Below are 57,671 nucleotides of genomic sequence, written 5' to 3'. Positions count from 1 at the left end.
CCTGATCAGCTTATGCGTGCTTGTGTGGAACTTGCAAAAGATTGGAGAACAGATCGCTATTTGCGTCGTCTCGAAGCAATGATGCTAGTGGCTGATAAGAAAGTAACTTTGGCTCTAACAGGGCTTGGTGATGTCTTAGAACCAGAAGATGGGGTTATGGCAATTGGCTCTGGAGGAAATTTTGCTCTTTCAGCAGCGCGTGCACTCATGGATTTGGATTTGGATGCAGAAACTATTGCTCGTAAAGCTATGGCTATTGCCGCTAAAATTTGTGTTTACACCAATGATCATTTTACGATTGAAACATTGGATGCAGAATTATCTTCTTTAGAGAAAGCTATTTAAATGTGTGTTGTATTTTCCCCTCGTGAAACTGTTTCTGAACTTGATCGTTTTATTATTGGCCAAAATGATGCCAAACGCTCTGTAGCTATTGCACTGCGCAATCGGTGGCGTAGGCAACAGCTTGATGCGCCGATGCGTGAAGAAGTTATGCCAAAAAATATTTTAATGATAGGGCCAACAGGAGTTGGTAAAACTGGTATTGCACGTCGATTAGCAAAACTTTCTGGAGCACCCTTCGTTAAAGTAGAAGCGACTAAATTTACTGAAGTTGGTTATGTGGGACGTGATGTTGAGCAAATTATTCGAGATCTTGTTGAAATTGCCATTTCTCTTGTGCGTGAAAAGAAACGGGATGAAATAAAAGAAAAGGCTCACGTGAATGCTGAAGAGCGCGTTTTAGACGCCCTTGTTGGTAAAACAGCCAGTCCCGCTACCCGTGATAGTTTTCGTAAAAAATTGCGTGGAGGTGAATTGGATGAGAAAGAGATTGAAATTGAAGTAGCCGATAATAATAGCAATAGTGCTTCAACCTTTGATATTCCTGGTATGCCTGGGGCACAAATGGGTATTATGAATTTATCAGATATTTTGGGCAAAATGGGCAGTCGTACAAAAGTCCGTAAGACGACAGTAAAGGATTCTTTTAAACCGCTCATTGATGATGAATCTGAAAAACTCCTAGATCAGGAGCAAATTATTCAAGAGGCGCTTCGTGTTGCTGAAAATGACGGTATTGTTTTTATTGATGAGATTGATAAAATTGCAACCAGGGATGGTGGAGCAAGTGTTGCGGTTTCGCGTGAGGGCGTTCAACGGGATCTTTTGCCTTTGGTTGAAGGAACAACAATTGCTACAAAATATGGGCAAATCAAAACAGATCATATTCTTTTTATTGCCTCAGGTGCATTTCATGTTTCCAAGCCATCTGATTTATTACCGGAACTTCAAGGACGTTTGCCCATCCGTGTGGAGCTCAACCCTTTAACAAGGGAAGATTTACGACGCATTCTAACAGAACCAGAAGCCAGTTTGATTAAACAATATATTGCTCTTATGGCAACAGAGGAGGTTCATTTGGAAATTACCGATGATGCAATTGATGCTTTAGCAGATATTGCTGTAGATTTAAATGCAAGGATTGAAAATATAGGGGCACGTCGTTTGCAAACAGTGATGGAACGCGTTTTGGATGAGATTTCTTTCACTGCACCTGATAAAGCTGGAACATCGTTTAAAATTGATGCTGCTTACGTGAGAAAATCTATTGGTGAGCTTGCTGCTGATATCGATCTTTCCCGTTTTATTCTTTGAAAGTTATTGCTTGTTCTGTTTAACTGCGTGCTTCGATAATTTTGAAACCATGGGCTTGTTCATGTATCAACACTGTGCGGAAAATATTTTTTAATAATGTTTCATAAGGCAGGTGGCGGTTTGCAACAAAAAGCAGACTGCCGTTTGGCTTTAAGCACTTTGCAGCATTTATAATAAAATTTTTTCCTAATGAAACATCTGTTGTTTGTTGTGTGTGAAACGGTGGATTTGAAATGATTGTGTCATATAGATTTGTGATAGGTTCATGTACAAGGTCATGCCAATAAAAATGAATTGGAAAAGGAGCTGTTATGGATTTAAGGTGCTGTTTTGCTGCTCTCAAAGCATTGTAGTCTGCTTCATAAAGGTCTAGAGCGGTGAGTTTTTCACTTCTTTCAAGCGCAACGTGAGAAAGATAACCCCATCCAGCACCAAAATCAGCCGTTTTTCCAGAAATAATTTTGAGCATATAAGAAGCAAGCGCAGCAGATCCTGGATCAATACGTCCGTGTGAGAACATACCAGAAGTGGTTTGAAATTTACCGAAAGTGAGCGGTGGTGAGCGCAATTGCGCAATGTTATGTCTCTCAATTTGTTGAGGAACTTGCAACCAAAATACAAGACCATGATTTTTAGACAATTTATTGGTGATGGGAACAATTGTTTTGACCCATTTCATCATTGAAGCAGCACCAGCAGTTTTATCCCCACTGATTACAATCCATCCATTGGGTTTAACGCATTCTAATAAATCAAGAAAACAATTTTGGTTCAAACCACGATATTTGCTCAAATGTAAAAATGCACCATCATAGCTGAAAGTTTTATCTATTTGAGGAGAGCAGTGAAATTGAGTATCGACAAATTTTAAAAAATCTGGTCGCCAAGGCGTAATAACTTTTAAATTTTGTGCCCATTCTGGAGCTGGGATTTCTGTTAAACCAAAACTTAGCCAACACTGGTTTGGATCAGGATACGGGAGTTCATGATTTTCAAAAGGCAAAAATAATGACACATATGACTCTTTTAAAGAAAAATGCCACTCCAATGTTGGGATGGCATTTCATGATACGATAAGAGGAAAAACTTACTCTTCTTTCTTACGGCGGCGCTTATTTTCAGGTTGTTTTTTTTCATCCACGTACTTTTCTTCATTGATTGCTTTATCACCGGTGATTTCCTTTCCGGTTGTTTGATCAACGACCTTCATTGATAATCGAACTTTTCCACGCTCATCAAAGCCCATTAATTTAACCCAAACTTTGTCACCTTCTTTTACAATATCGGTTGTTTTGCTGACGCGTTCTGATGCAAGCTGAGAGATATGAACGAGTCCATCACGAGAACCAAAGAAGTTTATAAACGCACCAAACTCTGCAGTTTTTACAACTGTTCCTTGGTAGATAGCACCAACTTCAGGCTCATCGACAATAGAATGGATCCAACGTTTTGCTGCTTCAATGGTTTTAGCATCAGCAGAAGCAATTTTAATGGTACCATCATCTTCAATATTAATTTTTGCTCCCGTTTGTTCCACGATTTCCCGAATAACTTTACCACCAGAGCCGATAACATCACGGATTTTATCGACAGAAATATTCATAACTTCGATTCGTGGAGAAAATTCACTCAGCTCAGCACGTGCACTGGTTAAAGCTTTCGCCATCTCATTAAGGATATGGATTCGTCCACCTTTGGCTTGTTCAAGCGCGATTTTCATAATCTCTTCGGTAATACCATCAATTTTGATATCCATTTGCAAGGCAGTAATACCATTTTCTGTTCCTGCGACTTTAAAATCCATATCTCCAAGATGATCTTCATCCCCTAAAATATCAGAAAGAACAGCAAAGCGTTCTCCTTCTTTAATCAAGCCCATAGCAATACCAGCAACAGGGCGTGCTAGAGGAACACCAGCATCCATAAGAGCAAGTGAGGTTCCACAAACCGTTGCCATAGAAGAAGAGCCATTGGATTCAGTGATTTCTGAGACAGCACGAATGGTATAAGGAAAAGATTCTTTCGTTGGCAACATGGGGTGAATTGCCCGCCATGCCAATTTGCCATGTCCAATTTCACGACGACCAGGAGAACTAAGGCGTCCCGTTTCACCCACTGAAAATGGTGGAAAATTGTAATGGAGAAGGAATGTTTCCTTATACATTCCTGTCAAGGAATCAACATATTGTTCATCTTCACCAGTTCCCAATGTTGCAACGACAATTGCTTGTGTTTCTCCGCGGGTAAAGAGTGCTGATCCATGTGTGCGGGGTAAAATACTTACTTCTGATTGGATAGGGCGAACGGTAGAAAGATTGCGTCCATCAATCCGCTTTTGGGTATCAAGAATGTTTCCGCGAACAATTTTTGCTTGCAACTGTTTAAATACGGTTGCAATTTGATCTGCACTAAATTGACAATCTTTTTCTGTTTCTGGCATAAATTTATTGAGGATTTCTGTCTTTAGTGCATCAATTGCAGCATAACGTTCTTGCTTATCAGTAATTCTGTAAGCCTTTCGTATATCCTGTTCTGCCATTTTCTGCATCGCTTTTTCAAGTTCAGAAAGATCTTCAGGAACAAAATCACGAGGATCTTTTGCAGCAACTTCAGCAAGCTTTATAATGGCATCAAGGACAGGTTGAAGGCCTTTGTGACCAAACATCACAGCTCCCAACATGATATCTTCCGGTAATTCTTGTGCTTCTGATTCAACCATCAAAACAGCACTTTCTGTTCCAGCAACAACAAGATCAAGTTTTGATTCAGGCATTTCATCGATATGAGGATTAAGAACATATTGTCCATTACAATAGCCAACGCGGGCACCAGCTATAGGCCCCATGAAAGGAACACCTGACAGGGTCAATGCGGCAGAAGATGCAATCATCGCAAGGATATCGGGATTGTTTTCGAGATCATGCTGTATAACGGAAACAATAACTTGTGTATCATTTTTATATCCCTCAACGAAAAGGGGACGAATTGGGCGATCAATCAAACGTGAAACCAAAGTTTCATTTTCACTTGGTCGACTTTCACGTTTTAAATAGCCCCCAGGTATTCGACCAACAGCATAGGATTTTTCTTGATAATTAACGGTGAGTGGAAAAAAGTCCTGGTCTGGTTTTGGGATTTTGGCCGATACAACGGTTGCTAAGACAATCGTTTCTCCATAGGTAGCAATCACTGCACCATCAGCTTGACGCGCTATTTTCCCTGTTTCAAGGGTAAGCGGACGCCCGGCCCATTCAATTTCTATCTTGTGCGTTTTGAACATTTTTTATCCTTAATGACCAGTGTTTAAATCTTTGATTGCTCACATTCTGGTTTTGCGTAGCATACTTCCAAGATCTGAGGTGGACAACATACTTTTTATCTTTGTTGCAAGAAAAGAGAAGTAAACTGCTTAAATGCGAAATGATGAGCAGTCCTATCCCATAATAACTTATCAGTTTTTAAAATTTTTAATTAAAAGCAACACGTTGAAAAAATGGGTGTTTTTTTAATACCACTTCCATTTTTCTTTTAGCGACGCAAACCTAACTTCTTTATAAGTGTCTGATAACGATTTTGGTCAACACCTTTAAGATAATCAAGAAGGCGCCGGCGTTGAGATACCATCTTCAAAAGACCACGACGAGAATGATTATCCTTTTTGTGAGATTTAAAGTGGTTTGTTAAATTAGAAATACGTTCAGAAAGTACAGCAATCTGTACTTCTGGTGATCCTGTATCACCAACTTTGTTTGCATATTCTGCGACAAGAGCTTTTTTACGTTCAGCTGTAATCGACATCGTATTATCCTTTCCAAAAACGAAGAAACATAAAGTCACCCATAGCCGAGATGTCGTTCAGCAAGGGTCTGTGAAAAAACAGGAAAAGTCGAAGACTTTTACCTATTTTCGCTCTTATATAGGAAAGAAGGTTAAAATACTAGTCCTTGACAGCATTTTGAAGTCTTTCTTTAAATAAAAGCTTTTGTTTTGAAATATTGATTTAAATAGAGTTTTATGAGAAGTTTTTTAAAGAATTATGCATCCTTTTGATACAAAGATTATGAGCGTGTATGTGGTAACAAAAGTGATAAATACCGATTTGGAGGAAAAAGATGCAGAGCATTTCAACATTAAAGCTTTTTCGTAATTCGGTATTTCGAAATTTATGGTCATCGACTCTTATTTCTAATTTAGGGGGGCTGATACAGGCTGTTGGAGCAGGGTGGTTAATGGCGTTGATTAGTTCTTCGCATTCCATGGTTGGGCTAGTTCAAAGTGCCACAACATTACCACTTGTTATGTTTTCTTTGATGGCAGGGGCATTAGCTGATAATTTTAATCGGCGTCAAATTATGTTGTGTGCGCAGATTATGATGATGGTCATATCGATGAGTTTATCTGTTTTAGCCTATATGGGATTTCTAACACCTTGGCTTTTGTTATGTTTTACGTTTTTGATTGGATGTGGTACAGCTTTTTATAATCCTTCTTGGCAAGCAACGATAGGAGATATTGTGAGCAGGGAAAATATTCCTGCTGCTGTTAGTTTGAATAGTGTCGGCTTTAATTTGATGCGGAGTGTTGGTCCTGCTATTGGTGGTGCCATCATTGCAACTTTGGGGGCATCTGCTGCTTTTTTGTTCAATGCTATAAGCTATATTCCTCTTATTGGTGCGTTGTTTTTCTGGAAGTCGAATTATGAAAACAACTCATTACCACGAGAAAGGCTGTTAGGAGCTGTCTCAGATGGTTTGCGTTATGTTGCGATGTCACCTAATCTCCTGAGTATTATGGTTCGAGCGTTCCTTTTTGGTATAGGAGCAATTTCTATTTTAGCACTTTTGCCAATTGTTGCGCATAAAGTTCTTGGAGGAAGTGCCCTTCTTTATGGTACATTGCTCGGTTGTTTTGGGTTAGGAGCCATGACAGCAGGTATTATTAATGCAGTTGTACGGCATCATTTTCGTTCAGAAACAATTATTGCAAGTGCATTTATTGGTTTTGCCTTTTCTTGCTTTTTATTGGGAATAAGCCGTTCACTGATTATAAGCCATATTGCTTTATTTCCTGCAGGGTTATGTTGGGTTTTGGCATTATCATTGTTTAATACATCTGTACAACTCTCTACACCACGCTGGGTTGTTGCACGTTCTTTAGCACTTTATCAAACGGCATCTTATGGGGGGATGGCTATTGGAAGTGCAATCTGGGGAGTTTTGGCTGATGGTTATTCTCCAACAATTGCTTTGAGCGTTTGTTCTCTATTCTTGATTTTTGGTGCTCTTGCGGGGGTAAAATTTAGAATTCAAGAAATTCCTCAGATAGATTTAAATCCTCTTGATCATTTTAGAGAGCCGGAATTATTACTTGACCTCAAAGCAAGAAGTGGCCCGATCATGATAATGATCGATTATAAAATTCATGAAAATGATCTTGAAGAGTTTCTCAAAGTGATGACGCGTCGACGCCATATTCGATTACGTGATGGTGCGCGTCAGTGGGTCCTTTTACGAGATCTTGAAAGACCTGAATATTGGACAGAGGCTTATCATATGCCAACATGGGTAGATTATTTACGCCATAATCATCGTCGTACAAAAGCAGATGCAGAAGTCAATAAGCGTCTGCGTCATTTAAATTGTGCTCCTAACGGTATAAGAGTGCACCGCATGATTGAACGCCAAACAATACCTCAAGCCAATGAGATGCTTTTAAAAGTTTCCTCTGATCATCTCCCTTAGGGTTAAAACAGTTTTTATAAATATTAAATATATTAATATTATTTCGATCAATTTGTTAGCATAATCATAAAAAAATTGCTGTTTCAATATTTAATGAATTGATTTATAATGGTTATTTGTTATTTTTCATGTTGAGTGATAGTTCTGAAAATCTTAAGCTTTTCTCGTTTCAAATCTATTTAGAGTAAATCAGTCCATATCTTTGCTTTTACATTATAAACGAGGACTAAAGTATGAGTAAAAAACGATTAAAAAAGAAATAAAAAGCCTCTTATGAATCCTTTCGAATGCAAGGATTGTTGCGACATTAAGAGGAAAAAGTGTGTGGTGGTGTTAGCTTATAGCACTGACTTAAATTTTGATATGAATACGGTAAATATAGACAATGAAAAGCACCATATTTTTCTTAATTGATAGAGAAAAATATCTTTCCGCAAAAGGTGGTTGGGAAAAGAATCGATTAAATTGTGAAAATCCGCTTTGGTTTAAATAGACCTTTGTCGAGAGTGCCAATAGCAAGAAGTTGTTCCTTATAGAGGACACAAATTTCCTCTTCATCAAGAGGTACTTTGTGATGATTCAAGAGGATAGAATGGCCTCTTATAATTCTCTGTGCTTGAGTTTCATTAAGGATATAGTGAGGGAGGCAATCCAATGCGGCGCTTGTGTCAATTAAGAGCTCATCAAGTGTTGTGAAGTTTTTTTCAAAAGAACGATTATTCTCATCTGTAGTGTTTTTATTTGGTGGAATGGCTGCTTTTAGTTCCTCCCATGTAATGAGATCTTCTTCATCAAAAGGTGCGACGGCAATACGTCTTAAATCAGCAATATGCCCATAGCAACCGAGATCACGTCCCATATCGCGTGCTAAAGAGCGCACATAAGTTCCTTTTCCGCAGGTTATTTCAAAGACAGAATGCTCTTTGGTAGGCATTTCTAATAACTTGAAAGTTTCTATTTCCACTTCACGGGGCGGAATTTCAACAACTTCTCCTTCACGCGCTAAATCATAGGCACGATTTCCGGCAATTTTGATTGCTGAAAATTGTGGAGGTGTTTGCAAAATAACACCTGTATATTGAGGAAGAAGAGCAAGTATTTCTTCTTGTGTTGGACGTATGAGAGAAGTTTTCGTTATTTCTCCTTCTAAATCATCTGTTGAGCGCTCTTGCCCCCAAGCAATATGAAAACGGTAAGTTTTTTTGCCTTGCATCACATAAGGGACGGTTTTGGTTGCTTCGCCCAATGCAATGGGAAGGAGACCAGAAGCAAGAGGATCAAGTGTGCCCGCATGTCCTGCCTTTTGAGCATGGAAGATCCATTTGATTTGTGAGACAGCTTCTGTTGATTTCATTCCTTTTGGTTTATCAAATATGACCCAGCCAGAAACAGGACGCCCTTTTTTCTTGTGTTTCCGCGCCATATCTTTAATCCTCATCTGTATCACTATGGTGAAGATCGCGCGCAACCTCAGGCGAGCGAAGGAGGGCATCAATTTTTGAAAAATTATCAAAACTATTATCAAGTCGGAAACGCAGTTCTGGCATATATTTCATTTGTCGCAACGCATGACTAATTTCTCCACGGAGAAAACGACTATGTTTATTGAGGGTGTCAACAACATCGGTATGAGAAGCATTTTTAAGAGTGCTGAGAGGTGATACAAAGCAAGTAGCAATTTTTAAATCTGGTGACATGCGTACTTCAGAGACAGAAATAACAATATCTTTTAAGATATCATCAAGCAAAATATCACGCTGTAATATATGCGCTATTGCATGACGTACTTGCTCTGCTACTCTAAGTTGCCGTTGTGATGGCCCTGCATTTTTCATCAAAGTTTTATCCTTGCTACAAGATCTCTTTTTTGACCATTTAGATAAGGAAAAAGAGATATTGTGTATAAAACCTAATAACTTTTCTCATTTCACAACAGAGTAAAGTTATTGGATTATTTTATAATGTGCGATTAATATGTTCGATACGGAAGGTCTCAATGATGTCTCCTGCACGCATGTCTTCATAATTTTCAAAGGCTATTCCACATTCTTGACCACTTTGCACTTCATTGACTTCATCCTTAAAGCGTTTGAGTGTTTTCAGCTTTCCTTCGTGAATAACGATATTATCGCGGATAAGGCGAACACCGGCTCCTCGTTCTATTTTACCTTCTGTAACACGACATCCTGCAACTTTTCCAATTTTTGTAATGTTAAAGACTTCTAGAATTTCAGCATTACCAAGGAAAGTTTCACGCTGTTCTGGTGAGAGTAATCCAGACATGGCAGCCTTGATATCGTCAACAAGATCATAAATGATGTTGTAATAACGAATCTCAATTCCTTGTGTTTTAGCAAAATCACGTGCTTGCTTATTGGCTCGAACATTAAAGCCAATTACAGCAGAGTTAGAAGCTTCTGCAAGAGAAATATCACTTTCGGTAATTCCTCCAGCACCAGAATGTACAATACGTGCACGAACCTCATCATTTCCAAGTTTTTCCAATGCTGAAGCAATTGCTTCGATTGATCCTTGCACATCCCCTTTTATAATAAGAGAAAATTCCTTAACACCAGTCGTTTGCAATTTTGTCATCATTTGCTCAAGAGAACCACGCGAACCAGTTTGCCGCGCAACAGCTTTATCACGTGCTAATCGTTGCCGATATTCAGAAATTTCACGTGCTTTTGCTTCATGTGTGACAACAGCAAAACGGTCTCCGGCTTGTGGTGTTCCTTGCATGCCTAAAATTTCAATTGGTGTAGAAGGAACGGCTTCTTTGACATGGCGGCCATGGTCGTCAATCAAAGCACGCACACGACCCCATTCATTTCCGGCAACTATAATATCAGAAGGGTGTAATGTACCTTTTTGAACAAGAACTGTTGCAACAGACCCACGTCCGCGATCCAATTTGGCTTCAATGATAACGCCCTCTGCAGTTCGTTGGGGATCTGCTTTCAGATCAAGCATTTCAGCCTGAAGAAGGATAGCTTCGAGAAGTTTATCAAGATTTTGACCAGTTTTAGCAGAAACTTCAACGTCCAAAGTTTCACCACCCATAGTTTCAACAAACACTTCATGTTGTAGAAGTTCTGTACGCACTTTTTGTGCATTCGCAGCTGGTTTATCAATTTTGTTGATAGCAACAATGATAGGTACACCAGCAGCTTTCGCATGATTGATTGATTCAATCGTTTGAGGCATAACACTATCATCAGCGGCTACAACGAGAACAGCAATATCAGTAACACGAGCTCCGCGTGCACGCATAGCCGTAAATGCAGCATGACCTGGTGTATCAATAAAGGTAATTTTTTGACCATTTTGTTCTACTTGATAGGCACCAATATGCTGCGTAATACCTCCTGCTTCGCCAGAAACAACATTTGCTTTACGAATAGCATCCAAAAGCGAAGTTTTTCCGTGGTCAACATGGCCCATAATGGTTACAACAGGGGCGCGCTGCCGCATGTTTTGAGGATTATCTGTTATATTAAAGATACCTTCTTCTACGTCAGATTCTAAAACACGTTTAACAGTATGGCCAAATTCAACAGCGATGAGTTCGGCAACATCTGCATCAATAACATCGCCAGGTTTCATCATTTGTCCTTGTTTCATCAAGAATTTAATCACATCAACAGAACGCTCAGTCATACGTTGTGCGAGCTCTTGAATGGTAATCGTTTCAGGAAGAACAACTTCGCGAGAAATTTTTTCTCTTGGTTCTTGATTTTGTGCACGCTTAAACTTTTCCTGTCTACGCCGCATTGCAGCCATTGAGCGCCCACGTACGCTTCCTTCTTCATCCAGTGCACTATTCAGAGTTAGCTTTCCGCGTCTCCGCTCATCAGCTCCTTTGACAACTTTGGGTACACGTATGTCTGACTTAGCAGGATTAGCACGTCGATTATGCCGTTCTTCCTCTTTATTGTCATCTATTTTGCGTTTTTCAACCACGGTTGTCTGTTTAGGCGCAATAGGAATATCTGTCTGTTCAATGAGAGGGGGAACAGGTGGAGTCTGTACTGGCGATATTTCTTCTTCTTGTTGGAGATGTATTTCTTTTTCTTTAATTTCTTGCTGTAAAATTTCTTCACGCTCTTTAGCGCGTCTTGCTTCTTCTTCGGCTTGTTCTCGCGTTATTCTTTCTTGGATATGTGCTTCTTCTAACGCGCGAAGTCTCGCTTCTATTTCAGTTGATGAAAGATTGCTTTTGGACACAGATTCTTGAGGCTTTTTTCCCTCAAAACGCGGTTTAGAACGCTGGGAGGCCACATGCGGCTTTGTAATTGGCTGTAGGGTTTCAGCTTTTTCATCAGGTCGCGTAATTTTACGCCGTTTGGTTTCGACAACGACAGCCTTCGTACGGCCATGACTAAAATTTTGTTTAACCGTGCTCGTTTCCAAGACAGACCTCTTGAGAGTTAGTGTCTTCTTGACGGTTGTTTTGTCGTTGTTATTTTCACTCATTGTACTTCCTTCACGGCTTGTGCCGTCATCTCACTAGACTTACTATGCTTGTCGTCACGATAGCTGATCAATTTACATGTCGTTTTGAGAAATCCTTCAGCAGCTTTTGTGTCCAGTAAGGCCGCGTGCATTACAGGATTAGAGCCAAAAGCCACTCGCATTTCATCACTTGTAAATAAAGATATGGTTTTTATAGTCCGATTTGTTTGTTGTTGTATTGAATGAATGGCCTGTGCAATTTTTCGTTTCCCATCTTCTGTTGTTTCTTTAGCATGAAGTACAAGAATAACTTTACCAGAGCGGATAGCAGCGTCAACCTTTGTTGCTCCCATAACAATTGCTCCCGCTTTTCGTGCCATGGAAAGGCTTGAAAGAGCGGCTTTTAGTAAAAGCGTATCAACAACATGCACAAGATTTGGTGCAACTTCAACATCTGTTTTAAAATTTCTATGAAAAGCTTTCTGTTTGATTGCTTTCTCAATAACAGCGTGATGGGCAGAAATCCAAACGCCACGCCCTGGTAAATTCGCTTTAAGATCAGGAACAATTTGGTTATTGGGACCAATAACAAAACGGATCAGCGTTTGTGCTGAAGCATTTTTTCGGGTCACAATGCAAGTCCGTTCATTCATTTAAAGTGTATCCACATCCAAATCATCTGTTTTTTCATCTTCTACAGGATTTTCTGTAACAAGACCAGCTTGGTCTATCCAGCCTGCTTGTACACGTGCGGCTAAAACCATAGCTTCTGCATCTGCGCGTGTAATGTCAAAAGGGGTTAAAATACCAGAAAAATTCTGTGTTTGACCTTCTTTACGTTCTCTCCAACCAGCTAAATCATCAACGGCATAGCCAGCAAAGTCTTCTATTGTTTTTACACCATCTTCACCTACAGCAACCAACATAGCACTTGTCATTCCAGGCAGTGTTCGCAATTCGTCAGAAACTCCGAGCTTTTTGCGTTTTTCATCAAGTTCTTTTTCTTGATGATCAAGATATTCGCGGGCACGACTTTGGATTTCAGCGGCGGTATCATGGTCAAAACCATCAATAGAAGCGATTTCTTCAAGATCAATATAGGCGATTTCTTCAATAGAAGAAAAACCCTCTGATGCCATAACCTGTCCGATCATTTCGTCAACCTCTAAGGCTTCCATAAACAATTTACTCCGTTCAGTAAATTCTTTTTGACGATTTTCAGATTCTTCCTTTTCCGTTAAAATATCAATGTTCCATCCTGTTAGTTGCGAAGCCAAGCGAACATTTTGCCCACGTCGTCCAATAGCAAGGCTAAGTTGATCATCTGGCACAATAACTTCAATCCGTTCAGCATCTTCATCAAGGATGATTTTAGAAACTTCAGCAGGTTGCAGTGCATTAACGACAAATGTTGCCGCATCAGGCGACCAAGGAATAATATCAATTTTTTCGCCTTGTAATTCAGCAACAACAGTTTGTACACGACTTCCTCGCATTCCAACGCATGCTCCAACAGGATCAATGGAACCATCGCGTGAAACAACGGCGATTTTAGCCCGTGAACCTGGATCACGAGCAACAGATTTGATTTCTATAATACCATCATAAATTTCTGGTACTTCCATAGTGAAAAGTTTTACCATAAATTGGGGATGTGTGCGTGAAAGGAAAATTTGCGGACCACGCGTTTCACGGTGTACATCATTGACAAAAGCACGAATACGATCTCCATAGCGGAATGATTCACGAGGAATTAATTCATCACGGCGAACAATAGCTTCACCGCGTCCTAGATCAACGATGACGTTACCATATTCCACACGCTTAACTGTACCAGAAATAATTTCACCAACTTTATTTTTGAATTCTTCATATTGCTGATCGCGCTCTGCATCGCGTACTTTTTGTACAATAACCTGTTTAGCAGATTGTGCTGCGATACGTCCAAAATCCATAGGAGGTAAAAGATCAGCAAAAAAATCACCAATTTTTGCTTCTGCTTGACGTTTGAGAGCATCAGACAAAGTAATTTCCGTTGTATAGTCTTCAACGACATCAACGATTTTAAGCAGGCGCTGTAATTTAATTTCACCTGTTTTAGAATTGATTTCAGCACGAATATTGGTTTCTTGACCATAACGAGAACGTGCTGCTTTTTGAATAGCATCAGCCATCGCAGAAATGACAATTTCACGGTCGATTGACTTTTCACGTGCAACAGCATCTGCAATTTGCAGAATCTCAAGCCTGTTAGCGCTTGTAGCCATCAATTTTCTCCTTCTTTGTGCCACACGATGGGTATTTCCCAGTGATATTATTTTTTGAAATTGAGCGTCTGTATAGAGTCGTTAGCGTTTTCTTCGGCAATGAATTGTTGACTTAAATCTTTATTTTGTTTCAATGCATCGCGAATAAGCTCATCGGTAAGCACTAAATGCGCATTTATGATATCACAAAAGGAAATAGGGGTATACATGGCTTCTCCATAAGCAGCTTTATCAGTGTTTAAAATAAATCCATCTTGCGTGATATTTGTAAGTGTCCCACGAAATTTTCGGCGCCCATCAATTGTTATTTTGGTTTCAATTTTTGCAAGATGCCCTTGCCAATGAAAAAAATCAGATTTTCTTACCAATGGACGATCAATTCCAGGTGATGAGATTTCTAAATGATATTTGCGTTCAATAACATTTTGTACATCAAGGAGGGGAGAAACTGTTCGACTAACAGTTTCACAATCTTCTATGGTCATAGAACCATTGGCACGTTCAACCATAATTTGAAGTGTTAAACCATTTTGACCAAGAAGTTTCACACGAACCAAACGAAAACCTAAAGGTTTAAGTAGTGGTATGACAAGAGCAGCAACCTGTGCTTCGATACCATCTTCTTCAAACAGGCGTGGTTCGTCAAGATTGCTTATTTTTTCAGCTTCGTTCATACATTTTATCCAAGTTGGTTTCATCAGTTTTATGATATTAAAAAAGAGCGGGTCCAACGGCCCACTCTTCATCATAAGACCAAGAATTTAACTATTGATACTCTTAAATTCAAAGTTTTTCAAGTTGTTTATGAGAAAAGCGTTTGATCATTTATTTCTTGATAAAGGTAAGATAGGCAGGTGTTCGTCCTTCGCGTAAAGCTTTTGCTTCATAGCGGGTTCCGCTCCATAGTGGATAAGGGAGTTTCCAGTCTTGAGGGCTTTCTGCTTTCCATTCAAAGTGATCATGTTGTGCACAATGGTACAAAGTCCAGTTTACATAACTGTCTATATCGCTAGCAAAGCGCAAAAATTTCCCTATTTTAAGAACACGAGCAAAACGGTTAAGATTTTTTATGTTGATGAAGCGTCGTTTCCAGTGTTTCTTTTTCGGCCAAGGATCAGGATAGAAGAGGTCTATTCCATCAAGCGAGTTATCAGGGAGCCAATCAAGAAGGCGTGTAGCATCATCATTATAGAGGCGAAGACGATTTTGATGGTTTTGATGCTGTTCAAGAGACGACAATATTTTTGCCATGCCATTGATAAAGGGCTCGACGCCGATAAAACCGGTTTTTGGAAAATATTCCATTTCATGAAGTAAATGTTCACCTCCACCAAAACCGATTTCAAGTCGAATTTCTCTTACTTTGCTTGAAAATAAGGATGTAAGGTTTAAGGGAGGAGGGACATTTAAATCAATATTAAAATTGGGGAGAAGCATTTGTATACGTGTAAGCTGACTGTTTCGAAGTTGTTTTCCTTGTCGGCGTCCAAAAAATGCTTCACTCTTACGTATATTATGTTTAATCATGGGATTTGGATCATTGTTTGAAGCGTTTTCACGAGATCAGTTTTTTCCCATGAAAACGAGCCATCGTGTTTTGGTTTACGACCAAAGTGACCATAGGCAGCTGTTTTCGCATAAATAGGTTTATTGAGGTCAAGATGTTTTCGAATGCCGGTAGGTGAAAGGTCCATTATTTTGCGGATGGCTTCTTCAATAACTTTTTCATCGACTTTTCCTGTTCCATGAAGATTAAGATAAATAGATAAAGGTTGTGCAATACCAATTGCATAGGAGAGTTGAATGGTGCATCTCTCTGCTAAATGAGCAGCAACAATATTCTTAGCCAGATAGCGTGCCGCATAGGCAGCAGAACGATCAACTTTTGTTGTATCTTTTCCTGAAAAAGCACCGCCTCCATGGGGTGCTGCACCTCCGTAAGTATCCACAATAATTTTGCGTCCCGTTAATCCGGCATCGCTTTGAGGGCCTCCAATGACAAATTTTCCTGTTGGGTTAATATACCAACTGCATTGAGCTGCAATGGGAATGTCATGTAAAGCTTGGCGAATGTAAGGTTCAACCACTGTACGTACTTTATTGGAATCCCAACTTTCATCAAGGTGCTGCGTTGAAAGAACAATGGATGTGACCTCCATCGGTTTTCCATTTTTATAACGTATGGTTATTTGGCTTTTAGCATCTGGTCCTAATTTTCCAGTTTCTCCCTCTCCTTTATGACGGGCTGCGGCAAGAAGTTTGAGAATTTTATGCGCATAATAAATTGGCGCAGGCATGAGATCAGGTGTTTCACGGCAAGCATATCCAAACATGATGCCTTGATCACCTGCTCCTTCTTCACCATGCCGATCCGTAGCATTATCAACCCCTCTTGCTATATCAGCTGATTGTGGGCGCAAAAGAACATCAATTTTAACAGTTTTCCAATGGAAGCCTGCTTGTTCATAGCCAATGGTACGAATAGCACGGCGGGCTGCTGTACGAAAACGTGTGGGATTAATGAGTGGAAAGCTAGTTTCATCATAGATGAATTCTTTATTTTTATCTTTTTTTAATAGCGTATCGGGAACACGTACTTCACCAGCGATAACAACACGGTTGACACTGACGAGAGTTTCACAGGCAACGCGTACTAACCATGGATCAGTACCAGTCTTTTCAGCTTCTTTATAGATCATATCAACGATTTCATCGGAAATACGATCACAAATTTTATCAGGATGTCCTTCCGATACCGATTCGCTCGTAAAAAGATAATCTTGATGCGGCATAGGAACTCCTTCAAAAAAGAAAACCAACGATTTAATCAATTGCTTACTAAAGTCATCACCATTTGCTAATTCTACAGCAAATAGTCAATGCAAATGTATATGAATAAAAGAGAAAAAATATAATTTTAATTTATAACTTATTTGTCAAATCTTCCTCAGAAAGTGCTTTTGCCAAGTCAATAATTTTTCTACGCACTTTAGCATCAGATATATTTGTAAAAGCGCGCATGAGTTGAATCCCTTCGCTGCTAGAACAAAAGTCTATAAAATTGTGTTCACTTTCAGCAAAACCCTCTACTTGTTGGGAGGTAATACCTTTATCAAAAAAGTAAGAAACAGGAACATCCATAATTTCCGCTATCGCTTGAAGACGGCTGGCACCAATACGGTTTGTTCCTTTTTCATATTTTTGGATTTGCTGAAAAGTAATTCCTAATTTTTCACCTAGTTTCTCTTGAGTGAGTCCTAAAATATTACGACGTAAACGGATACGAGTTCCAACATAGATATCTATAGGGTCAGGTTTTTTTCTAGTTTCGGTCATAATGCAACTCTTTATTTCCAGCATTTTTCTTCTAAACCAACATCATATTTATGCGCAGTTGATTTATCATATAATTAAAACAATATGTAATATTTTTTCCCAATATTACTGGTACACGCAACATAATACCGTACAAAGGGCACTTGAATCATTTAAGCTGTTTTGTAAAACCAAAACCAATACGACACAATAGCATAAGGATGAATAAGATAAAAGTAGAGAAAGTTCTGTATTCATTGCTTCCTATAGGGGTAATGGATGATGGAACTCGTGAATCAATAATGCCCACGGCATTTTGTCGAAGAGCTACAACGATTCGTCCATAAGAATCAATAACAGCTGATATGCCATTATTGGCTGCCCGTATGAGAGGGATTCCCAGTTCAACGGCACGAAGCTGTGCTTGTTGAAGATGTTGATAGGGTCCAGGTGTTACACCAAACCATGCATCATTTGTAATATTAATAATTGCTTGAGGCGGGGAGCCTTTAAAAGTCATTTCATGGGGAAATATTGCTTCATAACAAATCAAGGGTAGATAAGAAAATCCGTTTGGCATTGTAACAATTTTGCGCACACTTGCAGCACTATATCCACCAATATTATCGGCAAGGGTACGCAATCCAATTTTTTTCAATAAATTCTGATAAGGAAGATACTCACCAAAAGGAACCAAATGAAGTTTATCGGAAGTATTTAAAATATTACCTTGAGCATTAATGACTGCAATTGTATTAAAATATTGTGTTTGGGAATGAGCTAGATCATTGCTGGCGCGTATTGCTCCAACGATAGCCCATTGTTTAGGTTTTAAAAGAGTGGCAATGCGCATTGTGATAGATGAGTTAGCATAGAGAAGGTAAGGAACGGAAGCTTCAGGCCATACGATAAAATCGGGTTCTGAATTTTGATCGGTTGTTGGCGTTGTACTTAGCTTCATATGCGCTTCCAACATAGATTCTCGTGTATTATCACGCAATTTTATATTTTGTTGGATGGACGGTTGAACAATGCGCACCCAATAAGCACTTTTTTGATCTTCAGCTGTGTTTTCTATAGTATGAAGACGATAAAACCCAAAACCACAGTGAATTAATATAAGTGATAAGCAAAGAGAAAGTGCCACTTTCTTTTTTTCATCCGTTAATAAAACAGTTGGCAAACTGTAGGCTAAGACAGCAAGAATATTCATTCCGTAAAGTCCTACGATTGCATCAGATTGCATGAACACTGGGGTTGGCATGGCTGTATAGCCAAGAGAATTCCATGGAAATCCTGTGAATAAAAACGCACGCAACCACTCGGATAATCCTAATGCAAAGGCTAAAACAAAAAAGCGTGCTATTCCTTTTGTCCATAATAAACCGACAATGAAACCAGAAAAAAACCAATAAAGAGAAAGGTAGAGTGGAGGGAATAAAATGGCTAATGGGACTGCCCAACCAAAAGAATCTGGATCTGTTAATAAAGCATTGCATAGCCACCAAAGTCCGCAAATAAAATAACTAAAACCAAATGTTCCACAGCTTAAAGCGTAAGTAAAAAAATGTTTTTTATTGTTTTTGGTGGACTGTATTGAGTCAAGTAAAACAATAAAGAGAGGGAAAGTTAAAAAGCAAAGAGGTGTTAAATAAAAGGGTGGAAGTGCAAAAGAAGTAAGAGCACCACACAGAAATATCCATGCTTGGCGCTTCCAGCCTGTAACAGAGAACAAAAAAACGATGAAATTGTTAAAAAACGCTGGACTATTCTTTAGGGATGGCATTGTTCTCAAGATTCTCATTTTTTGGAATGCGAAAAATGCGCAACCGTTTGATCCGGCGTTTATCAGCTTCTAAAATACGAAATCTATAGCCAGGTACAGCTTCGACAATTTCACCTTTGGCTGGAATGCGATCAAGAATGGAGACGATCAAACCACCAATAGTATCAACTTCATCACCATATTCCCCTACGATAAAATCAGGACCAAGAGCTTTCTCAACATCTTCTAGTTCAGTTCTTGCATCAACGAGCCATTTATTATTTGGTTCACGTACGATAGCATTGTCGACATTATCATGTTCATCTTCGATATCTCCAACGACTAACTCAACAATATCTTCCATTGAAACGAGACCATCTGTTCCTCCATGTTCATCAATAACTAAAGCCATTTGAGTTCGTGTAGTTTGCATCCGTGTTAATAATTTGCTTGCAAGCATAGAACTGGGAACAAAGAGAACTGTTCGGATCAAATCCAATTCACCAATTGGAGTATGCAAGTCTGTATGGTTTAATTGAAGCAAATCGGATTTTTGTTCGGTTTTTGTTGGGTTGATAATAAAGCGAGTGATGTAGTTAAGAATATCGCGGATATGGATCATGCCGCGCGGATCATCTAAAGTTTCAGCATAAACGGGGATACGAGAATGACCAATTTTTGCAAAACATTTAAGGGTTTCTCCAAGAGAGGTGTTTATTTCTAATGCTTCGATTTCAGAACGAGGTATCATAACATCATCCACGCGTGCTTCACGTAAGCGTAAAATGTTATGCAGCATAGTACGTTCTTCAGGTGAGAAGAGGGCGGTATCTTTTTCATTGTTAGTCGTGAGTGCAACGGTAAGATCATCGCGCAGTGACGTAGATGCACAATTACGACCCCGTAAGAATGAAAATAAATGATTCATCAGGGAATATTTTTCTGTATGATTCGTCTCTTGAGAGGGGGCTTTTTCATTATTAGAAGATGCTTGACTATTATTTTGTGCATTTATTTTGTTTGCCATGGTTTTGAAATCTTCTAGACTTTCTTTTATAACAGATAAATAAGAGGCTTTAAATGGTATGCTGGTAATATTGATTTTAAAAGTTAAATTTTATCATTGATAGACAATTATGCGTAAGGATCTTTTATGGAAAGCTTTTGAAGAATTTCTCTTTCGAGCTTTTCCATTTTATATGCTTCATCATCAGTTTCATGGTCATAACCAAGCAGATGCAAGATACCATGAACAATCATATGTGTTAAATGGTCTTGAAATGTTTTTCCTTCTTTCTCTGCTTCGAAAACAACAGTTTCTCGGGCAATAATAATATCACCGAGCATGGGACCAGGTCGATTTCCAGCTTTAAGTGGAAAAGCAGGAAAGGATAGTACATTAGTAGATTTGTTTTTGTTGCGCCATTGTGCATTGATTTGTGCCATATGTTCATCATCCGTAAAAAGCAGGCTAATCTCGCTTACAGCATTTCCCAATGAAACATGATGCATAGTCGTCATTAATGCTTTTTCAGTGATATTATAAAGCATTTTCTCATCATTCCACCCTGCGCTTTTAATCATTATATCAATAATAATCATGATGAATCAAATTCATTTTTTTATGCATCGCATGCGAATGATTTTTTTTTATTTTGTATTTCGGAATCACGATCATAAGCACGAACGATAGCAGCAACAAGTGGATGGCGTACAATATCTTTTTCATCAAAATGCACAATTGCAATATTTTCTATATTTGAAAGAATGCGAACTGCTTCAATGAGACCTGATTTTTGCCCTGTAGGCAAATCAATTTGGCTTACGTCACCGGTAACGATCATACGCGTTCCTTCTCCAAGACGTGTGAGGAACATCTTCATTTGCATGGGCGTAGTATTTTGTGCCTCATCAAGAATAACAGCAGCATGGGCAAGTGTTCGTCCGCGCATAAAGGCGAGAGGAGCAATTTCTATGACACCAGAAGCTAAAATGCGTTCTATTTTTTCAGCGGGCATCATATCATAAAGAGCATCATAAAGTGGTCGTAAATATGGGTCGACTTTTTCTTTGAGATCACCGGGAAGAAAACCAAGATGTTCTCCAGCTTCAACAGCCGGACGTGAGAGAATAATTCGTTCAATGATACCACGTTCTAGAAGCATTGCAGCATGAGCAACAGCAAGATACGTTTTTCCTGTTCCTGCTGGTCCTACACCAAACACAAGTTCAGTATGCTCCATAGCACTTATGTAAGCGTCTTGTGTTGGAGTTCTTGCATGAATTATTTTTTTATGGGTACTCAACCGTGCTGGTATACGCTTCGTTGCAGATTTGTGTGTTATTGTGTCTTCTTTCTGCTTCTTTGGTATATTTGCCATAGCAATCGCTCCTTTTATATCTGATAAAGTGAGCTCTTGATGTGTTTTGGCACGTTTATAAAGCTGCTGCAATACATATTGCGCACGTTTTATAACGGAAATATTTCCACGGATTAAGACTTCATTACCACGCGGATGAATACTAAGTTCGAGTTTTTTTTCGATATAAGCGAGATTTTCGTCAAATTTACCAAAAACTGCTTTTGCATATTGATTATTTTCGAAAATCAAAACAACTTGGCTCAGATCTGAAGCGCTTGTTTGTTTCAAGGTATCAGCCTTTTCAAGGGACATATTTACTTTTTCTTTAATACGCTTTATTTTTTCGGTTGAAGCTTTCAGCCTATTCTCCATATCTACATAAATATTGCACATTTTGTTAAGTAAACTTTATAAAAGACAATTTTTTACAAAAAGTGCACGCTTTAGATGTAATCATTTTCTTTTAAAATAAAAGAGTTTTCCAAAATATTTATTGTGAACAAGGTGTTAGAGGCATGTCTATCTATTTGTCACTTCACCAACAAAACTGTTTGAGCTTGCATTTTTAATATGAATTTCTATCACGCTACCTGTAGAGGCTTCTGTATCGACGACAACAGGTAAAAGCCAAGGGGAACGTCCTACCATTTGCCCTGAGTGACGTCCAGGTTTTTCGATGAGAACGTTCGTTTTTTGACCAATTTTAGAACGCAAAAATGCATTTTGTTGCTCAAGGAGAAGGATTTGTAAATGTTGAAGTCGGGCATCTTTTACAGATTCATCAACATGATTTTTCATTGTGGCTCCCACTGTTCCAGGACGGGGGGAATATTTAAAAGAATAAGCTGAACTGTACTGTACTTGTTGAATAAGTTTAATGGTTTCTTCAAAGTCTTCATCTGTTTCTCCTGGAAACCCTACAATAAAATCGCCTGAAAAGGCAATATCTGGCCGTGCGGTTCGAATTTTTTCGATAAGATGAAGATAATGAGAGCTTTTGTGTTGTCGGTTCATGGCTTTTAAGATGCGATCTGAACCTGATTGAACAGGAAGATGGAGGTAAGGCATTAACATATCAAGATCTCGATGCGCGGCAATAAGGCTATCATCCATATCACGTGGGTGGCTGGTTGTGTAACGCAAACGCTTTAAACCATCGAGTTTTGCGAGATGATAAAGAAGATCGCCAAGACGCCAAGTTTTGCCATCAGCACTTTGTCCATGCCAACCATTGACATTTTGTCCAAGCAGCGTAATTTCTTTGACACCCGCTTCGATGAGTTGAAGGGCCTCTTCAGTAATTTGTTCAACGGATCGTGATATTTCAGCACCGCGTGTGTACGGAACAACACAAAAAGTGCAAAATTTATCGCAACCTTCCTGTACTGTTAAAAATGCGCTAACACCTCGTTTTCTTACTGCATGTTTATTATGGGGCGGCAAATGAGCAAATTTATCTTCAACAGCATAGTCTGTTTCGATAATTTTTTTCCCTTGTTTGGCTTTTTCTAACAATTCTGGCAAGCGATGATACATTTGCGGACCAATAACAAGATCCACTGTTGGAGCACGGCGCAAGATTTCACTTCCCTCAGCTTGTGCAACACAACCTGTTACACCAACCATAAGGGGTTTATCAGGTGTGCGCTCTTGACGCATAACGCGCAAACGACCGAGATCAGAATAAAGTTTTTCTGCTGCTTTTTCACGAATATGACAGGTATTAACAAGAATAAGATCGGCATCATTGGGAATTTGTGTTGTCACATAGCCTTGCGAACTGAGACTATCAGTCATCCGTTGGCTATCATAAACGTTCATTTGACATCCATAGGTTTTGATAAAAACCTTTTTAGGAGCAACAGGAGGCGTATTTTTAGGATTTACTTTATTCATAGCGGATGTGTAAATGTTTTTTACACAAATCTCAATCTATTTGCTTAAAAGTTTTTTGCATGATAATTGCATCACCACGACCATTTTTTGACGCGTAGTAGGCAAGACGTTCAGAAATTTTTTGAAATTCAAAGCGTTGATAAAGGTTCAAAGCAGAAAGATTTGTGGCTTCTACTTCCAAGAATAATTTTATGGCGCCCTTGTCGTGAAGATGGTGAACTGTGCTTTCGATAAGAAAGGTACCAATTCCTTGTTGACGATAATGAGGATGAACAGCAATTGTGATGATTTCTGCTTCATCAAGGATGAGACGGCATAGGCAAAAGCCTAAAATTTGATCAGAGCGATCAATGAGAAAAACTTTGTGTCCGAAGATAGAGTGATCTGTTAAGAAATTATCAAAAGCTTGTTTTTCCCAAGAAGGGGTAAAACAATGCTGATGAATTTTATGAAGAGAAGCACTATCATTAACTTGTAGCGGAGCAATTCCAAAATTCTTTTTTGTCAATGAAAATTTGGGCATTATTTTTTTTGTGGTAAAGCAAAATTGGTTTGTTGTTTTGCATCAGCGTTGCGTAGATAGAGTGGGCGAGGTGAATTTTTTGATTGTTTGTTTGCAGCAAGATAAGCATAGTTTACAATATCGGCCGCTTCGCAGGGGATTTTTTCTAGGACAATTTTTTCGTATATTTTATGGTTTTTAACATGCTCCACAACGACATCAGCAGCTGGGCCAGTCAGTCGGGTTTTTTTTGGCAAATCTTCGAGGATATTTTCAATTGTTTTTAATCCCGGCTCTTCCAAAGGTGTGAGATCATTATGAAAATTTTGATGGTAGAACATCCCTCTCCCTGCTTCAATGACAACAGTAATTGCCGATGCTGTACTTTTACTATTTATGACTTGTGCTGCTAACGCTTCAAGAGCACTCACTCCAATAGCTGGTATTTCAAGTGCTAATGCCAAAGCGCGCGCTGTTGCAACACCGACACGTACACCAGTAAATGACCCAGGTCCAATATTGACAGCAATACGCTCAACTTGATCAAGCGTCATATTGGCTTGTGTCATTATTTGTGTAATCTGCCCAATAAGTTTTTCAGCATGTCCTTTGTTCATGCGCTCATTGATACGCGCAATAACAGATTTATGACGAATAAGCGCAACAGAACAATAAATTGAAGCAGTATCTATAGCAAGGATAAGCATAAAAATATTTTAGTTGAATAAAACGATAAATAAAAGTCCTGCTGTATTTTTAATCTTTTCATTATCGTATATTTCATTTGTAAGAAAGTTACTAGTGCCAATAAGCAACAATATCTTTTTATGGGATAGAACGAGATGTTGATTTAATCCTTATTTTTATCACTTTTTGAATGAGTATCTTGAGTATTGTAAGATTCTCTTATTTTAAATCTACTTATGGTGAAACAATTAAAGTTATTAGCTTGTATATTACAAGCGGAGTTAGCGTATGAATCAAAACTGTTGAAGAAAAGAATAAAAACTCCTTTCACGAATCGTTTAAATGTAAGGATTGTCACAACTTTTAAGCTATCAAATAGTACGATGATGCCACTTGTATTACATAGTAAGTAAAAGTAATTTAAAAGAGGAAAAGTTATGACCCCACATTTTTTCCAAATAAGAATATATTCTATCCGTCTTTATATAAAAACCTCAGCGTAATGAGAGCAGATGAAAGAAATGGCATTATTTTGCATGAGTTACCTATTTCGATACTACTCTGTTGCAAATCATTATGGACTGAAAAGCAAATTTGACAGTTTTCACTTAAATATCAGCTCTTTCAATTTTTTGTATAGAATAATGAGCAGTATTTTAGAACTTTTTTTGGTTTATGAAAGAACTGATTTTAATAATAATGAGGACTTTGGGTTGATTGCATACTACGTTGAAAAAAATAATAATCAATGCACATTTAAAATGTTATATGATTTAAATCATTCAATTGTATCATGATAAGGCTACAAATACCGAGAATAATTATGGAGCAGGTTGAAGCCAAAATGACGCGCCATCCTGCTTTTTTTAGTGATCGGATATCAACACCTAATCCTAGTGCAGCCATTGAGATAACAGTAAACAACTGGGCAATAAATTTGATGGGATTGATAGCCTTTTCAGGGATAAGACCACTTGAGCGAACAAGCATCATGATAATAAAGCCAATGATAAACCATGGGACGAGGGTATGTAAACGCAAGCGTGTTTGTGCTGATCGGCGATAAATGATTGATAGAGTAAAAATAACAGGGCCTAACATGAGAACCCGTACTAATTTGACAATTGTTGCAATTTGAACACTCAGAAAAGAGACAGATGCTGTTGCTGCTAAAACCTGTGGTACAGCATAAACAACCATACCAGCAAGCACACCATATTGGCTAAATGACAAATTCAGAGACGGATGTAAAAAGGGTAGAAATAAAATAATAAGAATTCCTAAAAGAGCAGTGAAGGCAATTGACGCGGCTACATCGTCATGTTTTGCTTTTATGACAGGTGCAACGGCGACAATAGCTGAATTGCCACAAATAGCATTCCCACAAGCGACCAGCATTGCTAAGTGTGTAGAAAGCCCGAAAAGTCGGCCGATGGCAAAGCTCAGGATAATCGTTACGAATATCACGAATATGATACTAGCAAGCAAATTCCAGCCAGCTGAAAGGACTGCGTTAATGCTAATGCTTGCTCCTAGAAGAACGATAGCAATTTCGAGAAGTGTTTTTGCGCAAAAGGTGATACCTTTTTGAAAATATGTTGGCAAAGGAAAACAACTACGAATAATCGATCCTAAAAGAATTGCCAAAACAAGGCTTTCAAGCCAAGCTTGTCCCAAAAGCTGTTTTTCTACGACTTCTAAGCCATAAGCTAAGGCTGATATGAGTAAACATACTAGAATACCAGGACCAAAGTCGTTTAAAAGTGAGAGTTTTTTCTTTATCACTTGAATATTTTCCCCATACAAAGAAATGATAGTAAATAAAACGAGATAACAGGTAAGAGAAAGAAATTTTTAAAGATTTGTTCTTGCTTGTACAGCTGCTGCTAAAGTTCCGTCATCAAGATAATCAAGCTCGCCTCCTACAGGGACACCATGAGCAAGTCGCGTAATTTTAACTGGAAAATTGGAAAGCTGATCGGTGATATAGTGAGCAGTTGTTTGACCTTCGACAGTCGCATTGACAGCAAGAATAATCTCCGTAATAGGGTTTTGTACAACACGTTGTATTAAGGTGGCAATATTGAGTTCATCAGGGCCTATTCCATCTAAGGGAGAGAGTCGTCCACCCAACACATGGTAACGTGCGGCTAAAGTTTTTGCGCGCTCAAGAGCCCACAGATCAGCAATATCCTCAACAACAATGATTGTTGTATCATCGCGGCGTAAATCTGTGCAAATTGAACAAGGATCAATGGTATCGACATTTCCACAAACAGAACAAATGCCGACTTTTTCTATAGCTGCTTGTATAGCCGCTCCCAAAGGCTCCAGCAATGTCTCTTTTTTTTTAATAAGATGAAGCGCAGCACGACGTGCTGAACGTGGACCAAGACCTGGTAACCGTGATAAAATCTGAATGAGACGTTCAATTTCAGGTCCTGCAATGTATTTAGACATATTTTTGTCCCACGGAAAAAATCCGTTTCATTAAAATGGAAGCTTGAAACCTGATGGGAGTGGTAGCCCTGCGGTCATACTTTTGGTTTTTTCTTCTATTGCGACTTCGATTTTTGTTCTTGCTTCATTATAAGCCGCCATAATGAGATCTTCAAGAATTTCAGCTTCCTCAGGTTTGAGTAATGAAGGATCAATTTGAATTGCTGTTATAATATTTTTGCCATTTAAAGTGATATTGACGAGACCACCCCCTGCAGTGCCCACAGCTTGCAGATTAGCTATTTCCTCCTGAATCTTCTGCATTTTTTCTTGCATTTCTTTGGCTTTTTTCATCATGCTCATCATTTCACGCATAGGAATAGGTATCCTTATTCATCATTGATATCATTTTTATTTTTAAAAATATCAGCATTTTTAAAGGTATTGGGGAGTAAATCAAGATCATTTTCTTCTTTATTGAGTCGAATATCGACAATTTTTGCTTCTGGGAAATGATTGAGGATTTTCGCGATATCAGGATCTGTTTCTGCATTGGAAAAAAGAGTCTTTTGAATCGCTATACTTTCCTCCTGTAAGGTTGGGCCACCTCCTTCATTAACAAAAGTTATTGTCCAGCGTTTTTCAGTCCATTGAGATATCTTTTTTTCTATATCATGAGCAAGAAATTGTGGGGTATTTTCAGAAAGTCTCAAGGTAATATGCCCAGCTTCAAAAGAAACAGGATGAACAAATTCTTTAACAAGGAGTTTGAAAGGAACGTCATTATGCTGTTCGGCTAATTGAACAATATCGTGCAAAGAATTAATCACGAGAGTTTTAGGTTCAGTAATCTTTTCTGTTGTTTGCGTGACAGAATGCGATAAATTTGCAATCTTTTCAGAAAAATCAGTAGATTGAGAAGTTTCTAGAATTTCTGTTACTTCTTGGGCGTTGATTTTGTCATGGTTTTGATTTTTAACTAAATTTTCTGGTTGTAAGGAATGATCTAATTGGTTTTTCAAAGAGCTTTTTAAATCTGATTGATCGGCTAATATATTTGAAACGCTCGAGGAAGCATGGGCTCCGACCATTGTTTCTTTTGTTATATTATTTGCATTTGTAGATTCTTGATGAGAAGAATTTTTAACCAGTGTGAGAGGCGTTTTTTCTTGCGTAAGCTTTTTTAAAGCCTCATCAAGAGTTGGTAAGTCAGCCGTGTGAGCAAGACGAATTAAAAGCATTTCAGCGGCTTGAAGAGGACGTGCAGTTTGATTAACTTCCTGTAAACCTTTGAGTAACATTTGCCAGTTTCGGGATAAAATAGGAACGGAAAGTTTTTTTGAAAAGTCTAAACTTCTTAAACGTTGTTCTTCAGTCAGAGAGAAATCTTCCACTATTTCTGGTGTAAAACGTAAACGTGTGACCAGATGATTAAAATCGGCTAGTTCTGTCAATATAGTAAGAGGATCAGCACCTGCTTCATATTGACTGCGTAATTCATGTAACGCATTGACAACATCGCCCTTCATGATATCTTCAAAAAGATCAATAATACGTGCTTGATCCGCTAATCCTAACATTGTACGCACCGCAATAGCATTAACATTGCCATTGCTATGGGCGATTGCTTGATCAAAAATGGATAATGCATCACGTGCAGATCCTTCTGCAGCACGGGCAATCATAGAGAGCGCTTGATCTTCTACTTCTACCTTTTCATATTTCGCAATTTGGCGCAAATGTGCACTCAAAGCTTTTGATTCAATACGTCGCAAATCAAAACGTTGGCAACGCGAAAGAATTGTAATAGGAACTTTGCGAATTTCTGTTGTGGCAAAAATAAATTTCACATGGGAAGGTGGTTCTTCAAGAGTTTTCAATAAACCATTAAAGGCTTGTGTTGAGAGCATATGTACTTCATCGATAATATAAACTTTATAGCGTGCAGAAACAGGACGATAGCGTATTTGTTCAATAATTTCACGAATATCATCAATGCCCGTATGAGAAGCGGCATCCATTTCTATAACATCAATATGGCGCCCTTCGATAATTTGTGTGCAATGTTCACCAAGAGAGTCCAATACAGTTGTTGGTTGGTCAATATCTTTTGTTTTATAATTAAGCGCACGTGCCAAAATACGTGCTGTTGTGGTTTTACCTACGCCACGAATCCCTGTTAACATCCACGCTTGTGCAATACGACCTTTTTCAAAGGCGTTGGTGAGAGTACGCACCATAGCTTCCTGACCAATGAGGTCAGAGAAGTTTTGGGGCCGATATTTACGAGCAAGAACACGATAGGCTGTTTCTACCGGTAAATTTTCCATGAATATTTCCAACTTCGAAGTTCTTTATGCGTACATTTTGATAATACAAAAGCATAGATCAATACTGTAGTCTCATATAAAAGGATTTTTTCTTAATCAAATTATTTATGGGGCAATTTGTTTAAAAACAACAAAATCCCTTTATTTGCTGCATACAAATGCCGCTCTGAAGATTAAAAATACCTCGCTAAAAGACAGTATAAAAAAATAATTTCTTCAGCAAAATAGGAGGTTGGAACAATGACCCGTACCAGAACTCGTTGGGGCTGCTTCTTTCCAGACCTGACCCAGTTGGCGAGTAGTTCGTCCACCACCAACCTCCCAAAATCCATATTGTCGATTTAGAATGAAAAATCAAGCTCAGAAACAAAAAATATCATAAGAACGATGAAGAATTTTCCTTTGCGTTTAATTTATTAACATATAAACAACAAAGAGGTTGAGGATTTATCAGTTATTCATAATAATAGCTCTTTATATTTATTGGGTATAAAAATATTTTCTTCGTTTAAGATAATCTGAATGTATGATGATACTGCTGAAATCCGTAAGAGTTTTAAGATAGGTACGTCTGTTCTAAAACTACGAAATTGAATGATTAAAAATTTGCAACGATAAAAAAGGCAAATAAAGCAGATAGATCATGTAATTGGCTAACATTCGAAAGTCAGGTGGAAGAGTGCTATTTAAATAATTATAAAATATTGCTTTAATGGTGTTGTTCCTCTATACAAAACAGAACATCCCAAACGGAATACATTTAATGTTGTACATTCACAGGCTTTTTAAAAAGCGATTGCTCAATACTCTTAACTATATTTCAAAATCTACTCGTAAATAGTATACATATTCTCCTTGAGATATAAGTCCATTGTGAACTATCCCTTTTATGCTTAATACAAAGTATAAACTTTAGTCCTCATACTACTTAACAACTCCAATGTTGCGATCCCTTGCACTTGAGAGGCTTTATAAGAAGCATTTTTATTCCTTTTTTAATCGTTTTTACTCACACATCACTCCCATTTGTAACTTTCAAGGAAAAAAATTTAATTGATTTCAATATGAGATTTAAGATGGGAGGATCTTACTTTATTCGTGGTTTTAATTCAGTATAAGAAAATCAAAATCTTATAATGATAAGTCAATATCTTAAATATCGTATAAGAAACCCACCTCATTTCTATAGTGAATGAGAATATCAAATATGTAATATTTTTGCTTTTAACATATATGAATATAAATACTAAATAAATGTTATCGCTCTTTTTTTGCGTGCTTGTTCTTTTAATTAAAAAACATTGATGTTCATCACAAAATGGATCAATATATGAATTTCCATTATTTGAGAAAAGATTTCATATATTTTTAAGGGATTGTACTCAGCAAGAGAAGATGCAACATTAAACGCTATAGAAATAAGAGGGTAATGATTTTATAAGCATAAAAATGGTTCTTATTCGATATAAGCGACATTTTATAGTTTCAAATAATTATATTCTTTAATAAGGAGGGAAAAGCGAGATAAATTTTTATAAAAAGCTGAATGAGTATGACTTAAAGTGCAGTGAGGAATGCATCTGTAGATGCAAATTTTACTTTTCTGTTTATCTAAGTGATTTGGGTACGATGTGCTTTATAGTACTTAAAATAAAGCAGTTGCGAAGATAGAAGTTATATTCTTATTAAAAAAATAGCTCTGATAGTAGAAAATACAGAACAATTTAAGTTTAGTCTTTTAGTTTTCGCAAAAGTTATTTAATATCTAACCTTATGAGCAGCTTAAGGTTTGCCATATTAGTATAAAAATAACCTCTTCAGCGATTAGTTTTAATAGCTCATTATGCCGTATTTTGAAAAAAACACCTGAAAAAAAGAATAACTCTACTCAAATTTAGATGTTATAGAAATATTGTTAATCATAATCTCCTGTGTCACAATCTGTTCCAACAACTTTTTTGTTCGTAATATTTTTAAAAATATAATGTCCTGACCAAGGAAAACTTATATGAAGAGATTTTATATTTTTTAGGGTAAAGATTTTCTTTTCTTTATCATGGGTTATTTTTTTTTCATCATCAACAAAAATTCTCAATTTGTTTAAATCAGAAGGGGCAGAGTATGATAAAGTAAAGGATACTTTCTTCGGTTTAAAGGTATTACAAGAGTATTCAACTCCTTGCTGGAATGTATAGGATGGTGTGATCACAACACTTTCATCCCGCGCAAAATTCCATTTTTTTTCACCAAAGCCAGCAAATGCAACACTAGAGTAGGCGAGAATATTTGCGGCTAATAATCCTCGCGTGAAGACTTTTTTCATTATCCTCTCCTTTTTTCTAAAGTGAGGTGAATCATAAATCAGTTTTTATAAAGATACAAGTTCAAACTTAACGCTAAAATCAGGGCTAAGTTGCATTTTTTAGTTTTAAACCATGTTTAGAATGATATTAATCTAAGAGATTCGAATGCTCTATTATGTATAATAATTTGAATTGTTTTGAGAGCTAATTTAGAAGTTCGTTATCTTTATTGGAATATTGTCAGAGGAAATGACTTTTCTCAAGAGGCTCTCTTTGAATATATAAAGGGAAATAGATGGTACAAGCGTTTTTATTTTTGGTTACTGTGTTTTTTTACACTGGTTTTTATACGAGTTGAATTGCGGTTTATCATGATATAATTTGTGAGAAAATATTATGAAAATAATTTATATATTCTATTACGAGCTGTTTTTTCTTCTTCAGTGTTTATGAAGGGTGTTGAGTAGAAAAAAACGAGCCCTTTCAAGATGGGTTGCATTATGAAATTTTTATGATGTTTTTTGATATCAATAAAAATGATGGCAGCTTAATTGCTTTTATATATACGATGTTCGATCGTTTTGTGCTGGATAAGTACCGATAATACGCAGTTCTGCAGAAAAGAAAGATAATTCTTCTAAGGCAAGTTTCATCATCGGGTCTTCAGGATGTCCTTCAATATCAACAAAGAATTGTGTTGCATTGAAATTTCCACCAATTTGATAGCTTTCTAATTTTGTCATATTGATACCATTCGTTGCAAATCCTCCCATAGCTTTATAGAGAGCAGCGGGGACATTGCGCACTCGAAAAAGAAGACTGGTGATGATTTTTTCGCCATTTTGAGGTTTGGGGACATGCCGTTTGGAGCGTGAAAGGATGACAAAACGGGTAATATTATGAGGGTTATCTTCAACATCTCTTTCAAGAATATCAAGTCCATAGAGTTCTGCTGCGATTAAAGGTGCTAAGGCAGCCTGTGAACGTTTAGCATTTTTTTTAATAAATTTTGCAGCTCCAGCGGTGTCAGCAGAAACAACAGGTTTCCAACCGTTGTTTCGTATGATTTTTCGGCATTGTGCAAGGGCATGCGTATGGCTGTGGACGGTTTTAATTTCGTCATGTGTAACGCCGGGCAAAACCATGAGTTGAAAATGGATAGGTAAAAAATATTCATCAATAATATAAAGAGATGACTGCGGTAAAAGATGATGAATGTCTGCAACGCGTCCCGCAAGGGTATTTTCAATAGGGATCATAGCAAGATCAGCTTTCCCGCTTTCCACTAAATTAAGGGCGTCTTCGAAAGTAGCAGAGGGAACAGCATCCATATTGGGGAACATATTGGAGCAAGCAATATGGGAATTAGCGCCGTATTCTCCTTGGAAAGAAATTTTATTAGTTTTTTTAAGTATTTTCATGCTAAAATCTCACAAACTCTATCGAGATCATGTTGTGTATCTACACCTAAGGGAATTGTATCGACTATTTCCACATCAATACGCATATTGTTTTCTAATGCACGTAATTGTTCAAGTTTTTCACGTTTCTCAAGTGGTGAGGGTTTGAATGATACAAATTTCTCAAGTGCTTCGCGCCTATAGGCGTATATTCCAATATGGTGATAAAGAGGACCCTCTCCATAAGGTGCTTTGGCGCGCGTAAAGTAAAGAGCACGAAGGCGATTTTGAGAAAGCGGTGTACCAATGATTTTGACAACGTTGGGATCTCTTGTTTCATTTTCTTCAATGATTTGAGCACCCAAGGTTGCAATATCAGTAAAGCTATTTTCTAAAGGGCGTAGTGCACGAATGATTTCACGAGGCATGATTGTTGGTAGGTCACCTTGTATATTTAAAATGGCGTTGTAGCGTTGTTCAGGATCAATGCGCACTAAAGCTTCATAAATACGATCAGATCCAGACTTATGATCACCTCGTGTTATGATATATTCATGCCCATAATCTGCAACAGCTTTAGCGATATCATTATGATCTGTTGCAACGATTGTACGTCCTATTCCAGCTTTTTTGGCTTGTTCTGCGACATGAACAATCATCGGTTTTCCGCCAATTTCAGCGAGAGCTTTTTGAGGAAGACGGGTTGAGCCCATACGGGCAGGAATAAGAATAATTGGTTCAAGAGCCATTGTAAGATTCCCAATGTCATTTGTGATGCATTTATGATATTGTGTGTTATAAAGAAAAAGCTTAAACTAAAAATTGTAATGAAACCGTGAACATTTGAGTTTTTATGAATCGCCCGAGATTTATTTATTTTATTTGTGCTTGTTTATGTGTGCTGGTTGCTATTGTGGGGATTTTCACACTCAGCAATATAGTTTACGATCATCCTACATCAGTCCAATATCATCATACAGTTGCCAAGAATGATATATTTCAAGAAAAACAAAAAGCACCTGATGTTTCCCTATCACTAAATAGCCGCCTTCAACAAGGCAATTTTGAAAATGGCCGTAAAATTTTTCGCCAATGTGCCATATGCCATACTTCTGGACGCAATGAAGCAGGGCGTGTTGGTCCAGTTCTCTGGAAGATTGTTGACCGCCCTTTGGCATCAGCAGCAGGTTTTACTTATTCACGGGCATTGCGTGCTCATTCTGATCAAAAATGGGATTTTATCACTTTGGATCGTTATCTACGTTCTCCACGTGAAGCTTTTCCTGGGACTATTATGTCTTTTCGTGGAATTAAAAATGACCAAGATCGTGCCGATCTTTTGCTTTATTTACGCAGTTTATCCGATCATCCTGTTCCTTTACCAATGGATAATAATAAAGCGAACGAGCCAAATTAACTTATACCATAGATGTTAACTTTAGAAAGAAGTCTGATTTTTTTGTAATTTTAGTTTCATAGTTTTATAAAAAGAGCTCTTATTGATGTTTTGTTAGGGGGAACGCCCCTCACGCAAAACAGAACACATTTAACATTGCATATTGACTCGCTTATTTTAAAGAGCTCTTATATAAAAATGCACTCTTTACGCTGTCATCTGCGGATTGGTTTTCAAGATTTGTGTGCTTCACTTTTTCTACATATACTTGTCTGTGAAATTATTGCTGAAGGATTATCAATTCATGAGCCGCAGCTTTCTGCTTCTGAATGCAATAATTATGTAATTAAAGCTCTCCATGAAGTTTATCTCAATCCTTCTATACACATCAATCCCTATGTACTTTTACATCAATTCCCATGTATTTTTCTTATGAACAGAGATAATTGATTGTTCTTATACGTGCAATAATCCTAAGCTGCATTTTATGATGCTTGATGAATAGACGTTTTCTCTTGAGGTTAGAGATGTATGGACAGATCATTGACCTTTTATAGTATCGATCACTAAAATATAACTTAGATTATTTATTTATAGGTTATGGTTTGAAGTAAGCACTTTCATGTGAAACAATTTTTATGTGTGAATAGTAAAATAGTTGAATAGAGTTCTGCTGATTGTATTTTTATCTACGTCGAAAATTTTTTACACAAGAATACTGATAGCAGCTACGTTCCCACGAGTCTCTGTCCATTTATAGACGATGACATGAAATTATGATGATAATCCATTATAGAGAATTATTTTTTCACAAAAGGTTTTCCATATTTGTGATAAATTTAATAGGTTTCATTGGTTACAATGTTTCGATGACTTGCGATAAAATAACTTGCGATAAAATATTAGTATTTCAATACATATTGCGAGAGTGCTAAAAATTAGTGGAAGAGAGAACATCATCAAGATTCTCCAAGATTCTTAAGAGCTACGGCATTTTCTTTATAATTTGAGCGTTTATAAGTAATAATGTTAAATTGCGCTAATAATCCATTATAGAGAAGAATCTTTCCTACTAATGGCTCTCCGATTTTTGTGATCATTTTAATAACTTCCATTGCTTGTAGGGTTCCAATAACGCCAGGTAAAACACCGATGATTCCAGTTTCAGCGCATGTTGGGATAGTCCCGTGAGCTGGAGAGGTGGGGAATAAATCGCGATAGTGAGGATTATTGTCTTTATATGGCATAAGGACGGTTAATGAGCCATTAAAACGTTCTACAGCACCACTTATTAAAGGTTTTTTACATTGGGCAGCGTGATCAGCAAGAAGATAGCGTGTGGTAAAATTATCACTTCCATCAACAATTATGTGGTAAGCATTGAGCAGTTTATCCACATTACTTTTGTCTAAGCGTAGAGTGTGTTTTTCAACTATAACATGGGGATTTATTGCTTTTATAGTGGTTTCAGCACTGTCTGTTTTACTTTTTTTGATTGCATTTGTTTTATGAATAACTTGGCGTTGTAAATTGGAAAGTGAAACGATGTCGTTATCGACAATTCCAAGAGTTCCAACACCTGCGGCAGCCAAATAGGTTAAGACAGGAGCACCAAGACCACCAGCGCCTACAACAAGAACACGTGCTTTTTTTAGCTTTTGTTGCCCTGCACCACCAATCTCAGGCAAAATGATATGGCGTGCATAGCGTTCGATTTCTTTGTTGTTTAATTTTATATTTGTTTCTTGTGTCATAAATTTTCTCTTGTCATAGTTCTTTTATTGTTTACTAAGTTTATGATGCATAGACCAGTCTGCTTTTAGGATAGAGAGGATTTATTTATGAAAATTGCCATTCAGATGGATCATATTTCAACAGTTCGGATTCAAGGAGATACGACATTTGCACTCGCTTTAGCAGCCCAAGAACGTGGACACTCTCTCTTCCATTATACACCAGATCGTTTATCTCTATACGATGGTTGTGTGATTGCACGACTAGAGCCATTGATTGTACATGATAAAGAGGGAAGCCACTATCGATTAGAAAAGCCTGTTCGTACGGAATTAACAGATATGGATGTGGTTCTTTTACGCCAAGATCCACCTTTTAATCTCAATTATATCACAACAACTCATTTGTTAGAACGTATTCATCCTAAAACACTCGTTGTAAATGATCCGGCATGGGTACGCAACAGTCCAGAAAAAATTTTTGTTACTGAATTTTCTGATCTGATGCCAGAAACATTAATTACCAAAAATATTGAAGAAATAACAGCTTTTAGAGAGACATTTGGCGATATTATTGTTAAACCACTTTATGGAAATGGGGGCGCTGGTATTTTTTATTTAAAACAAGATGATCGCAATTTAGCATCATTGTTGGAAATATTTGCAGAAATTTATCACGAACCTTTTATTGTTCAGCGCTATTTAGAGGCAGTACGAAAAGGAGATAAAAGGATTATTTTGCTTGATGGTACACCTGTTGGAGCTATTAATCGAATTCCGACAGAAACAGATGTGCGCTCTAATATGCATGTTGGAGGTCGCGCGGAAAATGTGGAGTTAACAAAACGTGATTATGAAATTTGTGAACGCATTGGTCCAGCCTTAAAGGAACGCGGTCTTCTTTTTGTGGGGATTGATGTGATTGGAGATTATATAACAGAAATTAATGTGACGTCTCCTACGGGAATTCGTGAAATTAAACGCTTCTGCGGTATAGATGTTGCTCATTTGTTTTGGGATGTTATTGAGTTCAAGCGTTCAAATGAATTTATTTGACAGAGGACAAAAACATGGTTTTAAAAAAATGATCCATGTTGTTTTTTATATTTGTTATGTTGCAAATGTGAACTAGAATGACCGTATGATATAAATTAAGAGGCTTTGTTTTCAATTTTAGGGAGTTTATAGATGAACAAAGTATTATCAATTGGAGTGGGATTGATTTTTGCGCTACTGCTGTCAGTAAATGGAGGCAATGCGCGCGATCAAATACAGATTACTGGTTCATCTACAGTTTTACCTTATCAAAAGATTGTTGCTGAAACATTTGGAGAAATTTATCCCCATTTTAAGGTTCCTGTTATCGAATCGGGAGGAACAGGAGCTGGTATTAAGGAATTCTGCCGTGGTATTGGGGAGAACACTGTTGATATTGTTAATGCTTCGCGAGCAATGAAACCGAGTGAATTACAGTCTTGTTTTGATGCTGGTGTAAAAGATGTTGAGGAAATACGTATTGGGTATGATGGCATTGTTTTTGCAACTGATATTAAGGGGCCTGATTGGAAATTACAGCCAGTAGATGTTTATAAAGCCCTTGCTGCTCGAATTATTATAGACGGAAAGTTGCAACCGAATAATGTTTTGAAATGGAGTGCAGTTAATAGTGCTCTTCCTGATTGGACGATAGCAGCGTATATTCCTGGAGAGAAGCATGGGACACGTGAAGTTTTTGAGGAAAAATTACTTACTAAGGGGTGTAAAGAGAGTGGGGCAGTTGAGGTGATGAAGTCTTTAGGAATGGATGATAAGGAGATACACACTGCTTGTATTGCGGTACGTAAGGATGGAAAAGCGGTTGATATTGATGGTGATTATTCTGAAACATTTGCGCGTCTAACTTCTAATAAAACAGGGGTTGGTATTTTTGGTTTGTCGTTTTATCAAAATAATGCTGATAGGCTAAAGGTTGCCGATATTAACGGTTTTGCGCCAACAGTTGAGACGATTTCTAGTGGACAATATCCAGTTTCTCGTCCGCTTTTTTTCTATATTAAGAAAGCACATTTAGGTATTATTTCAGGTTTGCGAGAGTATGTTGATTTTTTTCTTTCTGATCAAATGATTGGTCCAGAGGGTCCTTTGGCTGAATATGGTTTGATTGTTTCTCCTGAAAAGGAACGTCAAGCACAGCGTTCTGATTTTTCTGCTGGTCGAGTAATGACATTGAAATAATTTGCAGGGAAAATTTGTTGGATTTCTGAGATAGGAAATTTGGGTGCTATTTTTTTATAAAAACTGAAAGATAAAATGCGCATTTCCTTCATTGTTTTGCTATTATTGATTTTTGGATTTTGTGGCTTTTGTATTTCTTATATGCGAGCACGCATTCTTGAATACAGACAACATAAAATGCATTCTCGTGCGTATTATTATGGCTGGTGGACATTTTTGATTACTGTTATTCCAGCTTTTATTTTTTTAATTGTTTGGGATGCTGGGAGTACAATTTATTTAGAATATAATGCTTCTCGAGAGCTGGGGGCGTATAGTGCGCATGTAACAGAGCCTGTAAATCACGATCTACTTTGGGAGACACTTCGAAGTCTCGTCAAAAAGATTCATCGTTTTGAGGGGAATCTTTCTACCGCTTCCTATAAGGAAGTGCAGGCACAATTATTCGCGAAGGGATTGATTTTACCCGATGAAGCATCGGATGATGTGTTCGAAATAGCACAGTCGTGGGTATTCTCTTCTGAAAAGCTTAAGTTTATAGGTTATGTTTTCCTTTTTGCTATTGCGTCCTTTGGTTTTATCTGTGGAATGATGCAAATTGCGCCTCATCAACGTGCCCGTAATAAGGTTGAATCTTTTATTATTATTGGATTGATTTGTGCATCTATTGTTGCTGTCTTGACAACAGTAGCCATTGCGCTTTCTATGCTTTTTCAGACAGTAAGCTTTTTTCAGTCTGTATCCTTTTCAAATTTCTTTTTAGGAACAGTTTGGGATCCGCGTTTTTCCGCGAGCGGTTCCAGCGATGAAGTAGGACAATTTGGTTTAATACCGCTTCTTGCTGGTACGCTTTATATTGCATTTGTTGCCATGCTTTTTGCTGTACCTATAGGACTATTTTCAGCTCTTTATATGGCGGAGTATGCTTCTGCGCGATTGCGAGCAATTGTAAAACCATTGTTGGAAGTTCTTGCTGGCATCCCAACCATTGTTTATGGTTTTTTTGCTTTGAAGGTTGTGGGACCATTTTTACGTGATCTTTCTGTTTCTCTCTCAGATGGGGTTGGTTTTATTATGGCACAAAGTGTTTTGACCGCTGGAGTTGTGATGGGAATTATGTTGATACCTTTTGTTTCCTCTTTATCGGATGATGTTATTACGGCTGTTCCACGCATTTTACGTGAAGGTTCTTATGGTTTAGGCGCAACGCAATCTGAAACAATTAAAAAAGTTGTTATACCAGCAGCGCTTCCAGGGATTATGGGGGCCATTTTGTTGACGGCATCGCGTGCAATTGGAGAAACAATGATTGTGGTTTTGGCGGCAGGTGTTGCAGCAAACTTAACACTCAATCCTTTCGAAGCAATGACTACGATGACTGTTAAGATTGTTAATCAATTGACCGGTGATTTTGAGTTTAATTCTCCACAAACTCTGGTGGCTTTTGCCTTAGGGATGACGCTCTTTGTTATGACACTTTTGATGAATATTCTAGCTCTTTATATTGTGCGTAAATATCGGGAACAATATGAATGAATGAAGATTTTTTTCCTCGTCGCAATATTAGTCTCAAGCGTCGGTATTGGGCTGAACGTCGTTTTCGTGCCTATGGTTTGATTGCCATTTTTATTGGTTTATTTTTTTTATTTACGCTTTTATGGTCTATCATTAGTCAGGGTTATACAGCTTTTTTTCAAAGTGAAATGACATTATCGATTTATTTGGATGAAAAGATCATTGATCCAAGTAGTCAACGTAAAACAAAACCACAAGTGCTCATGACGGCGAATTATCCACTTCTTGTACGCAATGCTTTAGCGAAGAAACTTAATATCAATCAAAATGATCGAGCCTCTCTTTTGGACGTTAACCGTATGTTTTCAAATGGTGTCCGTGTTCAACTGCGTGAAATGGTGACAAAGAATCCAAAACTGATTGGCACAATGCAAAAAGTTAAAGTTTTGGCATCTGCGGATATTGATTCTGCTTATAAGGGACAGATTGATCTGCGTGTAGCAGAAAAAAACCGTAAAGTTTCTAATCGACAAATAGAATGGATAAAGCGTTTAGCGCATGATGGTACGCTTTATAAAACATTTAATATTGGTTTTTTTACATTTGGCGCTTCAAGTCGTCCTGAGACTGCGGGATTAGGTGTTGCGATCATTGGTTCTCTTTATATGATAGGCATCGTTTTATTAGTTTCACTTCCAATAGGTATAGCAACGGCTCTTTATTTAGAAGAATATGCACGCAAAAATAAATTTACAGATTTTATAGAGGTTAATATCAATAATCTTGCAGCTGTTCCTTCAATTGTGTTTGGTCTTTTAGGACTCTCTTTTTTTGTTAATTTTTTAGGATTACCACGTTCAGCTTCTTTTGTTGGTGGTCTTGTTTTAGCGCTCATGACTCTTCCCACGATCATTATTGCAACACGTTCTGCTCTGCGTGCTGTTCCTCTCTCTATTCGTTCTGCAGCTTTGGGGTTGGGAGCATCAAAAACACAAATGATTTTTCATCATGTTGTTCCTTTAGCTGCGCCTGGCATTTTGACAGGCACAATTATTGGAGTCGCTCAGGCTTTGGGTGAAACAGCTCCTTTGCTTTTGATTGGAATGGTTGCTTTTGTTGTTAATATTCCTACGACCCCCATGGATCCAGCAACGGCTTTGCCTGTTCAAATTTTTATGTGGGCAGGTGAAGCAGAGCGTGCTTTTGTTGAAAAGACATCAGGTGCTATTATTGTATTGATGATTTTTCTTGCGATCATGAATATTTCTGCGTTTTTTTTACGTCGACGATTTGAACGCCGCCAGTAATTTTAATAAAACAACAGCTTTGATAAGATTTTTGTAAGGTGAATTTTTGTAATGAAGATTAAAATGCGCGGTCAGGATGTGAAGGTTTCTTACGGAGATAAAGAAGCACTCCACGGTATTACACTTGATATTCCGGAACATCAAGTAACTGCTTTGATTGGTCCATCAGGATGCGGAAAGTCAACTTTTTTGCGTTGTTTTAACCGTATGAATGATACAATTGAAGGCGCTAAAACAACTGGTCTTATTACCTTAGATGGGGAGAATATTTATGACACACGGATTGATGTTGTAGAATTGCGCGCTCGTGTTGGAATGGTTTTTCAAAAGCCCAGCCCTTTTCCAAAATCTATATTTGAGAATGTTGCGTATGGTCCACGCATTCATGGTTTAGTTAAAACACGCTCTGAATTGCATGATGTCGTTGAAAAGAGTTTGAGGCAGGCAGGTTTGTTTGAAGAAGTAAAAGACCGCCTTCATGATCTTGGAACAAGTTTATCAGGGGGACAACAACAGCGTTTGTGTATTGCACGTGCTATTGCGGTTAGTCCTGAAGTTATTTTGATGGATGAGCCATGTTCAGCTCTTGATCCCATTGCGACAGCACGGATTGAAGAGCTTATCGATGCGTTACGGCAAAATTATACAATTGTTATCGTAACGCATTCCATGCAACAGGCCGCACGTGTTTCTCAATATACGGCTATGTTTCATTTAGGGCATTTGGTAGAAGTTGGTGCGACTGAAATGATCTTTACCTCACCAAAAGAGCAACGGACGCAAGATTATATTACGGGGCGTTTTGGATAGGTGAATTGAGGAGTGTAAGATATGTCTATGAAACATACTGTCCGTTCTTATGATGCAGAACTAAAATATTTAAGAGTAAGGATTACAGAAATGGGGAGCCATGCAGAAAGGATGATTGAACGTTCTGTCGCATCGGTTGTGTGTAGTGATCTTCAACTTGCAACGACAGTGATTGCCGATGATGTGTTTTTAGATGAAGCAGAACGTGACATTGATGAAAAAGCGGTTGCTATTATTTGCAAACGCCAACCGATGGCTGTCGATTTGCGTGAAATTATTGGAGCCATTCGTATTTCTTCTGATCTTGAACGGATTGGGGATATGGCAAAAAACATTGCTAAAAGGACTGTTGCACTTTCAGAAATACGTCAATCTGCTTCTGTTTATCATGGGCTTGAAAAGATTACAGCTTTAGCACTCAATCAATTAAAAGAAGTCTTAAATGCTTATACGAGTCGCCTATTAGAGCGTGTTGACGCCGTGCGTGAGCGTGATGAGAAGATTGATGCTTTGTATACTTCTCTTTTTCGTGAACTTTTGACGTATATGATGGAAGATGTGCGCAATATTACGGTTTGTACGCACTTACTTTTTTGTTTAAAGAATATTGAACGAATTGGTGATCATGTTACTAATATTGCTGAAATGCTGCATTATATCATAACGGGTTACCATATGTCCTCTGATCGTCCTCGCGATGACCTTACTTATAAAGTTGGGGTAGGTGAGAAGAAAATAGATTAAAATTTCTCTTATATATATAAAATCAGTTTGTAGATATATGAGTATTCTCTTATAGTGCAGCTATAGAAAGAATAAGATAACCATCTATGGAAAAGCACAAAGAAGCAACAAAGAGTTTTTTCAGAGAAGCATGGCAGATTGTTAACTCTTGGTTTGACATATTTGTATATTGGATGATATCATCACTCGTATTGTGGCAGGAGGGGAGTTTTCTAGGGGATTTCCTTTCAGATCATTTTGTTAAAATTTTATATTAAGGGGATATCTGTATTATTTTTTCGTATGTAGAAGAAGTGGATAGTGTTACTTTATTGTAATTGAAACGTGTGGGTTATTATAGCCTATATTGAGCCATGAAGAATAACAATATCGATCCGCAAATTAATAGTTTTTTATTTTTTATTTTGCATAGATACTTTTTGATTACCTCTTGTATTAAAATTTTACTGAGTGGTAACAATTAGCTATGTACTTTATTGAGAGATACATTTAAAGCTCATTTCAAGACTTGAATATCTCAGAGATTATAGGAATGTGTTGCATAAGATGAAAAAAAATCGTTGGAATGTTTTTGTTACCTGTTGTGTAGTGCCGTTAGTTGTTGTGGGATGTGCTTCAAGTCATTTAGATGCTGGAAAAGTAGATAATAATAAGACAAAAACGGTTACATATCCATTGACAGAGCGTCAATGTCTTATGCGAGCGATGTATTTTGAATCAAATCGCACAAGCCGTGAAGGAATGATTGCCGTTGGAACGGTTGTTATGAATCGTGTTAATTCAACCGCCTATCCTAAGACGATTTGTGGTGTTGTTGGTCAATATAGGCAATTTGCTCCTGGTGTTTTAACGCGTCCTATGACCGAGAAAGCATCTGTTGCTCGTGTAAGAGAGGCGGCTGATGCCGTTTTACGGGGTGAACGAGATAAGAAAGTTAAACACGCTAAGTTTTTTCATACCGCTGGTTTGTCTTTTCCGTATAAAAACATGCATTATGTTCAGGTTGCAGGGGGAAATGCTTTTTATGAAAAACGATCACGTGATGGAGAACTTCAAGTTCCTACAAATAATCGCCCTTATGATGTTGCTTATGCTTTTGCTCAAGAACGTTCTGGTCACGCGCCAAGCTTTATAGATGAAGGCTTAGAGAGTAGGGGAGTAAAGGCAGAGAAAAGTACATCTCCTTTGACAGAAGTAGCACAGTCCAAGACGGCACATCCTGCTCCTTTTGCTATGGTACAGCTTGATAAAGTTCCTATTCCTGCCTATGCACCTCAACATCTAGCTAGGAAAGAGGAAAATAAAACGATTATGGCTTTACCTTCATCTGATCAGTTAAATGCAATTGTTGCAATGTTAGAAAAACGACACAGGAACTAGTAAGTTTTTCATGACCAAAGAAGGATGATATACCCATTGCGGTTTATGAATTAAGTGAATTTTAGCGATAATGATACGCATAAATATACGTAGAGAAAGCGAACTCAAAGGATCTGAAAAACAATTTATAATATGACGACATAAAGAACGCATTCTATTTAAAGAAGGGTATTGGTAATGTACTTTGATATTCATGAGACAATTTCGTCTGAAATGCTTAATCGTCTTGCAGAAATTACAGTGAAAGTGGGGTTGAATTTACAAGAGGGGCAGGATCTTGTTTTAACTGCTCCAGTTTCAGCATTACCTTTTGTTCGGCGTATTGCATATCATGCTTATAAGGTTGGTTCTGGTGTCATTACACCAATTTTTAGTGATGATATGTTATCGCTTACACGGTTTGAAAATGCCCATACAACTAGTTTTGATTGTGCCCCTTCTTGGCTTTATGAGGGAATGGCAAAGGCTTTTGAAAATGGGGCAGCGCGTTTAGCGATTGTTGGTGATAATCCTTTGCTCCTTTCCAATCAGGATTTTGATAAGGTTTCACGTTTAAATAAAGCCACTTCAATAGCTTACCAGCCGGCACTCAAGCAAATATCAAATTTTGCTATGAATTGGTCGATTGTTGCTTATCCAACAGCAGGATGGGCTGAGGCAATGTTTCCTTCTTTACCACTTAATGAGGCGATTAAAAAATTAGCCGATGCAATTTTTTCTGCTTCACGTGTTACAGGAGAAGATTCGGTGCAGGCGTGGAATGTCCATAACGAGAATTTAAAGAAACGATCATCTTGGCTTAATGAGCAGCGTTTTTCTGCCTTACACTTTACAGGGCTAGGGACTGATTTAACTGTTGGTTTGGCAGATGATCATGAATGGCATGGTGGTGCATCCATTGCTCAAAATGGTGTTATTTGCAATCCGAATATTCCGACAGAAGAAGTTTTCACGACTCCTCATGCTCATAAGGTTGAAGGCTTTGTTTGCTCAACAAAGCCCCTTTCCTATCAAGGAATACTGATTGATAATATTGAAGTACGTTTTGAAGCAGGGCGTATTGTTGAGGCTCGTGCATCAACAGGCCAAGAAATTTTACAGCAGGTTTTGCAAAGTGATGAGGGTGCAAGCCGGTTGGGTGAAGTTGCCCTTGTGCCTCATTCTTCACCAATTTCTAAGAGTGGCCTCCTTTTTTATAATACCTTATTTGATGAAAATGCTGCATGTCATATTGCTTTAGGGCAGTGTTATTCCAAATGTTTTTTAGATGGGGCATCATTGACGTCAGAAGAGATTGCAGCACGTGGTGGGAATAAAAGTGTCATTCATATTGACTGGATGATTGGTTCTGGCGAAATTGATATAGATGGCATTACTCAAGATGGTGTAAGAGTTCCTGTATTTCGTAAGGGTGAATGGGCTTAATCCTGTGATGCCGTAAAACACCATCATTTGAAGTGGGGTGGTATGTAAGCCTCATTGATACGTTAAGTATTTTAGAGTGTGTGGTATATATTCAAGGCAGGGTTTGTCCATAAAGCCTTTAGTTAAATGACTCACATGAGTAGGAATCCAAGTAAAATCCACTCATCAAGAATTTGTTTAGTAGATGTAGAGGAAGTCTTCGTTCTTTGAGGGGTGGGAAGAAGTCAATTTATCAGAGATACGATTGGAAAGTGTATAATTATTAAAGAAGAGTAATGCCTGAGCTTCCTGAAGTAGAGACAGTTCGTCGTGGACTTGAGTCCGTTGTAACTGATGCAAAGATAGTATCTGTCAAACTTAATCGTAGAGATTTGCGCTTTCCTTTTCCTGAGGCTTTTTCTGAGCGCCTTATTGGCAGAACAATTATAGAACTTGGTCGGCGTGCGAAATATTTATTATTTCATCTTTCTCAGGATGAAACGATTTTAAGCCATTTAGGAATGTCTGGTTCATGGCGTATAGAGAATGATTTTTTAAGAAAAGCTTGTTCAGCGTCAAGTAAATTAGTTAAACATGATCATTTTGTCATGGAGATTCAGACAAAGAATGGTGACGTTTATCGTCTTATTTATAATGATGTGCGTCGCTTTGGGTTTATGCTTTTAGTCGATACGGATAAGCTTTATGAACATCCACTTTTAAATAAGCTAGGTCTTGAACCTATGAGTAATTCGTTTTCTGGTCGTTATTTACAAAAGGCTTTTGTTAATAAAAAAATGTCTCTCAAGGGTGTTTTACTTGATCAGTCTATTGTTGCAGGTCTTGGGAATATTTATGTTTGCGAAGCACTTTGGCGGAGTCGTTTGTCTCCACAACGTGGTGCATTTACATTGGCATCAAAAACGGCACGTGCACGTGAATTTGCAGATTCTTTAGCACAAAATATATGCAATGTGATTTCTGAAGCCATTTTGTCTGGTGGCTCTTCTTTACGTGATTATATGCATATAGATGGTTCGCTTGGTTATTTTCAGCATACTTTTTCAGTTTATGGACGAGAAGGCAAGCAATGTTTGGAATGTGGAGCGCCTATTATGCGCATTTTACAGGCTGGACGTTCAAGTTTTTACTGCTCACAATGTCAAAAATGAATAAGGTGTCTTGCAAAATCTTACAAGAGGCTTAAAGTCATCGCATCTATAATATAATTACACAAGGCTTGAAAGGTTTTTTTATGCTGAATAAAGTACTAACACATCTTGATGGAAATATAGAGAAGAGCCTTGAACGCCTTTTTTCTCTTTTACGTTTTCAATCGATTTCTACAGACTCGGCTTACAAGGATGCATGTCGTAAAGCAGCTGATTGGTTAGTAGAGGATTTAAAAAGCATCGGTTTTGAGGCTTCACGCCGTGATACGCCGGGGCATCCAATGGTTGTTGGGCATCATCCAGGACCTTCAGATGATTGTTTGCATGTGTTGTTTTACGGACATTATGATGTTCAACCTGTTGATCCATTGAGTTTATGGGAGGATGATCCATTTACACCTTCTTTAAAAGAGAGAGATGGAGAGAAAGTTATTTGTGCTCGTGGAGCTTCAGATGACAAAGGTCAGTTGATGACTTTTATTGAAGCATGTCGTGCATTTAAGAAAGAAACAGGGCAGCTTCCTATTAAAGTTACTGTTTTATTTGAGGGAGAAGAAGAATGTGCTTCTCCTTCCCTTATTCCTTTTTTAAAAGCAAATACAGATGAACTTAAGGCAGATTATGCATTAGTTTGTGACACGTCAATGTGGGATGCGGATACACCATCTATTGCTCTTTCTCTTCGGGGAATTATGGCAGAAGAGATTATTATCACAGCAGCGAATCGTGATTTGCATTCTGGTTATTTTGGAGGAGTAGCAGCTAACCCCATTCGTATTTTAACGAAAATCTTAGCAGGACTTCACGATGAAAATAATAGGGCAACACTTCCTGGTTTTTATGATGGCGTAGAAGAAACACCTCCACAGATTTTACAATCATGGAATGCACTTAATTGTACTGCTGAAAATTTTCTTGGTCCTATAGGACTTTCCGTTCCAGCTGGTGAAAAAGGGCGGAGCATTTTAGAGCTTGTATGGGCACGTCCTACCATGGAAATTAATGGTATTAGTGGCGGCTATGAAGGGGAAGGGATGAAAACAGTTATTGCTTCTCAAGCGAGTGCAAAAGTATCGTGTCGTTTGGTGCATAAGCAAGATCCAGAGAAAATACGCCAAGCGTTGCGTGATTATGTACGTAGCTCAATTCCTGCTGATTGTAAGGTTGAATTTAAGAATCACGGTTCTTCTCCGGCACTTCAGATTTCTGATGATTCATCTTTTATCAAGGAGGCGAAGGATGCCTTATCACAAGAGTGGGAAGTGCCTGCTGTCTTGACAGCCATGGGGGGCTCGATCCCAATTGTAGCAGATTTTCGGTCAATTCTTGGTATGGAAACTCTTTTGGTTGGTTTTGGACTGGCTGATGACCGTATTCATTCTCCTAATGAAAAGTATAATTTAAAATCGTTTCATAAGGGGCAGCGGTCTTGGGCGCGTATTCTTGCTGCTTTAGCAAGTAGGAGGGTAAATGGCTGAGATTCGCGTTCATCAAGGTGATTTACCAAACTTAGATAATTATCAAACTGATGCTGTTGCGATTGATACTGAAACTTTAGGATTACAACCCCATCGTGATCGTTTATGCGTTGTTCAGCTTTCTTCTGGAGATGGTACTGCTGATATTATACAGATTGCTAAAGGACAAAAGAATGCACCTAATTTGGTCAAGCTTCTTGAAGATAAAGCAGTCGTAAAAATATTCCATTTTGGGCGTTTTGATCTTGCTATTTTAGCACATACATTTGGTGTTATGCCAGAGGCTATTTTTTGTACAAAGATTGCTTCGAAACTCACGCGCACTTATACGGATCGTCATGGCTTGAAAGAAATTTGTAATGAATTGCTGAATGTGAATATTTCTAAACAGCAACAATCTTCGGATTGGGCGGCAGAAACGTTATCACAGGCACAAATTGAATATGCTGCGTCGGATGTGTTATATTTGCATCGTTTAAAGGTTATATTTGAAGAACGTTTAAGACGTGAAGAGCGAGAAAATGTTGCCAAGGCATGCTTTCAATTTTTGCCTATGAGAGCTAGGCTTGATCTTTTAGGATGGGCGGAAGTTGATATTTTTGCGCATAGCTAACTTTAAAATTGGCTTTTAAATGGAGTTAATTATTGATGTGAGAGGACAAAATGCTTGTACATTATGGGCATTTTATCCTTTCATCTTTACCATCATTTTTAATTCTGCTTTACGACTTTCAAAAGTATTTAAAGCAATGTCTGTTAAATAATAGAGATTACGCATTGCCTCATGCTTTTTTAATGGATTTACGTTCTTCATGTAAAACAGAACGCCCTAAACGGAATATATTTGTGTTGCTAATTCATGTACTTTTTGTAAAGAAACCGACACCCAAGTTCATTTTACGGCGGTGCTCATAAAAGATATAACGATAAAGCCTCCAATACCAATATAAAATCTATTGAACACTACCATCTTACGCTTATAGAGTTAACAAGCCGCTACTATCACACATTTTGCCAACACCCAATTTTGCGACAACCCTTGGCACTGGAGACGTTTCATAAAAGGCATTTTTAGTCCTTTATTGTACAGTTTCACTCCACATAGGCTTCCCCACTTGTAATGTACAAACAAATGGTTTTGGTTGATTCAACATGAGGAAGATTTGGAATGAAAGGGTTTTATGGTATTCGGAGTTCTAATTTAATATGGATAACGCTATATTATCATTATAAATCAATATATTATATGATTAATATATAAAGATAACCACGATTATACTGAACAATGCAAAGAACGACACCTAGAAAGTGACCTAGAAACAAGTTAGCAAGGAATATGCTTTTACCAAGTTAAAATGTTAACTTTTGCGTTTAAATGACTTTATAAGATAAAACTCCTTTTTTCAAGAGTCTTATCCATATATCAACCTCATTTATGACATGTAAGCGAATAATTTTGCTTAATGTATAATGAGCGAATTTAAAATAAGATAATCTTATGATACTGAGAGCGCTCATTCAATAGGGGAGATTTATAAATCAATATGTTGATATGACATTTGTGTAGTTTATTCTCCCCAGACGATATTTTGTGCTTTTATGCATTGCCAAACAAGTGATTTCTATGTTTGTAAAGTGGGGCAATTTGCATTTATTTTAAAATTAAAATGCTTCAAAGCCTTGTTTTTTGAGGATTCTCACTTTTTATCTATAAACATGCTATTTTTTCTGGAAATTTGCAATGAAGACACTAGATAAAATCCATTACGGATATTTATACGAGGTTAAATTTATGAACATAAAATATTTTATTACGGCTTTTGCTACGTTTGCTTCAATCTCTGTAGCACAGGGTGCTTCTTTCTTGTCTTCTCAAAAGTTAATAGAGGGTATACCTTCTCTTGTTCCTCCTAGAGATCTTTTTTCTAGTGAACAGTTGAGCAAGATCTTCTCTGAAGTTGTTCAAATGGAACTTTCTTGCACGCATAACAACCAATGCATAACAGCAGCTAAGTTAGTACCTGTATCATATTCTGGTAAAAAAAGATTTCAAAAGCCTAAAAAAGGATCAGGGAAAGGAAGACGACCAGACTTATTTGGACGAAGTCCAATGAGTTATTAAAAAGTAAGAAAACAACATAAAGAGGTCTAACGTATGATCGAGAATTGAAGAGAGAAGATATTTTTTATCATTTGAAAAGTGGAGGAGCAGTTGTTCGCAAAGGGTATTATAATTGTGTACGGAGGGGGTGAAGAGTACTATTTGGAAAAGATATGGGGAGGTGGATTTCGGTGCAAGAATACTCTGTATAATGGCAATCGCTCGTTACAAAATTCATGGGTTTGGAAATATAACCTCCCGATTTTGGGTTACGCTGTTATACTGTAAATACTGTCATTTTAAGCGTAACTATACAGCGCAATAAAACTTCTTGATCAGTATTTTTAGAGTAGGGCTTGTCCAGAGAGAGCCTTTAGTTAAGTGAATCACATGAGTAAGAAGTTAAGAAAAATCCTCTCGACAAGAAACTAAGCTGTTTGCAGAGAGGATCTGAGAGGATACTTCATCAAAATCGAGTGAAGCAACAAAAATGTTAAACTTTTGATCTTTGATGGTATGCTTCGACTACAGAATTTATAAAATATTCATTTGTCTATGATTCAAAATATTAGATATTTTTTCTGTCAAATTCATGATTTTTAAAGCAAGGTGTGGTGTGAAAACTTTAAGAAAGATTTCTCATTTTTTCAGCTTTAAGGAGATTTCTATATAAGTTTTAATGTTTATCATACCGGTTGTCTGTCTTTAGGCATTTTTTTCAATTTAGTCTTGTAAAGGAGTATGAAATGATATCCTACAAATAAGGCTGAAGCTCTGAAAAGATTTACTATAAGGTTGAGAGAAGAAAAAAATGGTAAGTATGTCAAAAAGGCATAAATGCCTAAATTAAAAACAAAGAGCAAGTGTAATGAAATTGCATGTAATCTTGTTGCAGTCCATGGGGTAGTGGAGATCTTGTTTTATGCGGTATAAGCATTCTTTACAATGATGAAAAAACAATCAAAGAGCTATTCACATTTTGTTATGCGAAGAATGAAGCTAAAAACGTTGTTTGTATGAATTTAAATGGAACAGTTAGATTTAGCTGCTCTCAATATTGTAACGGTCTTCATTATTACAATATTGAGAGTATTAATAGGAGGCATTTTAGCTTTTAAATAGTTTTATTTATTCACACACTTGCTCGTTTGTGAGGTGCAGGGGGATGGTTTTGGTTTCTTTAATATAAAAAGGCTTAAGATAAGAACATCTTCAATATTGCAGACGAATTAATATTAAAAAATATTTTTTCATTATAAATCAATATATTATATTTTCATTCCAATAGCACACGCTTTACACGGAGGGTATTGTGACGCAGTTTTTTTACAAAATTTATAAAGGAGAGAAAATGTGAGGAAAAGAGATCATTTGTGCATGGGCATAGTTTTATTCTCATTTATTACAGATCAAGCAATTAAGGGTACTTTGATTGGCTTTTTGTTTTTTTTATAAGTGTATCATTTTTGCTACAGATATCTGAAGATGGGGCTCTATATGAAATGGTGTGTTCAAATAAATATTCAGCTATGGAGAGAAAATATGAATATGAAATGGTTAATAACAGCTTCTGCTTTCGCTTTTGTTTCAGCTTCAGCAGCACAAGCAGCAGATGTTATTGTTCCCCCAAGTCCAACACCTGTTGCTCCCGTTATTGTTGCTCCAACTTTTTCTTGGACAGGTTTTTATGTTGGGGGCCAGATTGGTGGTTTTTCGGGTAAAACGAAAATGGATATTCTCAGTAATGGAAAAAAGATTCCAGTACCTGATGACCTTTTGCCTAAACTATCTGGTTTCATGGGTGGTCTTTATGCAGGTTCCAACGTTGATCTTGGTAATGGCCTTATTCTAGGTGTTGATACAGATATCATGTGGTCTAATAAAGATGATACGAAGACAGGAAACACATATGTTATTGCTCCAAATCACATAAATTATATTAAGAAGATATTAACAGAATCTGGAATTAATATTGGTAAAGATGCGCTTGAACCTGGTGCTAAACGAACCCACAGTTTCACTTTTAAAGAAAAGTGGGCTGGTGCGACACGTGTACGTATTGGTTTTGCAGCTGAACGCATTATGCCTTATGTTGCTGGTGGTATCGCTTATACCCAGCTTCAAGATACTGCATTGATTTCAATAACAGGCAAAGATTCAGACAAAGTAATAGCTTCTGGTACCTTGTCTGATGAAACAAAGACCCTTGTTGGTTACACTCTGGGTGCTGGTGTTGATTTAGCAATGACCAATAACGTTATTGTCCGTGCGGAATATCGTTACTCTGATTTTGGGAAAAAGAAATTCTCAAATGATAAATATGAGACATCTTACAAAACCAATGATTTCCGAGTTGGTGTTGCTTACAAATTTTAACAGATGATAAGTTAAATAACAGAGGCGCCGTCTTTAACAGCGCCTCTGTTATTTTCTGTTGCCATATTATCACACAATACATAATTTATTGTGGATATGAAAAGATATTATTCAGGTTTTCTTAAAAAAATCATAGACAACAAACAAGAATTACATTTAAAAATCAATAAGTTATATATATATATATCTTTAGGTTTCTCGTACAAAATCAAGCTATGAAGCGATTTTGTCTAGGATGTGCCCTCCATTTTCTGTGACTGTATCATTTTTACTACAGCTTTTCTTTCTGTAATCTTGTAGCACTGTGCTCATAAATAAATTAGGAGCAAAGTTTATGAATATAAAATCTTTAGTAACAACTTCTGTTATCGCTATAGCAGCAGCTTCTGCAGCACAAGCTGCTGATGTTGTTATCCCTCGTGAAACAGCCCCAGCAGTTATCTCAGCCCCTTCATTTTCTTGGACAGGCTTTTATATCGGTGGTCAAGTTGGTAACTTTTCAGGTAAAGTTGATGTAGTTGATTCAGAAACAAAAAAGAAAATTACAGATAAAGACTGGACACCTAAGCCTTCTGGTTTCATGGGTGGTATTTATGTAGGTTCCAACGTAGATCTTGGTAATGGCCTCATTCTAGGTGTTGAAACCGATGCAGTCTGGGCTGACCGCGAAGATTCAAAAGCGCATTCAGCAGTCATTGGGGGAGCAGGCCTTCAAGCTTTCAAAGATGAGCTTACAGAAGCTAAAGCTACACCTGCTACAGGAAAAACTATTACTGGTATCGTGGCGACTGACAAACGTGTAGAGGGCACCTCTATAAAAGAAAAATGGTCTGGTGCAACACGCGTTCGTGTTGGTTTTGCAGCCGTTGATCGCATTATGCCTTATGTTGCTGGTGGTATTGCTTATACGCAGCTGCAAGTGGTTGATTTTCTTAAGGCAGCGACAGCTGAAGGTGCCGAAATCGCTTCTGCTACCGTTTCTGATGCATCAAAAACGATGGTTGGTTTCACTGTAGGTGGTGGTATTGACTTTGCGATGACAGACAATGTTCTATTGCGTGCAGAATATCGTTACTCAGACTTTGGTAAAAAAGCATTTGTAAAGGACGGGGATAAATTCGCTTACAAAACCAATGATTTCCGTGTAGGTGTTGCTTACAAATTCTAATTTCGTAAACAACGAAATAAACTTCCAAGAGGCTCTGTCAAAGACAGGGCCTCTATTCTTTTCTGTTGTTATATTATCACATACCCTATATTTATTAGGGGAGTAAAAGATATTATTTAGATTTTCTTAAAAAGATTTTTATAAATGACAGATAACAATTATGCCATAAAATCAATAATTTACACATACTTGTAACTTACAATTTCTTATGAAACGTGAAGTTATGAAATGACTTTAGCTTGCGTCAGCTTTCGTTTCCTATGATTGTATCATTTTACTACAGCGTTTTTTTGTAGTCGTATAATACTGTGCTCGTAAATAAATGAGGAGCAAAGTTTACGAATATAAAATCTTTAGTAACAACTTTTGTTATCGCTATGACTACAGCTTCTGCGGCACAAGCTGCTGATATTGTCATTCCTCGTAAAACAGCTCCAACAGTTATCACAGCTCTTTCGTGTTCTTAGACAGGTTTTTATCTTGGTAGTTAAGTTGGCAACTTTTCAAGTCAAAGTTTATGTATTTGATTTTGAGACAAAAGAAAAAACTTCAGATAAAGATGCACTACCTATGCCTTCCGGTTTCATCGGTGGTATTTATTTAGGTTCCAACGTAGATCTTGGAAATGTTCTCATTCTAGGTGTTGAAACCGATGCAGTCTGGGCAGACTGAGGAGAGACGAAGACGGTCTCAAAGATTCTTGTGATTGATGATTTTAATGATAAATTTAAAGATGCTGGTGTCACATTGGATGAAAATGAAAAGTTTCAAAAGGGTGACACAGCAGTGTATCGCATTGGTTTCAAAGAAAATGGTCTGGTGCAACACGGGTTCGTGTTGGTTTTTCTGTCGCTGACAGCATTATGCCTTATGTGGCTGGTGGTATTGCTTATGCGCAAATACAAGGTGTTGGTAAAGTTTCAGGAACAAAAAAGTTGGGAAAATGGGTAAGCCAAGTAAAGAGTTTCTGCTACAGTATTTGATAAAACAAAAACGATGGAGGGTTTTATCCTTGGTGGTGGTATAGATTTCGCGATGACAGATCATATTCTGCTTCGTGCGGAATACTGTTACTTAGACTTTGCTAAGAAGGAATTTAAAAAGGATTATCTTAAACTAGTCTACAAAAGCAATGACTTTCGTGTAAGTATCGCTTACAAGTTCTAATTTCATCAAAAGTGCAATTATGAATAAAAAGTATTAATAAAAAATTAAATTTACAAAAGATATTGACTTTTAAAAAAACCACTGTTTTCTGGGGTTTTATTTGTATGATTGTGATATTTTTACTACAGCTTTTCTATCTGTAATCTTGTAAGGTCGTTTGATAGTTAATTTAGGAGCAAAATTATGAATACAAAATCTTTAATAGCAACTTCTATTGCCGCTTTAATTTCAGCTTCTGCAGCACAAGCTGCTGATGTTATCATCCCTCGTGAAACAGCCCCAGCAGTTATCGCAGCAGCCCCTTCGTTTTCTTGGACAGGTTTTTATCTTGGTGGTCAAGTTGGCAACTTTTCGAGTAAAACTAAAGTAACTATTCCAGGAAAAGATAAAGAACTTTTCAAAAAAGATAACATACCTAGTCCTTCTGGTTTCATGGCTGGTATTTATGCCGGATCTAACGTAGACCTTGGAAATGGTCTCATTCTCGGTGTTGAAACCGATGCAGTTTGGGCAGACCGTGAAGAATCAAAAAAAGCCCGTGAATTGACTCTTACTGGAGAAGATGCTGCAAATTTTAATGCTGCCCTTGAAAAAGCTAAGGTTGAATTAAAAGATCAGCAACAGTTTGCAGAAGGTGACAAGGTAACAGAAACGCACAGTTACAAAGAAAAATGGTCTGGTGCTACACGTGTCCGTATCGGTTTTGCTGCTGTTGACCGTATTATGCCTTATGTTGCTGGTGGTATTGCCTATGCGCAGGTACAGGGCATTCAATCCGTTGCAGGAAAAGGAGAGAGAGTTAAAGTTGAACAGAAAGCTGATGGGGTTGAAAACCCACCAGTTAAGCAAAATGTAGATTTGATTGGTGGTACTTGGGCTGATGACACGAAGACAATGGTTGGTTTCACTATTGGCGGCGGTGTTGACTTTGCAATGACAGACAACGTTCTTTTACGTGCAGAATACCGTTACTCCGATTTTGGTAAAAAGAAATTCGCCCAAGATACACGTGAATTCAACTACAAAACCAATGACTTCCGTGTAGGTGTCGCTTACAAATTCTAATTTCGTAAAAATAAAATTATCAGCACAAAAAATACTAAGGCCTCGTTTAACGGGGCCTTTATTTTATTAACTCTCTATTTTATCTCTCTTAATCCCTTCATTTTTATTGGTATCATTTTGTATTATAAGGCTTAAAAAAAAGTTTTATATTATAAAAGGCCAATTAGTAGTATGTATCGATTTTATAACTACTTATTACATAAAATCTTATATCACGGCTATCATTTTACGCTTAAGTGAAAAGTATTCAATTAATCTCAGAAATAGGACAAGATCATAATCAGTGACGAACTTTAGTCTACTTCTATATGCTAGATTAGAGCGAGCGTACTACATATATCTGTTGGAGTAAGTTCTGAAACGGGAATACAGCCTCATTGGAGAAGAATATAAAGTTACAAAAAGAAAAACTAGTTTCCAACTTTATCATCTTCTTTTAATTTAGCTTTACGGTTTTCAAAAGCATTTAGAGTAATGTCTTTTAAATAATGAAAATGAAGATGATGCATTGTCTTACATTTTTGTTTATTGCATTTTTTAATGGGATCATACTCCTCATGCAAAACAGAACGCCCTAAACGGAATACACTTGTTGTTGTGTATTCACACATTTGTTTTAAAAAAATATTTTTCAAAGTACATCAAGCCCACTTCTCTCTGGACAAGATTTGAATATTCTAGGCTCTGATGTTCAAGCAACGGATAATCTTTCCTTACAAGCTGAGAGGAATGTTTCGATTGATGCCACACGCAACAGTGCCAATAGCCATCGCGGGGATCAAACCTTTCATGTCGCGGTGCACAATGGCTCTCATTTAAGTTCTGGAAAAGATACCACTGTTCTCTCTGGAAAAGATATCCATATTGCTGCTTCCGATATAGATGCCAAGGGTAATGTTGCTCTTGGCGCGAAAGGGGAGGTAACAATAGGGGTAAGAAACGATGAAATGGAGTATCATCTTCAGGGCAAAAACACGAAAGTGGATATGCAAGCTTCTCATGCCGTTGGCTCTTCGATAAAATCGGGAGGTGATACCACTGTTGTTGCGGGGCAGGATGGCAAACCGCATGATCTTAGCATCACAGGTAGTTCCATTGCGGCTGATGGCAAGGTAGGGCTGAAAGCCAGCAACGATGTCCTGATCAATAATGCAGAGGATAGCTTACATTATGAGATGTCATACCATAAAGACGGTGGAGCATTCAGTAGCAGCAAATCTGAGCATAACAAGATGGATGTGCGCCAAGTTGTGGGGTCAAGCATAACAGGGGGTGAAGGCATTGCCATTGATTCCGGAAACAACACGGAAGTTGTCGCCTCGACGCTCATAGCCGGTAAGGCAGAGGAAAGGTCAGGAGAGAAAGCACCAGAAGAACAGAAACAAGCGGATATTACCATTCACTCTGGGGGAAAGATTACTATCAAAGGCGCCCAAGAACACTTGGATCAGCAAGCACAATCGTCATCAAGTGGCTTTTTGCATGAGAAATCGTCCGATAC

General features: G+C 37.7%; 48 protein-coding genes, 1 other RNA gene and 2 pseudogenes (1 of these 51 running past the window's edge). 21 read left to right on the top strand and 30 right to left on the bottom strand.

Annotated features, from left to right (window positions below; genetic code table 11):
- On the top strand, nucleotides 1-345 hold the 3' portion of the coding sequence (gene hslV, locus ACFINU_RS03315; protein WP_012754621.1) for an ATP-dependent protease subunit HslV. It extends 237 nt beyond the left edge of the window; 345 of the gene's 582 nt are visible here — the last part of the coding sequence; its start codon lies beyond the left edge, outside the window; its stop codon occupies nucleotides 343-345.
- Nucleotides 346-1,656, top strand: a complete 1,311-nt coding sequence (gene hslU / locus ACFINU_RS03310) for an ATP-dependent protease ATPase subunit HslU (RefSeq protein ID WP_375618047.1) — start codon at nucleotides 346-348, stop codon at nucleotides 1,654-1,656.
- Nucleotides 1,657-1,675: 19 nt separating this feature from the next.
- Here the strand turns inward: hslU and ACFINU_RS03305 are convergent, their stop codons facing one another.
- The 3 genes from ACFINU_RS03305 to rpsO all read right to left on the bottom strand — a co-directional run bounded on the left by ACFINU_RS03305 (nucleotide 1,676) and on the right by rpsO (nucleotide 5,454).
- Nucleotides 1,676-2,671: a class I SAM-dependent methyltransferase gene (locus tag ACFINU_RS03305; RefSeq protein WP_375618046.1), complete on the bottom strand. Its 996-nt coding sequence runs from the start codon at nucleotides 2,669-2,671 to the stop codon at nucleotides 1,676-1,678.
- A gap of 72 nt (nucleotides 2,672-2,743) precedes the next feature.
- The gene (gene pnp / locus ACFINU_RS03300) at nucleotides 2,744-4,936 is read right to left on the bottom strand and encodes a polyribonucleotide nucleotidyltransferase (RefSeq protein WP_375618045.1); all 2,193 of its coding nucleotides are present in this window, start codon (nucleotides 4,934-4,936) and stop codon (nucleotides 2,744-2,746) included.
- A gap of 248 nt (nucleotides 4,937-5,184) precedes the next feature.
- Nucleotides 5,185-5,454: a 30S ribosomal protein S15 gene (gene rpsO, locus ACFINU_RS03295; protein ID WP_375611819.1), complete on the bottom strand. Its 270-nt coding sequence runs from the start codon at nucleotides 5,452-5,454 to the stop codon at nucleotides 5,185-5,187.
- Nucleotides 5,455-5,768: 314 nt separating this feature from the next.
- Between rpsO and ACFINU_RS03290 the strand changes: the two genes are divergently transcribed.
- Entirely contained in the window at nucleotides 5,769-7,397 is a 1,629-nt protein-coding gene (locus ACFINU_RS03290) for an MFS transporter (protein WP_375613307.1), read from the top strand.
- Nucleotides 7,398-7,857: 460 nt separating this feature from the next.
- On the opposite strand, the gene truB is transcribed toward ACFINU_RS03290, so the two are convergent.
- From truB to ACFINU_RS03170, 24 genes are all read right to left on the bottom strand, one after another.
- Nucleotides 7,858-8,820 carry a tRNA pseudouridine(55) synthase TruB gene (gene truB, locus ACFINU_RS03285; RefSeq protein ID WP_375618044.1) on the bottom strand — a complete coding sequence of 321 codons (963 nt, stop codon included), beginning with the start codon at nucleotides 8,818-8,820 and terminating at the stop codon, nucleotides 7,858-7,860.
- A 4-nt stretch (nucleotides 8,821-8,824) separates the two neighbouring features.
- Entirely contained in the window at nucleotides 8,825-9,232 is a 408-nt protein-coding gene (gene rbfA, locus ACFINU_RS03280) for a 30S ribosome-binding factor RbfA (RefSeq protein ID WP_375613309.1), read from the bottom strand.
- Between the two features lie 121 nt (nucleotides 9,233-9,353).
- Complete coding sequence (gene infB, locus ACFINU_RS03275) at nucleotides 9,354-11,873, bottom strand: translation initiation factor IF-2 (protein ID WP_375618043.1); 2,520 nt, start codon at nucleotides 11,871-11,873, stop codon at nucleotides 9,354-9,356.
- Nucleotides 11,870-12,505, bottom strand: a complete 636-nt coding sequence (locus tag ACFINU_RS03270; protein ID WP_375611814.1) for an RNA-binding protein — start codon at nucleotides 12,503-12,505, stop codon at nucleotides 11,870-11,872. Before ACFINU_RS03270 ends, infB begins: the two co-directional genes overlap by 4 nt.
- Nucleotides 12,506-14,119, bottom strand: coding sequence for a transcription termination factor NusA (gene nusA, locus ACFINU_RS03265; RefSeq protein ID WP_375618042.1), 1,614 nt, complete (start codon nucleotides 14,117-14,119; stop codon nucleotides 12,506-12,508). It abuts the gene before it with no gap.
- 47 nt (nucleotides 14,120-14,166) lie between these two features.
- Nucleotides 14,167-14,817, bottom strand: a complete 651-nt coding sequence (rimP, locus tag ACFINU_RS03260) for a ribosome maturation factor RimP (RefSeq protein WP_375618093.1) — start codon at nucleotides 14,815-14,817, stop codon at nucleotides 14,167-14,169.
- A 127-nt stretch (nucleotides 14,818-14,944) separates the two neighbouring features.
- Entirely contained in the window at nucleotides 14,945-15,646 is a 702-nt protein-coding gene (locus ACFINU_RS03255; RefSeq protein ID WP_375618041.1) for a tRNA (guanine(46)-N(7))-methyltransferase TrmB, read from the bottom strand.
- Nucleotides 15,643-16,911, bottom strand: a complete 1,269-nt coding sequence (gene metK, locus ACFINU_RS03250) for a methionine adenosyltransferase (protein WP_375618040.1) — start codon at nucleotides 16,909-16,911, stop codon at nucleotides 15,643-15,645. Before metK ends, ACFINU_RS03255 begins: the two co-directional genes overlap by 4 nt.
- 130 nt (nucleotides 16,912-17,041) lie before the next feature.
- Nucleotides 17,042-17,455, bottom strand: coding sequence for a helix-turn-helix domain-containing protein (locus ACFINU_RS03245; RefSeq protein WP_375611810.1), 414 nt, complete (start codon nucleotides 17,453-17,455; stop codon nucleotides 17,042-17,044).
- 148 nt (nucleotides 17,456-17,603) lie between these two features.
- Nucleotides 17,604-19,238 carry an apolipoprotein N-acyltransferase gene (lnt, locus tag ACFINU_RS03240; RefSeq protein ID WP_375618039.1) on the bottom strand — a complete coding sequence of 545 codons (1,635 nt, stop codon included), beginning with the start codon at nucleotides 19,236-19,238 and terminating at the stop codon, nucleotides 17,604-17,606.
- Nucleotides 19,201-20,226 (bottom strand): hemolysin family protein, encoded by a 1,026-nt coding sequence (locus ACFINU_RS03235; protein ID WP_375618038.1) that lies wholly within the window; start codon nucleotides 20,224-20,226, stop codon nucleotides 19,201-19,203. Before ACFINU_RS03235 ends, lnt begins: the two co-directional genes overlap by 38 nt.
- A 107-nt stretch (nucleotides 20,227-20,333) precedes the next feature.
- Complete coding sequence (gene ybeY / locus ACFINU_RS03230) at nucleotides 20,334-20,801, bottom strand: rRNA maturation RNase YbeY (protein WP_375618037.1); 468 nt, start codon at nucleotides 20,799-20,801, stop codon at nucleotides 20,334-20,336.
- Between the two features lie 20 nt (nucleotides 20,802-20,821).
- Nucleotides 20,822-21,922, bottom strand: a complete 1,101-nt coding sequence (locus tag ACFINU_RS03225; protein ID WP_375618092.1) for a PhoH family protein — start codon at nucleotides 21,920-21,922, stop codon at nucleotides 20,822-20,824.
- A 159-nt stretch (nucleotides 21,923-22,081) separates the two neighbouring features.
- Complete coding sequence (gene miaB, locus ACFINU_RS03220; RefSeq protein WP_375618036.1) at nucleotides 22,082-23,458, bottom strand: tRNA (N6-isopentenyl adenosine(37)-C2)-methylthiotransferase MiaB; 1,377 nt, start codon at nucleotides 23,456-23,458, stop codon at nucleotides 22,082-22,084.
- Nucleotides 23,459-23,489: 31 nt separating this feature from the next.
- Complete coding sequence (gene rimI / locus ACFINU_RS03215) at nucleotides 23,490-23,981, bottom strand: ribosomal protein S18-alanine N-acetyltransferase (protein ID WP_375618035.1); 492 nt, start codon at nucleotides 23,979-23,981, stop codon at nucleotides 23,490-23,492.
- Nucleotides 23,981-24,667, bottom strand: a complete 687-nt coding sequence (gene tsaB / locus ACFINU_RS03210; protein WP_375618034.1) for a tRNA (adenosine(37)-N6)-threonylcarbamoyltransferase complex dimerization subunit type 1 TsaB — start codon at nucleotides 24,665-24,667, stop codon at nucleotides 23,981-23,983. Before tsaB ends, rimI begins: the two co-directional genes overlap by 1 nt.
- Nucleotides 24,668-25,403: 736 nt before the next feature.
- Nucleotides 25,404-26,432, bottom strand: a complete 1,029-nt coding sequence (locus tag ACFINU_RS03205) for a YeiH family protein (protein ID WP_375618033.1) — start codon at nucleotides 26,430-26,432, stop codon at nucleotides 25,404-25,406.
- 69 nt (nucleotides 26,433-26,501) lie between these two features.
- Nucleotides 26,502-27,107, bottom strand: a complete 606-nt coding sequence (gene recR / locus ACFINU_RS03200; protein ID WP_273790577.1) for a recombination mediator RecR — start codon at nucleotides 27,105-27,107, stop codon at nucleotides 26,502-26,504.
- A 30-nt stretch (nucleotides 27,108-27,137) separates the two neighbouring features.
- A complete protein-coding gene (locus ACFINU_RS03195) occupies nucleotides 27,138-27,461 on the bottom strand; it encodes a YbaB/EbfC family nucleoid-associated protein (RefSeq protein ID WP_375606797.1) in 324 nt (107 codons plus the stop codon).
- A gap of 14 nt (nucleotides 27,462-27,475) precedes the next feature.
- Nucleotides 27,476-29,416 carry a DNA polymerase III subunit gamma/tau gene (locus tag ACFINU_RS03190; RefSeq protein ID WP_375618032.1) on the bottom strand — a complete coding sequence of 647 codons (1,941 nt, stop codon included), beginning with the start codon at nucleotides 29,414-29,416 and terminating at the stop codon, nucleotides 27,476-27,478.
- Between the two features lie 224 nt (nucleotides 29,417-29,640).
- Nucleotides 29,641-29,738: signal recognition particle sRNA small type (ffs, locus tag ACFINU_RS03185), an RNA gene on the bottom strand.
- Between the two features lie 1,593 nt (nucleotides 29,739-31,331).
- Nucleotides 31,332-31,739, bottom strand: coding sequence for a hypothetical protein (locus ACFINU_RS03180; protein WP_375618031.1), 408 nt, complete (start codon nucleotides 31,737-31,739; stop codon nucleotides 31,332-31,334).
- Nucleotides 31,740-32,276: 537 nt separating this feature from the next.
- The gene (locus ACFINU_RS03175; RefSeq protein ID WP_273790573.1) at nucleotides 32,277-33,140 is read right to left on the bottom strand and encodes a prephenate dehydratase; all 864 of its coding nucleotides are present in this window, start codon (nucleotides 33,138-33,140) and stop codon (nucleotides 32,277-32,279) included.
- Nucleotides 33,137-33,868 carry a 3-deoxy-manno-octulosonate cytidylyltransferase gene (locus ACFINU_RS03170; RefSeq protein WP_375618030.1) on the bottom strand — a complete coding sequence of 244 codons (732 nt, stop codon included), beginning with the start codon at nucleotides 33,866-33,868 and terminating at the stop codon, nucleotides 33,137-33,139. The genes ACFINU_RS03175 and ACFINU_RS03170 overlap by 4 nt, the downstream gene beginning before the upstream one ends.
- A gap of 104 nt (nucleotides 33,869-33,972) precedes the next feature.
- Here ACFINU_RS03170 and ACFINU_RS03165 point away from each other — a divergent pair, with 104 nt between their 5' ends.
- Complete coding sequence (locus tag ACFINU_RS03165; protein WP_375618029.1) at nucleotides 33,973-34,536, top strand: c-type cytochrome; 564 nt, start codon at nucleotides 33,973-33,975, stop codon at nucleotides 34,534-34,536.
- 938 nt (nucleotides 34,537-35,474) lie between these two features.
- Here ACFINU_RS03165 and ACFINU_RS03160 read toward each other — a convergent pair.
- Nucleotides 35,475-36,269 carry a molybdopterin-synthase adenylyltransferase MoeB gene (locus tag ACFINU_RS03160; RefSeq protein WP_375618028.1) on the bottom strand — a complete coding sequence of 265 codons (795 nt, stop codon included), beginning with the start codon at nucleotides 36,267-36,269 and terminating at the stop codon, nucleotides 35,475-35,477.
- 87 nt (nucleotides 36,270-36,356) lie between these two features.
- Between ACFINU_RS03160 and gshB the strand changes: the two genes are divergently transcribed.
- From gshB to ACFINU_RS03105, 11 genes are all read left to right on the top strand, one after another.
- Entirely contained in the window at nucleotides 36,357-37,304 is a 948-nt protein-coding gene (gshB, locus tag ACFINU_RS03155; RefSeq protein ID WP_375618027.1) for a glutathione synthase, read from the top strand.
- Between the two features lie 132 nt (nucleotides 37,305-37,436).
- On the top strand, nucleotides 37,437-38,483 hold the full coding sequence (locus ACFINU_RS03150; RefSeq protein WP_375618026.1) for a substrate-binding domain-containing protein: 1,047 nt from the start codon (nucleotides 37,437-37,439) through the stop codon (nucleotides 38,481-38,483).
- Between the two features lie 75 nt (nucleotides 38,484-38,558).
- Entirely contained in the window at nucleotides 38,559-40,019 is a 1,461-nt protein-coding gene (pstC, locus tag ACFINU_RS03145; RefSeq protein ID WP_375618025.1) for a phosphate ABC transporter permease subunit PstC, read from the top strand.
- Nucleotides 40,016-41,305: a phosphate ABC transporter permease PstA gene (pstA, locus tag ACFINU_RS03140; RefSeq protein ID WP_375618024.1), complete on the top strand. Its 1,290-nt coding sequence runs from the start codon at nucleotides 40,016-40,018 to the stop codon at nucleotides 41,303-41,305. The genes pstC and pstA overlap by 4 nt, the downstream gene beginning before the upstream one ends.
- 51 nt (nucleotides 41,306-41,356) lie before the next feature.
- Nucleotides 41,357-42,115: a phosphate ABC transporter ATP-binding protein PstB gene (gene pstB / locus ACFINU_RS03135; protein ID WP_375611792.1), complete on the top strand. Its 759-nt coding sequence runs from the start codon at nucleotides 41,357-41,359 to the stop codon at nucleotides 42,113-42,115.
- Nucleotides 42,116-42,136: 21 nt separating this feature from the next.
- The gene (gene phoU, locus ACFINU_RS03130) at nucleotides 42,137-42,859 is read left to right on the top strand and encodes a phosphate signaling complex protein PhoU (RefSeq protein ID WP_375618023.1); all 723 of its coding nucleotides are present in this window, start codon (nucleotides 42,137-42,139) and stop codon (nucleotides 42,857-42,859) included.
- Between the two features lie 546 nt (nucleotides 42,860-43,405).
- Complete coding sequence (locus ACFINU_RS03125) at nucleotides 43,406-44,239, top strand: cell wall hydrolase (protein ID WP_375618022.1); 834 nt, start codon at nucleotides 43,406-43,408, stop codon at nucleotides 44,237-44,239.
- Between the two features lie 177 nt (nucleotides 44,240-44,416).
- Nucleotides 44,417-45,664 (top strand): aminopeptidase, encoded by a 1,248-nt coding sequence (locus tag ACFINU_RS03120; protein WP_375618021.1) that lies wholly within the window; start codon nucleotides 44,417-44,419, stop codon nucleotides 45,662-45,664.
- A gap of 275 nt (nucleotides 45,665-45,939) precedes the next feature.
- Nucleotides 45,940-46,815, top strand: a complete 876-nt coding sequence (gene mutM / locus ACFINU_RS03115) for a bifunctional DNA-formamidopyrimidine glycosylase/DNA-(apurinic or apyrimidinic site) lyase (protein ID WP_375618020.1) — start codon at nucleotides 45,940-45,942, stop codon at nucleotides 46,813-46,815.
- 83 nt (nucleotides 46,816-46,898) lie between these two features.
- A complete protein-coding gene (locus ACFINU_RS03110) occupies nucleotides 46,899-48,293 on the top strand; it encodes a M20/M25/M40 family metallo-hydrolase (protein WP_375611787.1) in 1,395 nt (464 codons plus the stop codon).
- Nucleotides 48,286-48,906 (top strand): ribonuclease D, encoded by a 621-nt coding sequence (locus ACFINU_RS03105; protein WP_375618019.1) that lies wholly within the window; start codon nucleotides 48,286-48,288, stop codon nucleotides 48,904-48,906. Before ACFINU_RS03110 ends, ACFINU_RS03105 begins: the two co-directional genes overlap by 8 nt.
- A 72-nt stretch (nucleotides 48,907-48,978) precedes the next feature.
- Here the strand turns inward: ACFINU_RS03105 and ACFINU_RS03100 are convergent, their stop codons facing one another.
- Entirely contained in the window at nucleotides 48,979-49,107 is a 129-nt protein-coding gene (locus ACFINU_RS03100; RefSeq protein WP_375618018.1) for a hypothetical protein, read from the bottom strand.
- Nucleotides 49,108-50,085: 978 nt separating this feature from the next.
- On the opposite strand from ACFINU_RS03100, the gene ACFINU_RS03095 reads away from it, so the two are divergent.
- From ACFINU_RS03095 to ACFINU_RS03075, 5 genes and pseudogenes are all read left to right on the top strand, one after another.
- Nucleotides 50,086-50,415 (top strand): hypothetical protein, encoded by a 330-nt coding sequence (locus tag ACFINU_RS03095; RefSeq protein ID WP_375667358.1) that lies wholly within the window; start codon nucleotides 50,086-50,088, stop codon nucleotides 50,413-50,415.
- A gap of 1,521 nt (nucleotides 50,416-51,936) precedes the next feature.
- A complete protein-coding gene (locus ACFINU_RS03090; RefSeq protein WP_375618016.1) occupies nucleotides 51,937-52,770 on the top strand; it encodes an outer membrane protein in 834 nt (277 codons plus the stop codon).
- Between the two features lie 334 nt (nucleotides 52,771-53,104).
- Complete coding sequence (locus tag ACFINU_RS03085; protein ID WP_375618015.1) at nucleotides 53,105-53,938, top strand: porin; 834 nt, start codon at nucleotides 53,105-53,107, stop codon at nucleotides 53,936-53,938.
- Between the two features lie 377 nt (nucleotides 53,939-54,315).
- A pseudogene (locus tag ACFINU_RS03080) lies at nucleotides 54,316-55,105 on the top strand (outer membrane protein).
- A 183-nt stretch (nucleotides 55,106-55,288) separates the two neighbouring features.
- Entirely contained in the window at nucleotides 55,289-56,170 is an 882-nt protein-coding gene (locus ACFINU_RS03075) for an outer membrane protein (RefSeq protein ID WP_375618014.1), read from the top strand.
- 410 nt (nucleotides 56,171-56,580) lie between these two features.
- On the opposite strand, the gene ACFINU_RS03070 is transcribed toward ACFINU_RS03075, so the two are convergent.
- Nucleotides 56,581-56,805: a hypothetical protein gene (locus ACFINU_RS03070; protein ID WP_375618013.1), complete on the bottom strand. Its 225-nt coding sequence runs from the start codon at nucleotides 56,803-56,805 to the stop codon at nucleotides 56,581-56,583.
- A gap of 6 nt (nucleotides 56,806-56,811) precedes the next feature.
- Between ACFINU_RS03070 and ACFINU_RS03065 the strand changes: the two are divergent.
- Nucleotides 56,812-57,671 (top strand): annotated as a pseudogene (locus ACFINU_RS03065) (hemagglutinin repeat-containing protein); the annotation flags it as partial.

The organism is Bartonella sp. AC130YNZD, from assembly GCF_042196865.1.
Lineage (GTDB): Bacteria > Pseudomonadota > Alphaproteobacteria > Rhizobiales > Rhizobiaceae > Bartonella.
Note: the sequence above shows the minus strand (reverse complement) of the source record. Positions and strands in the feature narration are given on the sequence as shown.

What these genes read in the sequence shown, in the direction of transcription:
- hslU (WP_375618047.1), top strand. Translation starts at nt 346, where the DNA reads ATGTGTGTTGTATTTTCCCCTCGTGAAACTGTTTCTGAACTTGATCGT.
- pnp (WP_375618045.1), bottom strand. Translation starts at nt 4,936, where the DNA reads ATGTTCAAAACGCACAAGATAGAAATTGAATGGGCCGGGCGTCCGCTT.
- rpsO (WP_375611819.1), bottom strand. Translation starts at nt 5,454, where the DNA reads ATGTCGATTACAGCTGAACGTAAAAAAGCTCTTGTCGCAGAATATGCA.
- ACFINU_RS03290 (WP_375613307.1), top strand. Translation starts at nt 5,769, where the DNA reads ATGCAGAGCATTTCAACATTAAAGCTTTTTCGTAATTCGGTATTTCGA.
- truB (WP_375618044.1), bottom strand. Translation starts at nt 8,820, where the DNA reads ATGGCGCGGAAACACAAGAAAAAAGGGCGTCCTGTTTCTGGCTGGGTC.
- rbfA (WP_375613309.1), bottom strand. Translation starts at nt 9,232, where the DNA reads ATGAAAAATGCAGGGCCATCACAACGGCAACTTAGAGTAGCAGAGCAA.
- infB (WP_375618043.1), bottom strand. Translation starts at nt 11,873, where the DNA reads ATGAGTGAAAATAACAACGACAAAACAACCGTCAAGAAGACACTAACT.
- ACFINU_RS03270 (WP_375611814.1), bottom strand. Translation starts at nt 12,505, where the DNA reads ATGAATGAACGGACTTGCATTGTGACCCGAAAAAATGCTTCAGCACAA.
- nusA (WP_375618042.1), bottom strand. Translation starts at nt 14,119, where the DNA reads ATGGCTACAAGCGCTAACAGGCTTGAGATTCTGCAAATTGCAGATGCT.
- rimP (WP_375618093.1), bottom strand. Translation starts at nt 14,817, where the DNA reads ATGAAACCAACTTGGATAAAATGTATGAACGAAGCTGAAAAAATAAGC.
- ACFINU_RS03255 (WP_375618041.1), bottom strand. Translation starts at nt 15,646, where the DNA reads ATGATTAAACATAATATACGTAAGAGTGAAGCATTTTTTGGACGCCGA.
- metK (WP_375618040.1), bottom strand. Translation starts at nt 16,911, where the DNA reads ATGCCGCATCAAGATTATCTTTTTACGAGCGAATCGGTATCGGAAGGA.
- ACFINU_RS03245 (WP_375611810.1), bottom strand. Translation starts at nt 17,455, where the DNA reads ATGACCGAAACTAGAAAAAAACCTGACCCTATAGATATCTATGTTGGA.
- lnt (WP_375618039.1), bottom strand. Translation starts at nt 19,238, where the DNA reads ATGAGAATCTTGAGAACAATGCCATCCCTAAAGAATAGTCCAGCGTTT.
- ACFINU_RS03235 (WP_375618038.1), bottom strand. Translation starts at nt 20,226, where the DNA reads ATGGCAAACAAAATAAATGCACAAAATAATAGTCAAGCATCTTCTAAT.
- ybeY (WP_375618037.1), bottom strand. Translation starts at nt 20,801, where the DNA reads ATGATTATTATTGATATAATGATTAAAAGCGCAGGGTGGAATGATGAG.
- miaB (WP_375618036.1), bottom strand. Translation starts at nt 23,458, where the DNA reads ATGAATAAAGTAAATCCTAAAAATACGCCTCCTGTTGCTCCTAAAAAG.
- rimI (WP_375618035.1), bottom strand. Translation starts at nt 23,981, where the DNA reads ATGCCCAAATTTTCATTGACAAAAAAGAATTTTGGAATTGCTCCGCTA.
- tsaB (WP_375618034.1), bottom strand. Translation starts at nt 24,667, where the DNA reads ATGCTTATCCTTGCTATAGATACTGCTTCAATTTATTGTTCTGTTGCG.
- recR (WP_273790577.1), bottom strand. Translation starts at nt 27,107, where the DNA reads ATGTCTAAATACATTGCAGGACCTGAAATTGAACGTCTCATTCAGATT.
- ACFINU_RS03195 (WP_375606797.1), bottom strand. Translation starts at nt 27,461, where the DNA reads ATGCGTGAAATGATGAGCATGATGAAAAAAGCCAAAGAAATGCAAGAA.
- ACFINU_RS03190 (WP_375618032.1), bottom strand. Translation starts at nt 29,416, where the DNA reads ATGGAAAATTTACCGGTAGAAACAGCCTATCGTGTTCTTGCTCGTAAA.
- ACFINU_RS03180 (WP_375618031.1), bottom strand. Translation starts at nt 31,739, where the DNA reads ATGAAAAAAGTCTTCACGCGAGGATTATTAGCCGCAAATATTCTCGCC.
- ACFINU_RS03175 (WP_273790573.1), bottom strand. Translation starts at nt 33,140, where the DNA reads ATGAAAATACTTAAAAAAACTAATAAAATTTCTTTCCAAGGAGAATAC.
- ACFINU_RS03170 (WP_375618030.1), bottom strand. Translation starts at nt 33,868, where the DNA reads ATGGCTCTTGAACCAATTATTCTTATTCCTGCCCGTATGGGCTCAACC.
- ACFINU_RS03165 (WP_375618029.1), top strand. Translation starts at nt 33,973, where the DNA reads ATGAATCGCCCGAGATTTATTTATTTTATTTGTGCTTGTTTATGTGTG.
- ACFINU_RS03160 (WP_375618028.1), bottom strand. Translation starts at nt 36,269, where the DNA reads ATGACACAAGAAACAAATATAAAATTAAACAACAAAGAAATCGAACGC.
- gshB (WP_375618027.1), top strand. Translation starts at nt 36,357, where the DNA reads ATGAAAATTGCCATTCAGATGGATCATATTTCAACAGTTCGGATTCAA.
- ACFINU_RS03150 (WP_375618026.1), top strand. Translation starts at nt 37,437, where the DNA reads ATGAACAAAGTATTATCAATTGGAGTGGGATTGATTTTTGCGCTACTG.
- pstC (WP_375618025.1), top strand. Translation starts at nt 38,559, where the DNA reads ATGCGCATTTCCTTCATTGTTTTGCTATTATTGATTTTTGGATTTTGT.
- pstA (WP_375618024.1), top strand. Translation starts at nt 40,016, where the DNA reads ATGAATGAAGATTTTTTTCCTCGTCGCAATATTAGTCTCAAGCGTCGG.
- pstB (WP_375611792.1), top strand. Translation starts at nt 41,357, where the DNA reads ATGAAGATTAAAATGCGCGGTCAGGATGTGAAGGTTTCTTACGGAGAT.
- phoU (WP_375618023.1), top strand. Translation starts at nt 42,137, where the DNA reads ATGTCTATGAAACATACTGTCCGTTCTTATGATGCAGAACTAAAATAT.
- ACFINU_RS03125 (WP_375618022.1), top strand. Translation starts at nt 43,406, where the DNA reads ATGAAAAAAAATCGTTGGAATGTTTTTGTTACCTGTTGTGTAGTGCCG.
- ACFINU_RS03120 (WP_375618021.1), top strand. Translation starts at nt 44,417, where the DNA reads ATGTACTTTGATATTCATGAGACAATTTCGTCTGAAATGCTTAATCGT.
- mutM (WP_375618020.1), top strand. Translation starts at nt 45,940, where the DNA reads ATGCCTGAGCTTCCTGAAGTAGAGACAGTTCGTCGTGGACTTGAGTCC.
- ACFINU_RS03110 (WP_375611787.1), top strand. Translation starts at nt 46,899, where the DNA reads ATGCTGAATAAAGTACTAACACATCTTGATGGAAATATAGAGAAGAGC.
- ACFINU_RS03105 (WP_375618019.1), top strand. Translation starts at nt 48,286, where the DNA reads ATGGCTGAGATTCGCGTTCATCAAGGTGATTTACCAAACTTAGATAAT.
- ACFINU_RS03100 (WP_375618018.1), bottom strand. Translation starts at nt 49,107, where the DNA reads ATGAAGAACGTAAATCCATTAAAAAAGCATGAGGCAATGCGTAATCTC.
- ACFINU_RS03095 (WP_375667358.1), top strand. Translation starts at nt 50,086, where the DNA reads ATGAACATAAAATATTTTATTACGGCTTTTGCTACGTTTGCTTCAATC.
- ACFINU_RS03090 (WP_375618016.1), top strand. Translation starts at nt 51,937, where the DNA reads ATGAATATGAAATGGTTAATAACAGCTTCTGCTTTCGCTTTTGTTTCA.
- ACFINU_RS03085 (WP_375618015.1), top strand. Translation starts at nt 53,105, where the DNA reads ATGAATATAAAATCTTTAGTAACAACTTCTGTTATCGCTATAGCAGCA.
- ACFINU_RS03075 (WP_375618014.1), top strand. Translation starts at nt 55,289, where the DNA reads ATGAATACAAAATCTTTAATAGCAACTTCTATTGCCGCTTTAATTTCA.